General features: G+C 73.6%; 51 protein-coding genes and 3 pseudogenes (1 of these 54 running past the window's edge). 21 read left to right on the top strand and 33 right to left on the bottom strand.

Features of this window, described 5'->3' with window-relative positions; genetic code table 11:
- Positions 1-828, top strand: the 3' portion of a protein-coding gene (locus ABH937_RS25470; protein ID WP_280694164.1) for a HEAT repeat domain-containing protein. Its footprint begins 606 nt before the window's first position; 828 of the gene's 1,434 nt are visible here — the last part of the coding sequence; the start codon falls outside the window, past its left edge; it ends in the stop codon at positions 826-828.
- A 91-nt stretch (positions 829-919) separates the two neighbouring features.
- Here the strand turns inward: ABH937_RS25470 and ABH937_RS25465 are convergent, their stop codons facing one another.
- The 5 genes from ABH937_RS25465 to ABH937_RS25445 form a co-directional block, all read right to left on the bottom strand.
- Positions 920-2,170, bottom strand: coding sequence for an MFS transporter (locus tag ABH937_RS25465; protein WP_370219585.1), 1,251 nt, complete (start codon positions 2,168-2,170; stop codon positions 920-922).
- 4 nt (positions 2,171-2,174) lie between these two features.
- On the bottom strand, positions 2,175-3,209 hold the full coding sequence (locus ABH937_RS25460; RefSeq protein ID WP_370219584.1) for a MerR family transcriptional regulator: 1,035 nt from the start codon (positions 3,207-3,209) through the stop codon (positions 2,175-2,177).
- An 80-nt stretch (positions 3,210-3,289) separates the two neighbouring features.
- A complete protein-coding gene (locus ABH937_RS25455; RefSeq protein ID WP_370219583.1) occupies positions 3,290-4,165 on the bottom strand; it encodes a biotin-dependent carboxyltransferase family protein in 876 nt (291 codons plus the stop codon).
- Positions 4,153-4,797 carry an allophanate hydrolase subunit 1 gene (locus tag ABH937_RS25450; RefSeq protein ID WP_370219582.1) on the bottom strand — a complete coding sequence of 215 codons (645 nt, stop codon included), beginning with the start codon at positions 4,795-4,797 and terminating at the stop codon, positions 4,153-4,155. Before ABH937_RS25450 ends, ABH937_RS25455 begins: the two co-directional genes overlap by 13 nt.
- On the bottom strand, positions 4,797-5,573 hold the full coding sequence (locus tag ABH937_RS25445; RefSeq protein WP_280694503.1) for a 5-oxoprolinase subunit PxpA: 777 nt from the start codon (positions 5,571-5,573) through the stop codon (positions 4,797-4,799). Before ABH937_RS25445 ends, ABH937_RS25450 begins: the two co-directional genes overlap by 1 nt.
- A 143-nt stretch (positions 5,574-5,716) precedes the next feature.
- Between ABH937_RS25445 and ABH937_RS25440 the strand changes: the two genes are divergently transcribed.
- Positions 5,717-6,508 carry an inositol monophosphatase gene (locus ABH937_RS25440; RefSeq protein WP_280694502.1) on the top strand — a complete coding sequence of 264 codons (792 nt, stop codon included), beginning with the start codon at positions 5,717-5,719 and terminating at the stop codon, positions 6,506-6,508.
- Here ABH937_RS25440 and ABH937_RS25435 read toward each other — a convergent pair.
- Entirely contained in the window at positions 6,491-7,012 is a 522-nt protein-coding gene (locus ABH937_RS25435; protein ID WP_370219581.1) for a hypothetical protein, read from the bottom strand. The two genes, ABH937_RS25440 and ABH937_RS25435, sit on opposite strands and share 18 nt — an antisense overlap.
- Before the next feature lie 163 nt (positions 7,013-7,175).
- On the opposite strand from ABH937_RS25435, the gene ABH937_RS25430 reads away from it, so the two are divergent.
- The 5 genes from ABH937_RS25430 (at position 7,176) to ABH937_RS25410 (ending at position 15,967) form a co-directional block, all read left to right on the top strand.
- Entirely contained in the window at positions 7,176-8,708 is a 1,533-nt protein-coding gene (locus tag ABH937_RS25430; protein ID WP_370219580.1) for a hypothetical protein, read from the top strand.
- A gap of 32 nt (positions 8,709-8,740) precedes the next feature.
- Positions 8,741-9,595: a hypothetical protein gene (locus tag ABH937_RS25425; protein ID WP_370219579.1), complete on the top strand. Its 855-nt coding sequence runs from the start codon at positions 8,741-8,743 to the stop codon at positions 9,593-9,595.
- 21 nt (positions 9,596-9,616) lie between these two features.
- Positions 9,617-14,182: a hypothetical protein gene (locus ABH937_RS25420; protein ID WP_370219578.1), complete on the top strand. Its 4,566-nt coding sequence runs from the start codon at positions 9,617-9,619 to the stop codon at positions 14,180-14,182.
- A 62-nt stretch (positions 14,183-14,244) separates the two neighbouring features.
- Entirely contained in the window at positions 14,245-15,021 is a 777-nt protein-coding gene (locus ABH937_RS25415; protein ID WP_280694498.1) for a group II truncated hemoglobin, read from the top strand.
- 91 nt (positions 15,022-15,112) lie between these two features.
- The gene (locus tag ABH937_RS25410; protein WP_370219577.1) at positions 15,113-15,967 is read left to right on the top strand and encodes a hypothetical protein; all 855 of its coding nucleotides are present in this window, start codon (positions 15,113-15,115) and stop codon (positions 15,965-15,967) included.
- Positions 15,968-15,974: 7 nt separating this feature from the next.
- On the opposite strand, the gene ABH937_RS25405 is transcribed toward ABH937_RS25410, so the two are convergent.
- Both ABH937_RS25405 and ABH937_RS25400 read right to left on the bottom strand, forming a co-directional pair.
- A complete protein-coding gene (locus ABH937_RS25405) occupies positions 15,975-16,520 on the bottom strand; it encodes a HEAT repeat domain-containing protein (protein ID WP_370219576.1) in 546 nt (181 codons plus the stop codon).
- 179 nt (positions 16,521-16,699) lie between these two features.
- Positions 16,700-17,467, bottom strand: coding sequence for an alpha/beta hydrolase (locus ABH937_RS25400; RefSeq protein ID WP_370219575.1), 768 nt, complete (start codon positions 17,465-17,467; stop codon positions 16,700-16,702).
- Between the two features lie 246 nt (positions 17,468-17,713).
- On the opposite strand from ABH937_RS25400, the gene ABH937_RS25395 reads away from it, so the two are divergent.
- Complete coding sequence (locus tag ABH937_RS25395; RefSeq protein WP_370219574.1) at positions 17,714-18,778, top strand: HEAT repeat domain-containing protein; 1,065 nt, start codon at positions 17,714-17,716, stop codon at positions 18,776-18,778.
- Here ABH937_RS25395 and ABH937_RS25390 read toward each other — a convergent pair.
- The 4 genes and pseudogenes from ABH937_RS25390 to ABH937_RS25375 all read right to left on the bottom strand — a co-directional run.
- Positions 18,750-20,192, bottom strand: a complete 1,443-nt coding sequence (locus ABH937_RS25390; RefSeq protein WP_370219573.1) for a M1 family metallopeptidase — start codon at positions 20,190-20,192, stop codon at positions 18,750-18,752. The genes ABH937_RS25395 and ABH937_RS25390 overlap by 29 nt on opposite strands.
- 51 nt (positions 20,193-20,243) lie before the next feature.
- Positions 20,244-24,161, bottom strand: a complete 3,918-nt coding sequence (locus ABH937_RS25385; protein ID WP_370219572.1) for a Pls/PosA family non-ribosomal peptide synthetase — start codon at positions 24,159-24,161, stop codon at positions 20,244-20,246.
- A gap of 371 nt (positions 24,162-24,532) precedes the next feature.
- The gene (locus ABH937_RS25380; protein ID WP_370219571.1) at positions 24,533-24,928 is read right to left on the bottom strand and encodes an SSI family serine proteinase inhibitor; all 396 of its coding nucleotides are present in this window, start codon (positions 24,926-24,928) and stop codon (positions 24,533-24,535) included.
- A gap of 174 nt (positions 24,929-25,102) precedes the next feature.
- A pseudogene (locus ABH937_RS25375) lies at positions 25,103-25,435 on the bottom strand (ArsR/SmtB family transcription factor); the annotation flags it as partial.
- 109 nt (positions 25,436-25,544) lie between these two features.
- On the opposite strand from ABH937_RS25375, the gene ABH937_RS25370 reads away from it, so the two are divergent.
- Positions 25,545-26,651 carry an NADH:flavin oxidoreductase/NADH oxidase gene (locus tag ABH937_RS25370; RefSeq protein WP_370219649.1) on the top strand — a complete coding sequence of 369 codons (1,107 nt, stop codon included), beginning with the start codon at positions 25,545-25,547 and terminating at the stop codon, positions 26,649-26,651.
- A 61-nt stretch (positions 26,652-26,712) separates the two neighbouring features.
- On the opposite strand, the gene ABH937_RS25365 is transcribed toward ABH937_RS25370, so the two are convergent.
- Both ABH937_RS25365 and ABH937_RS25360 read right to left on the bottom strand, forming a co-directional pair.
- Positions 26,713-26,994, bottom strand: a complete 282-nt coding sequence (locus ABH937_RS25365) for a hypothetical protein (protein ID WP_280694490.1) — start codon at positions 26,992-26,994, stop codon at positions 26,713-26,715.
- A 124-nt stretch (positions 26,995-27,118) separates the two neighbouring features.
- Positions 27,119-27,814 carry a FadR/GntR family transcriptional regulator gene (locus ABH937_RS25360; protein WP_280694489.1) on the bottom strand — a complete coding sequence of 232 codons (696 nt, stop codon included), beginning with the start codon at positions 27,812-27,814 and terminating at the stop codon, positions 27,119-27,121.
- Positions 27,815-27,981: 167 nt separating this feature from the next.
- Between ABH937_RS25360 and ABH937_RS25355 the strand changes: the two genes are divergently transcribed.
- Positions 27,982-28,551, top strand: coding sequence for a gluconokinase (locus tag ABH937_RS25355; protein ID WP_370219570.1), 570 nt, complete (start codon positions 27,982-27,984; stop codon positions 28,549-28,551).
- On the top strand, positions 28,548-29,924 hold the full coding sequence (locus tag ABH937_RS25350; protein ID WP_280694487.1) for a gluconate:H+ symporter: 1,377 nt from the start codon (positions 28,548-28,550) through the stop codon (positions 29,922-29,924). The genes ABH937_RS25355 and ABH937_RS25350 overlap by 4 nt, the downstream gene beginning before the upstream one ends.
- 29 nt (positions 29,925-29,953) lie before the next feature.
- Here ABH937_RS25350 and ABH937_RS25345 read toward each other — a convergent pair whose 3' ends face one another.
- On the bottom strand, positions 29,954-30,277 hold the full coding sequence (locus ABH937_RS25345; protein ID WP_370219569.1) for a hypothetical protein: 324 nt from the start codon (positions 30,275-30,277) through the stop codon (positions 29,954-29,956).
- Between the two features lie 53 nt (positions 30,278-30,330).
- Positions 30,331-30,801, bottom strand: a complete 471-nt coding sequence (locus ABH937_RS25340) for an ATP-binding protein (protein WP_370219568.1) — start codon at positions 30,799-30,801, stop codon at positions 30,331-30,333.
- Between the two features lie 202 nt (positions 30,802-31,003).
- Between ABH937_RS25340 and ABH937_RS25335 the strand changes: the two genes are divergently transcribed.
- Positions 31,004-31,312 carry a helix-turn-helix transcriptional regulator gene (locus ABH937_RS25335; protein ID WP_280694484.1) on the top strand — a complete coding sequence of 103 codons (309 nt, stop codon included), beginning with the start codon at positions 31,004-31,006 and terminating at the stop codon, positions 31,310-31,312.
- A gap of 176 nt (positions 31,313-31,488) precedes the next feature.
- On the opposite strand, the gene cutA is transcribed toward ABH937_RS25335, so the two are convergent.
- The gene (gene cutA / locus ABH937_RS25330; RefSeq protein WP_280694483.1) at positions 31,489-31,821 is read right to left on the bottom strand and encodes a divalent-cation tolerance protein CutA; all 333 of its coding nucleotides are present in this window, start codon (positions 31,819-31,821) and stop codon (positions 31,489-31,491) included.
- Between the two features lie 59 nt (positions 31,822-31,880).
- Between cutA and ABH937_RS25325 the strand changes: the two are divergent.
- Positions 31,881-32,126: pseudogene (locus tag ABH937_RS25325) on the top strand (creatininase family protein); the annotation flags it as partial.
- Positions 32,127-32,146: 20 nt separating this feature from the next.
- Here the strand turns inward: ABH937_RS25325 and ABH937_RS25320 are convergent.
- The 3 genes from ABH937_RS25320 to ABH937_RS25310 all read right to left on the bottom strand — a co-directional run bounded on the left by ABH937_RS25320 (position 32,147) and on the right by ABH937_RS25310 (position 34,619).
- On the bottom strand, positions 32,147-32,527 hold the full coding sequence (locus ABH937_RS25320; protein WP_280694513.1) for a hypothetical protein: 381 nt from the start codon (positions 32,525-32,527) through the stop codon (positions 32,147-32,149).
- 259 nt (positions 32,528-32,786) lie between these two features.
- Positions 32,787-33,971, bottom strand: coding sequence for an SGNH/GDSL hydrolase family protein (locus ABH937_RS25315; protein ID WP_280694482.1), 1,185 nt, complete (start codon positions 33,969-33,971; stop codon positions 32,787-32,789).
- Positions 33,972-34,049: 78 nt separating this feature from the next.
- Positions 34,050-34,619, bottom strand: coding sequence for a TetR/AcrR family transcriptional regulator (locus ABH937_RS25310; protein WP_280694481.1), 570 nt, complete (start codon positions 34,617-34,619; stop codon positions 34,050-34,052).
- 191 nt (positions 34,620-34,810) lie between these two features.
- Between ABH937_RS25310 and ABH937_RS25305 the strand changes: the two genes are divergently transcribed.
- Positions 34,811-35,551 carry an SDR family oxidoreductase gene (locus tag ABH937_RS25305; protein ID WP_280694480.1) on the top strand — a complete coding sequence of 247 codons (741 nt, stop codon included), beginning with the start codon at positions 34,811-34,813 and terminating at the stop codon, positions 35,549-35,551.
- A gap of 61 nt (positions 35,552-35,612) precedes the next feature.
- Positions 35,613-36,575, top strand: a complete 963-nt coding sequence (locus ABH937_RS25300; protein WP_280694479.1) for an RNA polymerase subunit sigma-70 — start codon at positions 35,613-35,615, stop codon at positions 36,573-36,575.
- A 33-nt stretch (positions 36,576-36,608) separates the two neighbouring features.
- On the opposite strand, the gene ABH937_RS25295 is transcribed toward ABH937_RS25300, so the two are convergent.
- From ABH937_RS25295 to ABH937_RS25280, 4 genes and pseudogenes are all read right to left on the bottom strand, one after another.
- Positions 36,609-37,034 carry a cytidine deaminase gene (locus ABH937_RS25295; RefSeq protein ID WP_280694477.1) on the bottom strand — a complete coding sequence of 142 codons (426 nt, stop codon included), beginning with the start codon at positions 37,032-37,034 and terminating at the stop codon, positions 36,609-36,611.
- A complete protein-coding gene (locus tag ABH937_RS25290) occupies positions 37,035-37,322 on the bottom strand; it encodes a hypothetical protein (protein WP_280694476.1) in 288 nt (95 codons plus the stop codon).
- A 109-nt stretch (positions 37,323-37,431) separates the two neighbouring features.
- Positions 37,432-37,962: an alkyl sulfatase dimerization domain-containing protein gene (locus ABH937_RS25285; RefSeq protein ID WP_280694475.1), complete on the bottom strand. Its 531-nt coding sequence runs from the start codon at positions 37,960-37,962 to the stop codon at positions 37,432-37,434.
- A gap of 116 nt (positions 37,963-38,078) precedes the next feature.
- A pseudogene (locus ABH937_RS25280) lies at positions 38,079-38,732 on the bottom strand (MBL fold metallo-hydrolase); the annotation flags it as partial.
- 143 nt (positions 38,733-38,875) lie between these two features.
- On the opposite strand from ABH937_RS25280, the gene ABH937_RS25275 reads away from it, so the two are divergent.
- From ABH937_RS25275 to ABH937_RS25265, 3 genes are all read left to right on the top strand, one after another.
- Positions 38,876-40,126, top strand: coding sequence for a CdaR family transcriptional regulator (locus ABH937_RS25275; RefSeq protein WP_280694474.1), 1,251 nt, complete (start codon positions 38,876-38,878; stop codon positions 40,124-40,126).
- 51 nt (positions 40,127-40,177) lie between these two features.
- The gene (locus ABH937_RS25270) at positions 40,178-40,639 is read left to right on the top strand and encodes a pyridoxamine 5'-phosphate oxidase family protein (RefSeq protein ID WP_280694473.1); all 462 of its coding nucleotides are present in this window, start codon (positions 40,178-40,180) and stop codon (positions 40,637-40,639) included.
- Between the two features lie 135 nt (positions 40,640-40,774).
- The gene (locus tag ABH937_RS25265; RefSeq protein WP_280694472.1) at positions 40,775-41,221 is read left to right on the top strand and encodes a nitroreductase family deazaflavin-dependent oxidoreductase; all 447 of its coding nucleotides are present in this window, start codon (positions 40,775-40,777) and stop codon (positions 41,219-41,221) included.
- Between the two features lie 64 nt (positions 41,222-41,285).
- Here the strand turns inward: ABH937_RS25265 and ABH937_RS25260 are convergent, their stop codons facing one another.
- The 6 genes from ABH937_RS25260 to mmuM all read right to left on the bottom strand — a co-directional run bounded on the left by ABH937_RS25260 (position 41,286) and on the right by mmuM (position 48,340).
- Entirely contained in the window at positions 41,286-41,852 is a 567-nt protein-coding gene (locus tag ABH937_RS25260; RefSeq protein WP_280694509.1) for a YbhB/YbcL family Raf kinase inhibitor-like protein, read from the bottom strand.
- Between the two features lie 129 nt (positions 41,853-41,981).
- Positions 41,982-43,577: a glycerol-3-phosphate dehydrogenase/oxidase gene (locus ABH937_RS25255; protein ID WP_280694471.1), complete on the bottom strand. Its 1,596-nt coding sequence runs from the start codon at positions 43,575-43,577 to the stop codon at positions 41,982-41,984.
- A 130-nt stretch (positions 43,578-43,707) separates the two neighbouring features.
- Positions 43,708-45,225, bottom strand: coding sequence for a glycerol kinase GlpK (gene glpK / locus ABH937_RS25250; RefSeq protein ID WP_280694470.1), 1,518 nt, complete (start codon positions 45,223-45,225; stop codon positions 43,708-43,710).
- Positions 45,226-45,286: 61 nt separating this feature from the next.
- Entirely contained in the window at positions 45,287-46,006 is a 720-nt protein-coding gene (locus ABH937_RS25245; protein ID WP_370219567.1) for an MIP/aquaporin family protein, read from the bottom strand.
- Between the two features lie 421 nt (positions 46,007-46,427).
- Complete coding sequence (locus tag ABH937_RS25240; RefSeq protein ID WP_280694468.1) at positions 46,428-47,192, bottom strand: IclR family transcriptional regulator; 765 nt, start codon at positions 47,190-47,192, stop codon at positions 46,428-46,430.
- A 188-nt stretch (positions 47,193-47,380) separates the two neighbouring features.
- Positions 47,381-48,340: a homocysteine S-methyltransferase gene (gene mmuM, locus ABH937_RS25235; RefSeq protein ID WP_370219566.1), complete on the bottom strand. Its 960-nt coding sequence runs from the start codon at positions 48,338-48,340 to the stop codon at positions 47,381-47,383.
- A gap of 68 nt (positions 48,341-48,408) precedes the next feature.
- Here mmuM and ABH937_RS25230 point away from each other — a divergent pair, with 68 nt between their 5' ends.
- Positions 48,409-48,972, top strand: coding sequence for an NUDIX domain-containing protein (locus tag ABH937_RS25230; protein ID WP_280694465.1), 564 nt, complete (start codon positions 48,409-48,411; stop codon positions 48,970-48,972).
- 25 nt (positions 48,973-48,997) lie between these two features.
- On the opposite strand, the gene ABH937_RS25225 is transcribed toward ABH937_RS25230, so the two are convergent.
- Positions 48,998-49,639, bottom strand: coding sequence for a TIGR03085 family metal-binding protein (locus tag ABH937_RS25225; protein ID WP_370219565.1), 642 nt, complete (start codon positions 49,637-49,639; stop codon positions 48,998-49,000).
- Positions 49,640-49,786: 147 nt separating this feature from the next.
- Between ABH937_RS25225 and ABH937_RS25220 the strand changes: the two genes are divergently transcribed.
- Positions 49,787-50,986: a M20 family metallopeptidase gene (locus ABH937_RS25220; protein ID WP_280694463.1), complete on the top strand. Its 1,200-nt coding sequence runs from the start codon at positions 49,787-49,789 to the stop codon at positions 50,984-50,986.
- 130 nt (positions 50,987-51,116) lie between these two features.
- Complete coding sequence (locus ABH937_RS25215) at positions 51,117-53,159, top strand: acetoacetate--CoA ligase (protein WP_370219564.1); 2,043 nt, start codon at positions 51,117-51,119, stop codon at positions 53,157-53,159.
- 57 nt (positions 53,160-53,216) lie between these two features.
- Here ABH937_RS25215 and ptsP read toward each other — a convergent pair whose 3' ends face one another.
- Entirely contained in the window at positions 53,217-54,887 is a 1,671-nt protein-coding gene (gene ptsP / locus ABH937_RS25210) for a phosphoenolpyruvate--protein phosphotransferase (protein ID WP_370219648.1), read from the bottom strand.
- An 86-nt stretch (positions 54,888-54,973) separates the two neighbouring features.
- Positions 54,974-55,423 (bottom strand): PTS glucose transporter subunit IIA, encoded by a 450-nt coding sequence (locus tag ABH937_RS25205; protein ID WP_280694461.1) that lies wholly within the window; start codon positions 55,421-55,423, stop codon positions 54,974-54,976.
- Between the last annotated feature and the right edge of the window lie 580 nt (positions 55,424-56,003).

Here is a 56,003-nt window from a genome sequence, read left to right as displayed (position 1 = left end):
AGCCAGGTCACCCCGGGCTGGAGCGTGGCCGACGTGCTCGCCTGGGCCGACCAGGCCGACAGCGTGGTGCGCCCGGACTCGGCCGCCGTCGAGCGCCGGGCCGCGGCCGCCGCCCGCTGTCTGGCCGCGGTGGCCCGCCCCGAGGACCGCGACACCCTGCTCGCCGCCGCCCGCGACGGCGCCGAGGGCGCCCGCCGGGCCGCCCTGCGCCACCTGGTCGACCAGGACGACGAGGCGCTCACCGAGCTGATCGAGGCCGCGGCCGCCGATGCCGACCAGCGGGCGGTCCGCGCCGCGCTGGACGCGCTGGCCAGGATGCGCGGGCCGCGCGCACTGGCCCGGGCCCGCCGCTGGGCTGACCCGGCCACCGGGGGCGCCGACAGCGTGCTCGGCGAGGCCGCCGTGCTGCTGCTGGCCGACATCGGCGAGCCGGCCGACGCCCCCGCCGTGGTGGCCGGTCTGCGGCACCGGGTGCTGCTGCACGGCGTCCGCGACGCGGGGCTGGCGGGCCTGGTGGACGGCGCGGGGCGGCTGGCCGCCGTGGAAGCCGTCCCGATCCTGCGCCACATCTACGGCGAGGCCGCCTCCTCCGACCTGCGCGGACGCGCCGCCCGGGCGCTGGCCGCGACCGATCGCCACTTCGCCAGCGGTGTCGCCGTCGAGTGTCTCTGGGACTGCGAGGAGGCCACCCGCGAGCTCGCCGCCCGCCACGTGGTGACCACCGGTGACGCCAGGGTGCTGGAACGCCTGCGCCGGCTGGCCGCCGACCCGGCCGAGGAGGCCGAGGTGCACGCGGCGGTGCGCGGCCGGCTCACCGCCAGGGGCTAGGGCCTGTACGGCGGATCTTTCCGGGCCCGCGACGCCGGGCATCCGCCCCCAGCCTGGCGGCCGGGGGTAGCCGCGGCCTGATCCGACAAGGTCAGCCGGCCAGGGCCTGCGCCGGGGCGTAGCGCCAGAAGGCGGGGACCGCCGCGACGGTGCCGAGCATCACCAGCACCACCAGCACCCCGCCGCCGGTGATCGCCCAGCCGGTGCCGAAGGCGGCGCCCGCCGTCCCGTGCGCCAGCCCCGCGAGCCTGGGCCCGCCGGCCGCGATCACGGTGTCCGCGCCCTGCAGCCGACCGCGCATCGCGTCGGTGGCGGCGCCCTGGAGGATGGTCTTGCGGAACACGCTCAGCACCACGATCGCCGCCCCGCCGAGCGCGAGCAGCACCGCCGCCGGCCAGAGCGAGTGGACCAGGCCGAAGCCGGTGATCGCCAGGCCCCAGCCGCAGACCCCCAGGGTCACCAGCGCGCCGTGCCGCCGCAGCCGGGTGAAGCTGCCGGAGCAGGCGCCCGCGAGCAGCGCGCCCAGCGAGATCGCGGCCGAGAAGACCCCGATCGCCGGTGTCCCGAGGCCCTGCTGGGCCAGCTGCGGGAAGAGCGCGACGGGCATGCCGAAGAACATCGCGGTGAAGTCGGCCAGGTAGGCGACCAGCAGGATCCGTTGCCCCGTCAGATAGCGCAGGCCGGCCGCGATACCGCGCAGCGCCGAGCCGTCCGGCCCGCTGCCGATCGCCCCGCCGCCGGTCGGCGGCAGCGCCGGCAGCCGGTGGGCGAGGATCAGCGCGGCGAGCAGCGCGAGACCGTCCAGCAGGTACAGCGGACCGAGGCCGGTGACCACGACCAGGGTGCCCGCCAGCAGCGGGCCGCCGATGCCGCCCAGCCAACTGACCGTGGACTGCAGCGCGTTGGCCGCCGGCAGCAGCTCGGCCGGCACCAGGCGGGGCACGATCGCGCCCCGGAGGGTGGAGTTGGCGCCGAAGCAGGCCTGCTGCCCGGCGATCAGGAGCAGCAGCACGGCGGCCGATCCCAGGCCCGCGGCCGCCTGGGTCCAGAGCAGCAGCGAGCAGAGCGCGATCCCGGCGTTGCCGAGCAGCAGCACCCGGCGCCGGTCCACGCGGTCGGCCACCGCCCCGCCCCAGAGCGCGGCGAGCACCATCGGCAGCAGGCCGGCCGCGCTACCGAGCCCCACCCAGAGGGAGGAGCCGGTGAGCCGGTAGAGCTGGATCGGGACGGCGAACGCGGTGAGCTGGCCGCCGACGGCGGTGACCGCGGAGGAGAGGAAGAGCCGGCGGAACGCGGGCAGTCGAAGCGGGCGGACGTCGAGCAGGGCGAGGCGCGGCGGCACGGCGTCAGCCCTCGGTCACCACATCGGCCACCGCGCAGGCGATGTTGTCCGGACCGCCCGCCCGGTTGGCGAGGCCGATCAGCTGCTGCACCGCCTGTTCGGGGGCGGCGACGGTGCCCAGCACCGTGTGCACGACGGCTTGTGGGACGACCGCGCTGAGCCCGTCCGAGCAGAGCAGGTAGCGGTCGCCGGGCCGGGCGGTGTGCAGCGAGACATCGGGCCGCGCCTCGGCGTCCGGGCCGGTGAGCGCGCGCAGCAGCATGCTGCGCTGCGGGTGCGAGGCGGCCTCGGCGGCGGTGATCCGGCCCTCGTCGACCATCGCCTGCACCAGCGTGTGGTCGTGGGTGATCTGGAACAGCTCGCCGTCCCGCAGCAGGTAGGCCCGCGAGTCCCCGATGTGCACCAGGGCCAGCCGCGAGCCGGACAGCAGCAGGGCGGTGAGCGTGGTCCCGGTTTCGTCCGGCGCTCCGTCGACTCCGGCCCGCACCGCCTCGGCCAGTGCGTTCAGCAGGTCGCCGGGGCCGACGGCGGCCGGGTCGAAGCGCTTGAGCGCCTCGACCGCGGCCCCGGCCGCCTCCGGTCCGCCGAAGCCGTCCGCGACGGCCAGCAGCCCGCCGTCCGCGTAGGCGGCGTCCTCGTTGCGGGCCCGGACCAGGCCCTGATCGGTGCGGGCCGCGTAGCGCAGCCCCAGTGTGGTGTTCATCCCCGTACTCCCGGTGAGGTGATCGAGGAGGAGGGTGACCAGGTCCTGCCGCGCGGCCGTGTCGGCCAGCACACCGTCCCAGTAGGCGCCGAGTTCGGCGGCCGCCTGACGGGGTGTCAGCTCGCAGAGCGGCTGGATCCGGGCCAGCGGCAGGCCGATCCGGCGCAGGTGGGCGACCAGCCGGGCGCGGTCCAACTGCTCGGGCGCGTAGAAGCGGTAGCCGGAGAGCGGGTCCACCTCGGCCGGGCGCAGCAGGCCCAGCTCGTCGTAGAGCCGCAGCGCTTTCGGCGTCAGCCCGCAGGCCCGGGCGAAGGCCCCGATGGTCAGCCGGTCCACCTGCTCGTCCCCCTCTTCCTCCCGGGCACCGTGCCCGGTACCGAGGATGCTGGGGCTTCCCCCTGGGGCAAGGTCAACCCTCAGGATCGCCGCCGGGTCGGGACGAACCGTACCGGTGTCCCCGGCCTGGCCTGCCCGGCGGCCGCCAGGTCGGCCTCCGGCACCACGCCGAGCACGGGGTAGCCGCCGGTGGTCGGATGGTCGGCGAGGAAGACCACCGGCTGCCCGTCCGGCGGCACCTGCACCGCGCCCAGCACCATGCCCTCGCTCGCCAGTTCCTGGTGCCGCCGCCGAATCAGCCCGGGACCCTCGGTGCGCAGCGCGACCCGGTTGCTGGCCGGTGCCACCCGGTAGCGGGCCTTGGCCAGCGCGACCAGCGAGTCCGGCAGGAACCAGTCGGCGCGCGGTCCCGGCAGCAGCCGCAGCACCAGTTCGCGCGGCATCTCGGGCAGCGGCAGCAGGTCGATGCCCAGCACCCCGGGCCCGCTGGCGTCCGCGCCGACCGGCAGCAGGTCGCCGACCCGCAGGGGGGCCGGCCCGAGCCCGGTCAGCAGATCCGCCGAGCGGCTGCCCAGCACCGGCGGCACCGCGATCCCGCCGCGCACCGCGAGGTAGCTGCGCACGCCGAAGTCGGCCGGTCCGACGTCCAGCGTCGCGCCCGCCGGCAGCCGCACGGCCGCGCCCCAGGCCACCGGATGCCCGTCGATCCGCACCGCGGCCGGCGCGCCGGTGACGGCGACCAGCAGCGGGGCGTCCACCGCCCGCACCGCGAGGCCGCCGAGCGTGGTCTCCACGGCGGCGGCGCCGGGCGGGTTGCCGACCAGCCGGTTGGCCGCCGCGTACGCGGGCTGGTCCAGCGCCCCGGCCCGGGGCACCCCCTGGTGCGCGACGCCGAACCGGCCCAGGTCCTGCACCGTGCTCAGCGGCCCGGGGCGCAGCACGATCAACTCGGCCACGGACCACTCCCGACCGGGACGAACCTGACCCGCACGCCCGGCGTCAGCAGCGCGGCCGGTTCGCGCGCGGTGTCCCAGAGCACCAGCCCGGTGCGGCCGAGCAGTTGCCAGCCGCCGGGGGAGGAGCGCGGGTACACCCCGGTGTACGGGCCCGCCAGCGCCACCGAACCGGCCGGGACGGCGGGGCGCGCGGTGGCCCGGCGCGGCACCTCGCGCTCGGGCGGCAGGCCGGTCAGGTAGCCGAAGCCCGGCACGAAGCCGCAGAACGCCACCCGGTACTCGATCCCGCTGTGCAGGGCCACCGCCTCGGCGGGCGTGACTCCCCAGTGCGCGGCCACCTCGGCCAGGTCGGCGCCGTCGTAGACGGTCGGCACCTCCAGCAGCGGCCCGGCGGGCGGGGCCGTCGCGGGCACCCGCCAGCCGGCCAGCAGCGCGGCCACCTCGGCTGGCCGCGGCAGCCCGTCCAGCAGCACCGTCCGCGCGGCGGGGACGATCTCCGTCACCGGGCCGAGCCCGCCCCGCTCCCGTTCGGCCAGCAGCCGCTGGTACAGCGCGGCCACCCGCTCGCCGCCGGCCACCTCCAGCAGCAGCGCGTGGCTGCCGACCTGATGGATCATCAGTTGATCAGTCATCAGGTGAACGCTTCCACCCGGATCCCCGCCGACGCCAGCGCTCCCCGCACCCGCCAGGCCAGTTGCGCCGCCCCGGGGGTGTCCCCGTGCACGCAGAGCGAGCGGGCGTCGACCGCCACCGGCTCGCCGCCGATCGCGGTGACCAGCCCGTCCCTGGCGATCCCCACCGCCCGCGCGATCACCGTCTCCGGATCGTGCACCACCGCGTCCGGCTCCCGGCGCGGCACCAGGGTGCCCGCCCAGGTGTAGGCGCGGTCGGCGAACGCCTCGGTCACCACCGGCAGTCCGACCCCCTCGGCGACCTGGAGCAGCTTGGAGCCCGGCAGTCCGAGCACCGGCAGCGGGCCGTCGCAGACCGCTCCGGCCCGGAGCACGCCGGCGACCACGGCCTCGGCCTGCTCGCTGTCCGCCACCACTTTGTTGTAGAGCGCGCCGTGCGACTTGACGTAGCTCACCCGGGATCCGGCGGCCCGGGCGAACACCTGCAACGCCCCGATCTGGTAGGCGATCTCGTCGGCCAACTCGTCCGGCGGCACCTCCATCGCCCGCCGCCCGAAGCCGGCCAGGTCCCGATAGGACACCTGGGCGCCGATCCGCACCCCCCGTTCGGCCGCCAGCGCGCAGACCCGCCGCATCGTGGACGGGTCACCGGCATGGAACCCGCAGGCCACATTCGCGCTGGTCACCACCGAGAGCAGCGCTTCGTCGTCGGTCAGCGTCCAGCGTCCGAACCCCTCACCGAGATCCGCGTTGAGATCGATCACCCCATCGGTCACGAGCCACTGCCTCCCAGAGCTGCTGTGGATGCCTGAGGGGATGTTAGGGCTTCCTGGTTGGCCCGGTCCGCTCCGGTCACCCCGTTCGGCCGCACCCGGTTCGGCCGGGTGCCCGCCGACGCGTGCCGCCTATCATGCTCGGCATGATGGACCAGGTCACCCAGATCCTCCGCGAGGCGGCGGCCGTCGCGATCCTGCCCCGGTTCCAGGCGCTGGCCGAGGGGGAGGTGAGCGAGAAGAGCCCGGGCGAGGTGGTCACCGCCGCCGACCGGGAGGCCGAGCAACTGATCACCCGTCGGCTGCGCGAGGTGCTCGACGCGCCGGTGGTGGGGGAGGAGGCGAGCGCCGCCGACCCGGGCCTGCCGGCCGCGCTGCGTGCGGCGCCGACCGCCTGGTTGGTCGACCCGCTGGACGGCACCGCCAACTTCGTCGCGGGGCGGCCGCATTACGCGGTGATGGCGGCGCTGGTGCGGGCGGGCGAGGCGGTGGCCTGCTGGATCGTGCAGCCCGCGACCGGTCACGCCTATCTCGCGGAGCGGGGCGCGGGCGCCTGGCGCGACGGCGTGCGCCTGCGGCGCGCACCAGCGCCCGGCGCGCTCGACGAGCTCCGCGGGGCGGCGCTCAGCCGGTTCCTGGATCCGGCCGCGCGCGAGCGGGTGGCGCGGGCCGCCGAGCGGGTCGCCGAGTTGGGTTCCGGCACCGGCAGCGCCGGCGTGGACTATCCGGAACTGGCAACGGGGCGGCTCGACTTCCTGCGCTACCACCGCACCCTGCCCTGGGACCACGCGCCCGGCACGCTGCTGGTGCGCGAGACGGGCGGGGTGGCGCGGCGGCTGGACGGCGCCGAGTACGGGGTGGCCGACGAGCGCACCGGACTGCTGGTCGCGGCCGACCCGCACTGCTGGGACACGGTGCGCTCAGCCCTGGAGGACTGACCCGCGCGGCGCCTGAGCCCGTTCCAGGCGCCGGATCGCCCGCAGCACCAGCAGCAGCGGGATCGCCCCGAAGACGCCGAACGACATGTCGATGAATCGCCAGAACACCGGGATCCCGCGCAGCGGCCCGCAGATCAGGGCGAGCGGCAGGATCGCGACGCAGGCCCCGAGTGCCCACTGCACCACCCAGACATTGCGCACCGGATCGCGCAGCGGCCCCCAGAACGCCCCCGCGATGACCAGATGGGCGAAGGCCAGCCAGTCCGTGCCGTAGGCGATGAACGGGTAGCGGGTGCCGGTGTCGGCCAGCCCGGCGCGGATCCGGTCCAGCCAGGCCAGCAGCGGCTCCGGGGTGGGCGCGTGGTGGGCCAGCCTGCCCAGCCAGTCGGTCTCGGTGCGCAGCGGGAACGCGGTCAGGCCGCTCAGCGCCAGGCAGACGATGAAGACCCAGAGCCAGCGGCGGACGGTGCGCAGCTCGGCGGCCCCGACAGCTTCGACGGGCATGAGATTCCCCCCTCGGGCCGGACCCGTTGTCCGGCGAGGCTGACTGTAGACCTGGATTTGAACACGTTCAACTCGTGCCGCGCCGGCTCGCCGGCTCGCGGACAAACCAGGATGACCACCCCATTTCAGGCCCTGTCGGTCCATGGCCCTAGGCTTGTCCACCGTGACCGTCATCGCTGATCAGCCCGCCGAGCGCGAGTTCCGCGCGCCCACCGGCGGCGCCCGCCCCGCGCCGGGCCCGGCCGCCGACGAGGGCCTGGCCCGGCGGCTCAAGGCGCTGGCCTGCACCGCACCGCTGCACGACCTGGACAACCGCAAGGTCAACCTGGCCGGTGAGTACGGCGGCTACGCGATGGCCGAGGTCGGCCTGGCGGCGATCGACCTGGTCACCCTGCACATGGACTTCGACACCGGCGCCGACCGCGAGATAGTGCTGGCCCGCCTGCTGCCCCGGGTCGCCGCCCAGCGCCCCGAGCGCCCCGGCGGCGAGCACCAGCGGGTGGCCCGCTGGGTGCTGGAGTCGCTGATCAACGTCGGCAGCGTCGACCGCGGGTTCCGCGCCGTCTACGGGACCTTCGGTGCGGACGGCGGCTACATCCGCCGGGACTACGACTTCAAGCTGATCGAGGAGGTCCCGGGCCCGGACGGCGGGGTCTACCTGCGCACCACCGACGAGGCGGTCAACGTCCTGGTCGGCGCGCTGGACACCGATGTGACCTCGGCGCAGATCGCCGCCGAGGTCAAGCTGGAGGTGCTGATCCGCCGCGGCCGCCTCGCCGACGCCCAACTCGCCGCCGAGCAGGCCCGCTACCGCACCGTCCAGTACGCCGAGACGCTGCGCCGCGCGCTGGACGCCACCCGGCGCAACGTGCGCGCGGTGGACTGGATGCAGGCCATCCCCGACCTGATCGACGAGGCGCTCGACCACATCGCCGACCGCTACCGGCACGAGAACGCGATCCTCACCAACATCCGCCGGGCCCGCGACGAGGCCGAGGGAGCGGACCACAAGCGGCAGGCCGCCGAGCTGGTCGACATCGTCAAGGACTGCATCCGTCGGCACACCCAGCTGCAGACCCGGCTACTCGAAGCCGGCCCGCTGTTCCGTGCCGAGCAGGACCGCCAGGCCTTCGCCGCGCCCGCCGCCCGCTCCGGCGTCGACCTCTACGGCCAGCTGCTCGCGCCCGTGTTGCGGCTGCCGATAGAGCAGGCGCTCCGGCCCACCGACGCCTTCTTCGCCCGTGGCATCGGCCTGCGCACCCCCACCGCCGTGCGGCTGACCGACCTGGTCGATCTGCTGCTCACCCCGCCGGTCGAGCGCGAGCACCTGGGCGCCGAGCTGCCCGACCCCGACCTGGTCGCCACGCCCGACGACAGCCGGTTCTCCGAGGCCCAGCTGGAGGCCGCCCTGGTGCTGCTCGACCTGCCCGCCGACGCGCCCCGCCGGCTCTCCGGCCTGCTCGTCGACGCCCGCGACCAGGACCCCGAACTGCCCTACCTGGTCGCGCTGCTCGCCGTGCACGCCGCCAGCCCCCCGGTCGGCACCGCCTATCGCCAGGGCGAGGAGCGACTGCTCTTCGCGGTGGACGACGGCACCCAGCTGGCCGACCCCGAGTTCGGCGGCGCCGACCTGATCGTCGGCAGCGCGCTGCTGGACGCGGTGGGCATGGCGGCGGGTCGGCAGGACGCGCAGTGACGTTGCATCAGTACGACCGAGGAGCAAGCCACGTGACCACCCCTCAGGACGAGCTGCCGCGCGAGGCCGCGGTCACCCCCGCCGACGTCGCCGACGCCGCCCGGCTGGTCTCCTTCGGCCTGCAGGCCAAGCTGCTGCCGGCCCGGGACGCCGAGTACACCGAGCTGGTCCGGCGCCACCGCGAGGACCCGCCGTTCGCCCGGCTGGCCGACGCGGTCGCCGCCGGGCTCGGCCTGGTGGTCCTGGAGGTCTCGGCCCGGGCCGGCATGGCGGTGGCGGCCGCCGAGGACTCGGTCTTCGCCGTCAAGATGGGCGACTACTCGCGCCGCGCCGCCTCCGAGACCGCCGACCGCTTCCTGCACGGCCTGGCCCACCTCGCGGTCGCCGCCCTCGCCTTCCCCCGCCCCGAGGACCTGGCCGACGACGGCTATCTCGGCCGGATCACCGTCAACGGCGTGGACGCCTTCGTGCGCCAGGCCTGCCGCCGCCTGGAGGAGCAGGCCGAGCAGGCCGGCGACAACACCGACCCGACCACGGACGCGCCCGGCCTGGAGGCCGCCTGGCGGGTCTGGGCCCGCCGCTCCACCACCGGTGCCACCAAGGACGCCCGGCGGCTCGCAGGCTCCACCATCGGCATCACCGGCAAGGCGGTGGCCTTCCTGGTCGACTCCGGCTTCCTGCAGAAGACCGCGGACGACGCCGGCGGCACCTACCGCACCACCGCCCGCTACCAGCTCCAGGTCCGCGACCTGGCCGGCAGCGCCGCGATGGCCGAGTTGCTCGACCTCGGCGTGGTCCCGGTCAGCGACGGCACGGCCACCCTGCTGCCCGCCGACCACTCCGAGGAACTGGTCGCCGACGCCGGCCTGCCGTTCCACTCCCTCTGAACCTGCTAAGGGCAAGACTTCATGTACGAGCTCAACCGGGTCCGCCTCTACTCCATCGGCCCGGCCGGCGCCCGCTACGCCGACACCGTCCTGGACCTGCGCGGTGTCGGCGAGCCGGTGGCCGACCCCGCCCCGCAGCAGCCGGGCCTGTTCGGCGAGGAGCCCGAGGGGCCGCAGCGCCGCCCGGCCCCGGCCGGCGTGCTCTTCCTGGAGAACGGCGGCGGCAAGTCGGTGCTGCTCAAGCTGATCTTCTCGGTGATGCTGCCCGGCCACCGCAACACCCTGGGCGGCGCCAGCTCCGGTGTGCTGCGCAAGTTCCTGCTCGCCGACGACTGCGGGCACGTCGCGCTGGAGTGGCAGCACACCGTCACCGGAGAGCTGATCGTGGTCGGCAAGGTCAGCGAGTGGCGCGGCCGTCAGGTCTCCTCCGACCCGCGCAAGTTCGCCGAGACCTGGTACTCCTTCCGCCCGGGCCCCGGCCTGACGCTGGACTCGCTGCCGGTCGCCGAACGCGCCACCCTCGGTGACCCGAACGCCCGCCCGCGCGGCCGGCGCCGCACCATGAAGGGCTTCCGCGACGCCCTGACCGAGGCCGGCAAGGCCTACCCGTACCTCGACCTCACCTTCGAGGACGGCCACGACCGCTGGACCGAGCACCTCGGCGAGCTCGGCCTGGACCCCGAACTCTTCCGCTACCAGCGCGAGATGAACGCCGACGAGGGCGAGGCGGCCGGCCTCTTCGCGGTCAAGCACGACGCCGACTTCACCGACCTGCTGCTGCGCGCCGTCACCGACACCAGGGACACCGACGGCCTGGCCGACCTGGTGCACGGCTTCGCCGCCAAGCTCGGCCGGCGTGCCGAGCTGACCGCCGAACGCGACTTCACCGGCGGTTCGTTGGAGCTGCTGGAGCGGATCGTGGCCGCCACCGGCGCGCGCGAGAGCGTGCGCGAGGCGCACCGCGTCGCCGAGCGCCGCACCCGCCGCCTGGCCCAGGCGCTCGCCGCCCGGGCCGGCGCCGAGCGCGAGCGGGCCCAGGACCTGGCGATCGAGGTGGCCGCCGCCGCGAGCGCGGTCACCGCGGCCGAGGCCGACCGCACCCGCCACGCGCTGATCACCGCCGAGCTGACCCACCGGCACGCCACCCTCTCGCTGGCCGCCGCCACCGCCGAGGCCGCCGGGCTGCGCCGCGAACTGCTCGACGCCCGCACCCTGCACGCCGCCTGGCAGGCTGCCGAGGCCGCGCTGCGCCACCGCGCCGCCGCCGACCGGGCGGCCCGGGTCGCCGCCGCGATCCGCGAGGCCGAGCTGGACGCGGCCCCGGCGCTCGCCGCCCGGGCCCAGGCCGCCGGCGCGCTCGCCCACGCGCTGGAGGCCGCCGCCGGCACCGCCGAGGAGCGCGCCGAGGCCGAGGAGACCCGCGCCGCCGAGCTCCAGCAGGACGGCGCGCGTGCCCAGGCCGACTCGGTGGCCGCCGCCACCGCCGGTCAGAAAGCCCGCTCCGACGCCGACCACCTGCGCCAGCGGCTGGCCGAGGTCGAGCAGGAGACCCAGGCAGCGGTGGCCGCCGGCTGGATCGACACCGCAGGAGACGTTGACCCCGCGCGCGCCGCGCTGCACGCTGCCGACGCGGAGAAGGCCGCCACCGCGGGCCTGGAGCAGGCCCGCGCCACCGCGGAGCAGGCCACCGCCCGCACCCGCGAGGCGGCCGCCGCCGAGGGCCGGGCCGAGCTGGCCGCCGCCCGCGCCAGCGACGCGCGCGCCGCCGCCCAGCGCGCGCTGGCCGCCGAGCGCCGCACCGCCGCGCAGCTGGCGGGGGAGCCGCGGCTGGCCGAACTGCTCGGGCTGGCCCCCTACTTCGACGGTGACGCCGACGAGACCTCGGACGCCCTGACCCCCGACGTCCTGGACCGCGCCGCCGAGGACCTCACCGAGCTGCTCGAAGGCGCCGTCGCCACCGCCGAACGCACCCTCTTCGACCTGCGCACCACCGCCGCCGACGACTCCCGGATCCTGGCCGCCCTCGGCGACGGCGGCCTGCTGCCGCCGGGCCCCGACGTGCTCGCCACCGTCGAGTACCTCGGCGAGCAGGGCATCCCGGCGCTGCCCGGCTGGCGCTACCTGGCCCAGTCCGTCGACCCGTTGGACCACGAGGCGATCCTGGCCGCCCGTCCCGAGCTGGTCGACGGCGTGGTGGTCACCGACCCGTCCTCGCTGGACCGGGCCCGCGAGGTGCTGCAGGCCGCCGCGCTGCTGCCGCGCTCCACCGTGGCGGTGGGCACCGCCGCCGCGCTGATCGCCCCGATCACGGACGAGCCGGCCTTCTTCCTGGTGCCGCCGAACCCGGCCATGCACGACGAGTCCGCGGCCGACACCGAGCGCCGCGAGCTGCGCGCGCGGGCGGGCGCCCGCGACGAGCACATCCGCGAGCTGGCCGCCCGGCTCGGCGCCGACCGCGCGCTGGCCGCCCGGCTCGCGTCCTGGCAGGCCAGTTGCCCGCCCGGCACGCTGGCCGAGCTGACCGACGCGGTGTCGACCGCCGCCGAGCAGGCCGAGATCGCCACCGCCCAGCTGGCCGCCGCCCGTGCCGAGCACACCGAGGCCGAGGCCGACCGGGTGAGCGCGGTGAGCGTCCACGAGGAGCGCCGGGAGGCCGCCCAGCAGACCCGCCGCCGCGCCGACGCGCTGGCAGGGCTGGCGTTCCGGCTGCGCGAGCGGGCCAGTTGGACCAGGTCGCTGCGCGAACTCGCCGAGGACGCCGCCGAGTGCGAGCGCCGCCAGACGGCCTGCGCCGAGCGGGCCCAGGCCTGCGACGAGGACCGCCGGGCCGCCCAGCGGGCCGCCGACGACGCCCGCCGCACCGCGCGCACGCTGCGCGCCGAGCGGGCCGAGCTGTCCGGCACCGTCGCGGTCAGCGACGAGCTGCCGACCGCCTCGCTGCCCGCGCTGCGCGAGGCCTACCGGGCCGCCGCCCAGCTCTACGAGAAGGTCGGCGTCGGGGCCGACCTGCGCGCCGAGCAGGCCCGTGCGGAGAGCGACGAGACCGCCGCCCGGGCCGAGTTGGACCGCCTGACCAACAAGGTCAGGACCCGCGCCGAGGAGTTGCTGAACAGCCCCGACGGCGCCGACGGCCCGGCCCGCCAGGCCGCCGCCGCCCGCGCCGAGGAGCTGGTCGCCACCATCGAGGCCCGCTCCGCCGCCGCCAGCGAGCAACTCGGCCGGCTGCGCGCCGAGGTGGAGCGCTCGGCGCCCGCCGCCGGCGAGGCGCACACCGAGCTGCCCGAAGAGCTCGTCCCCACCGACCCCGAGCACGCCCAGCAGCTGCTGCGCGTGGCCACCGGCGAACTCGCCGAGCGGCGCGAGGCGTTGGAGAGCACCCGGATCGAGCACAGCGAGCTGCTGCGCACCCTGCAGTCCGCGCAGTCCGCCGCCGCCGATTTCGACGAGGCGGCCGCCCAGCTGCGCGACGGCCTGCGCGACCACACCGCGGAGGACGGCGAGGCGAGTGCCGAGCCGTACCTGGACTCACTGGCCGAGGCCCGCACCGCCGCCACCGAGACCCGCCGCGCGCTGCGCACCGCCTCCGCCGAGCTGTCCGCCGCCGACCTCGCCGTCCGCGACGCCAGCGACGGGCTGGTCCGGCACGCCAACGCGGCCCGCTACGAGGCCGTCCGCACCCCCGCCCGCCAGCAGATCCGCGAGCTGCCGGCCGCCGCGCTGCCCGAGCACGCCGCCGCCTGGGCCGTCGCCTTCGCGCCCCGGCTGCGGGTGCTGACCGACGAGCTGACCCAGCTGGAGCGCAACCGCGGCTCGATCGTGGACCGGCTGCGCGGCCTGGTGGAGACCTCGCTCGCCACCCTGCGCGCCGCCCAGCGGCTCTCCCGGCTGCCCGAGGGCCTGGGCGAGTGGTCGGGCCAGGAGTTCCTGCGGATCCGCTTCGAGGACCCGGACCAGACGGTGCTCGCCGAGCGCCTCGGCGAGGTGATCGACGAGGCCACCCGCGCCGCCGTGCGGAAGAACTCCGACCTTCGCCGCGACGGCATGTCGCTGCTGCTGCGCGCGGTGGCGGCGGCGATCGGCCCCAAGGGCGTCTCGGTCGAGATCCTCAAGCCCGACGCGGTGCTGCGCGCCGAGCGGGTGAGCGTGGGGCAGATGTCGGACGTCTTCTCCGGCGGCCAGCTGCTCACCGCCGCCATCGCGCTCTACTGCACGATGGCCGCGCTGCGCGCCAACGACCGCGGCCAGTCGCAGCTGCGGCACGCCGGCACGCTCTTCCTGGACAACCCGATCGGGCGCGCCAACGCCACCTACCTGCTGGAGCTCCAGCGGGCGGTGGCCGACGCGCTCGGCGTCCAGCTGATCTACACCACCGGCCTCTTCGACACCACCGCGCTCGCCGAGTTCCCGCTGGTCATCCGGCTGCGCAACGACGCCGACCTGCGGGCCGGGCTCAAGTACATCTCCGTCGAGGAGCACCTGCGCCCCGGCCTGCCCGCCCCGCAGGACCCGGACGGCCCGGCGATCCACGGCGAGATCACCGCGACCCGGATGTTCAAGCGGCCGGCGGAGGTACCGGCGACGGAGTGACACGGCGCTTGCTGTCGGCCCGATCTGACGGACCGTCGGATCTGACGGTCCATCATGTCCGCATGACGACCATCGAGTACATCCGCTACCGGATCCCGGAGCCGCGGCGCGCGGAGTTCACGGCCGCCTACCGGCGGGCCGCCGTCCCGCTGGCCGCCTCGCCGTACTGCGTGGACTACGAGCTGACCGAGAGCATCGACGAGCCCGGCGCCTACATCCTGCGGATCCGCTGGACCTCGGTCCGGGACCACCTGGAGGGCTTTCGCGGCTCGCCGGAGTTCGCTGCCTTCTTCGCGGAGATCCAGCCGTACGTCGAGGCGATCGAGGAGATGCGGCACTACGCGGAGACCGGCGTGCGCGGCGCCGGACCGCAGCCGGCCGAGCCACCGACGCTCTACGAGTACCTCGGCGGCGCTCCCGCGCTGACCCGCCTGACCAGCGCCTTCTACGCCCACGTCGTGACGGACGAGCTCCTCGCCCCGGTCTTCGCGGGCATGGACGACGAGCACCCGCAGCGCGTCGCGCTCTTCCTCGGCGAGGTCTTCGGCGGCCCGCCCGCCTACTCCGCCGAGCGCGGCGGCCACCCGCACATGGTCTCGCGCCACCTCGGCCGGAACCTGACCGAGCAGCAGCGCCGCCGCTGGGTGAGCCTGCTGCAGGACACCGCGGACGAGGTCGGACTGCCGGACGACCCCGAGTTCCGGGCGGCGTTCACCGGCTACCTGGAGTGGGGCACCCGGATGGCCAAGATGTTCTCCGCCCCCGGCGCGGAGCGCGTGGTCCAGACCCCGATGCCGCACTGGGGCTGGGGGCTGACCCCGCCGTACGTCCCCGCGTGACCTCTGGCCCCGGACCCCTGGCCCGGGACCCCGGCGGGCCGTCAGCCGCCGCGCCCTGCTTGGATGGTCGCCTCTGACCGGGGGAGAGACCATGCCGACCGCCAAGCGCTTCCTGCCCACCGCCCTGCTCTGCGCCGCCCTCGCGGCCGGGGCCACCGCCTGCGGGACGGGCTCCGCCGGCCACGTGGCGGCCTCCCCCGGCGAGCGCGGGGTCAGCCCGGTCCCCGGCACGCCGCTTGCCGCGCCGAGCGCCAACGCCCTGCCCTCGCTCTCGCCGGACCACTACTTCGCCTCGCTCAGCCCCGACGAGATATCCCAGCAGATGCAGACCGCGATGGCCGCGGTGACCTCGCTCCGGATGACCGGGACGGTCACCACGAACGGTCAGACGGCCACCATGGACCTGGCCGCCAACCTCAACGGCGACTGCCAGGGCACCATCAGCACGGCCTCGTTGGGCCAGGTGGAGCTTCGGCACACCGCCGGGCAGACCTGGATGCAGCCCGACGCGACCTTCTGGAGGTCCATCGCCGCCAAGCAGGGCCACCCGCAGAACGGTGACCGGGCCGCCGAGCTGTTCAAGGGCCGCTACCTCACCGGTCCCGCGGACGACCCGAGCCTGAAGCAGATGGCCGACGCCTGCGCCTTCGTCGGCACGCTCGCCCAGAGCCCCTCCGACAACCTGACGCTCGGCAAGGGGACGCTCAGCGTCATCGACGGCGTCAGCGTCATCAGCCTGGCCGGCGAGGACACCTCCGGCACCGCCACGGCGCTGTACGTCGCGGCCGTCGCCCCGCACCACCTGATCCGGATATCCGGCGAGGGCGGCGGCGATCCGCAAAGCGTCGACCTGAGCGACTTCGACAAGCCGGTCACCGTCCAGGCCCCGCCCGCCGACCAGGTCATCGACATCAGCCAGTTCCAGCAGCAGCTCAAGACCGCCTGACGAACAGTCAGCCATCGCCAGCCGCGCGGCGAGTCCGTGCGTAGATGGTCCCGCCGGGAGCGAACCACCCCGCCTTCTTCCGCACGGCCGGGCTCGGGTCCCGAGCGTGGGACGCCGTCAGGGCCGCGACGGCGCGGGCGTCGGTGTGCACGAACTTGCCGACCAGCTCGGCGGCCCTCGCCCGGACCCCCGCGTCGGGGTCGGTGGCCAGGTGCCGCAGCGCTGGTTCGAGGACCCGGTCCGCGCCCGGCGCGCAGCTGTCCTCCTTGCACCGGTCGCAGGCCAGGGCGTGGAACGCCGCGATCCTGACCCTGGCATCCGCGTCCTCGGCCATGGCGATCAGCCGGCCCATGGACTCGGTGTCGACCAGGTGGTCCAGCAGGCGGCAGCAGCCTTCCCGGACAGCCGGGTTCTCGTGGCCCAGGCCGGCGCGAATGGCGCCGACCGCAGCATCCTTGCGGCGCAGCAGCTCCCGGTAGGCCGCCACGGTGCGTTGTGGATCGCCCAGGCAGGAGACCAGGGCTTCGTTGTCGGTCCTGACGAATCCGAGCATGCCCCCCAGTGTCGGGACGTTCGTCCGGCCCGGCAACGGGATTTCGCCGGCCCGTCCCCGAGCGGAGCCCGACCCCGGCATCCTCCAGCCGCCCGCGCTCCAACTCCCCACGCCCTACGGCCGGCACGCGGCGATGCCGCGGCGCCCGGTTGGCAGGCCGGACGCCGCAGCCGCGCACGTCACGCCGGCGAGGTGACCGCCGGGCCGAAGTGCCGGGCGAAGAACCGGACTGCGCTGTCCGCCTCGAACCTGGGCAGCTCCTTGTGCTTGCCCGCGTTGGCGTGCAACGTCTTCTCCGTCGAGGCGAAGGCGTCGAAGAGCGCGAGACCGGCCTCGCGCGGGATGTGCTCGTCGTCCCACTGCAGGTCGAACTCGATCGGGATGGTGATCTGCTTCGCCTGCTCGGCCAGGGTGTCGGGCCAGTGCTGGCCGAAGACCGCGGCGGTGATCCGGGGTTCGATCGCCACGAGCGGTAGGCCGATCGCGGTGCCCATGTTGATGCCCCAGAAGCCGACCGGCCCGTCGGTGCCGATCTCCGGGAGTTCCTGGAGGGCGTCCAGGGTCGCCTGGTACTCGGGCACGGCGCGCTTGGCCAGGTGGTCGTTGTAACGGACGACGATCGGGCCTTCCGGCTCGCCCGCCGCCCTCGCCCGGAACAGCTCGGCGATTTCCGCCTCGTCGTGCGCGGTGCGCGGCCGATCGCCGTGACCGGGCGCGTCGATGACGGCGACGTGGAAGCCACAGCCGGCCACAAGGCGCTGGGCGCGGCCGGACATCGCCGGGTGCTTCTTGTGGTTGCCGCCGCCGTGGGCCATCAGGATCAGCGGCGCGTGATCGGCCGCGTCGGAGGCCGGCGACCAGAGAACTCCGGGGACGTCGCCCACGGTGAAGTCGCGCTCGAGCACGCCGTTCGACGACGACTCGGTGGTGAACCGCAGAGAGTACATGGGTGTTGCCTTTCGGGAGTGCCTTGTTGTCGAGGCGCTCCCGGCGACACCTACGTCAATCGCCGGCCGTGACGGCAAGGGGGAGCACCCACATCGATGCAGCGTTCATGGGTCTCACCTCCTCGGGCGGTGTCACGGTCGAGTGAAAGCTAGCAGCCCGATGATCGCCCCTCAATCCCTTTTGACGGAGGAGGACGCCCGGGAAACCCCGCAGCGCTCCGCCCGTCCGGCTGCCAGGATGCCCTGATGAGCACGGACACGCACACCCTGGTCGACCAAGCCCTGGCAGCAGCACGCCTCGCGCTCGAGACGGACGACGACGACCGCTGGCACGACTACCACACGCTGCTGCACCAGGCGTCCGCCGAGCCGACGGCCGCGCTGCCGCTCGGCCTGGCGCTGCTCGGTGCGCCCGACCCGATCGACCGCGCGGCCGGCTGTGACCTGCTGAAGGACGTCTGCGACCGGCACGACGCCGCCCGCCCCGAGGCGCTGACCGCGTTGCTCGCGCTCGCGCAGGGGGAGGCCGAGGGCCGGGTGCTGAGTTCGCTGGCCGGCGCGCTCGGCCGGACGCAGGACCGGCGAGCCGCCCCCGTGCTGGTCGGCCTCGCCCGGCACCCGGACGCCGAGGTGCGTTTCCACGTGGCCGTCAACTTCGCGGTGGCTCTCGGCGACCGGGCGGAGGGTCCGGAGCTCGAGGCCCTGCTGGCGCTGACCCGCGACGCCGACCCGGACGTCCGCAACTGGGCGACCTTCGAGCTGGGCTCCGTGGCCGAGCTCGACAGTCCCGAGATCCGGGCCGCGCTCTGGGAGCGGACCACGGACGAGTACCCCGACGCCCGCGCGGAGGGCGTCAACGGCCTGGCCCGGCGGCACGACCCGCGCGCTGTCCCGCTGTTGGCGGAGCTGCTCGCCGATCCGGCCGGCGAGCACACCCTGAGCCTCGGCGCGGCGGAGATCCTGGGTGCCCCCGAACTGCTGTCCGTGCTGCGGGAGTTCGAGCCCGGTGACTCGTGGGTCGAGGCCGCCGTGCGCTCCTGTGATCCCGAGCAGCGCGCTCAACTGGCCTGCCGCGCCTGGGAGCTGGTGGGGGCGCTGGACCGGCTGCGCCCCGAGCTGGACGCGGCCGTCAGCATGCCGCGCTTCGACTACGAGCTCCGTCTCACCGGCGCGCCGCCCGAACTCGCCTACGACATCGGGGCGCTGCTCGCCCGCGCCGACGGCGACCCGACCCGCGCCGCCGACCTGGTGATCGCCGACCTGGTCATCGGCGACCTGGCCGTCAGCGACCGGGGCGCAGCGGCCGCCTGAGCAGGCTCAGCGGACCACCGGCAGCGCGCGCCGCCGGCTCTGCCGCCACCCCCGGCAGCGGTGTCACCGAGGCAACGACCGCCACCGGTGCCGCCGGCACCGGCAGTTCCGGCAGCGCCCCGTCGAAGAGCCAGGCGTCGAACAGCTCCACCAGCGAGCCGCCCACCGCCGCGTACCGCTGCGCGTGGGCCATGAAGTCGGCCGTGGTCACCACCCCGTGGCGGCGGCCAGTCGCCCAGTCGCGCAGCATCCGGAAGAAGGCCTCGTCCCCGAGGGCGCAGCGCAGCGCGTGCACCGTCAGGCCGCCGCGCTCGTACAGCCGGTCGTCGAACATCTGCTTGCGACCGGGGTCGGCGATCCGCAGGTCCTGCGGGAGGGCGCTCAGCTGGCGGTGGGCGTCGGCGGCGTGGGCCTGGGCGTCGCGGCCGCCGGAGCGTTCCGCCCAGAGCCACTCCGAGTACTTCGCCAGGCCCTCGTTGAGCCAGATGTGCCGCCAGTCCGCGATGGTGACGCTGTTGCCGAACCACTGGTGGGCCAGCTCGTGCGCGACCAGGCGCTCGGAGCCGCGCACGCCGTCCACGTGGTTCGTGCCGAAGGACGACAGGCCCTGCGCCTCGACCGGGACGTCCAGCTCCTCGTCGGCCACCACCACCGCGTACTCGCCGAACGGGTAGGGGCCGTAGAGCTCCTCGAAGAGGCGCATCATCTGCGGCTGGCGGCCGAAGTCGCCGGCGAACCGCGGCACCAGCCGGGCCGGCACGTAGCCGGTCTGCGGGACCGCGCCTGGTTCGGCGTCGACCAGCAGCACCTTCTCGAAGGCGCTGATCGCGATCCCGACCAGGTAGCTGGAGGTGGGCGCGGCCTGCTCGTAGACCCAGGTGGTGCTGCTGGCCTTGGTGGTCCGGGTGAGCAGCCGACCACCCGTCACCACCGTGTAGGGGGAGGGGGTGGTGACCGATATCTGGTACGCGGCCTTGTCAGCGGGCCGGTCGTTGCACGGGAACCAGGACGGCGCGCCGACGGGCTGACTGGCCACCAGGGCACCGTCCGTCAGTTCCTCCCAGCCCAGGCCGCCCCACTGGCTGCGGACCGGCTTCGGGTTGCCGCTGTAGTGCACCTCGACGGTGAACGCGGCCCCCGAGGCGAGCGCCCTGGCCGGCTTGACCCGCAGCTTGCCGCCCCGGTGGGTGTAGTGCGCGGCCTTGCCGTCCACCAGGACCCGGCCGATCCGGAACTCGGCCAGGTCCAGGGCGAACTCGCGCAGCGGCTCCGGACCGGCCAGCGCGCTGATCCGGGCGGCGCCGGCCAGCCGGTTGGGCCCGGGACGGTAGTCGAGGGTCAGTTCGTAGCGGTGTACCCGGTAGCGGGTGTCGCCGTTGCCCGGAAAGTAGGGGTCGACCTGCTTGGGGCTCACCGCTGCGTCCACTCCCTGTGCCACACGGACCTCTGCCGTACCGAGCATCTGTTACGCCTGCCAGGCCTCGATCGGGTTGCCCAGCCAGCGGGTGTCCGCCGGGACCGACTCGGCCCCCATCACCAGCGAGGCCGGGCCCAGCGTGCTGCGCGCCCCGATGGTGCTGCCGGGCAGCACGATCCCGCCCGGGCCCAGGGTGGCGCCCTCGCGGAACACCACAGTATCCATGCGCATGATCCGGTCGTGGAAGAGGTGGGTCTGCAGCACGCAGCCCCGGTTGATGCTGACCCCGGCGCCGAGGGTGACCAGGTCGGCCTCCGGCAGCCAGTAGCTCTCGCACCACACGCCCCGCCCGATCCGGGCACCCAGGCCGCGCAGCCAGAGCGTCATCAGCGGGGTGCCGGGTACCGCGCCGATCAGCCACGGCACGGCCAGCACCTCCGTGAAGGTGTCGGCCAGCTCGTTGCGCCAGACGAACCCGCTCCACAGCGGGTGCTCGACCGCCTTGAACCGGCCGATCAGCAGCCACTTGGCGGCCAGCGAGACGACGCAGGCGACGGCGCCGGCGGCCAGCAGGACCAGGCCGGAGAGCAGCGCCGCGAGCAGCGGCGAGCCGGTCGCGGCCAGCGCGCAGAGCGCGGCGGCGGTCAGCAGGGCCAGCGCGGCCGAGCAGAGCACCGGAACCAGCCGGCAGACCTCGACCAGGCCGCGGGCCCAGAGCAGCCGGGTCGGCGGGTCGTAGGTCAGGCTCTGGTCGGCGACGTCGGCGGCGCGCGGCAGCTTCATCGGCGGCATGCCGAGGTAGGAGCTGCCCTTCTTGGCCTTCTTCGGGGTGGCCGAGAGCACCCCGACCAGGCCCCGGTCCGGCACCGCGCGCCCGGGCGCGGTCATCCCGGAGTTGCCGAGGAAAGCCCGGTCGCCGATCTCGGCCCGGCCGATCCGCAGCCAGCCGCCGCCCAGCTCGTAGGGCGCGATCAGGGTGTCGTCGGCCAGGAAGGCGCCGTCGCCGACCGTGGTCAGGCTGGGCAGCGCCAGCACCGTGGAGACCTCGGCATTGCGGCCGACCTTCATCCCGAGCAGACGCAGCCAGATCGGGGTGGCCAGACCCGCGTAGAGCGGGAAGAGCGTCTCGCGGGCCAGGTCCATCAGCTGGCTGACCGTCCAGGCCTGCCAGCCGACCCGGCCGTGCAGCGGGTGGTAGCCGGTGCGCAGGCCCAGGCTGAGCAGCCGGACGGCGGCCAGCACCAGCAGCGCGTACGTGGTGCCGTAGGCCAGCGTGGCCGGCACGACGGCGAGCAGGGCGCCGCGCAGCGCCGCGCCGAGCCCGTCGCCGGGAGCGACGAACTGGACGGCCACCAGCAGCGCGGGCGCGGCGGCCAGCGCGGGCAGCACGCTCAGCCCGAAGCCGGTCACGCCGTACAGCGCGGACCAGCGGCGCAGGTGCGGCGGCCGCTGCTTGGGCCAGCCGTGTTCGGCCTTGCCGAGCTTGACGGCGGGCGCGCCGGCCCAGCGCTGGCCGGTCGGGATCTGCCCGGTCACGCCCGAACCGGGCGCCACCTCGGAGCGCTTGCCGACCCGGGAGCCGGGGAACAGCGCGCTGCGGGTGCCGATCACCGCGCCGGCGCCGACCCGGAGCTGGCCGATCTCCAGCCGGTCGCCGTCCAGCCAGTAGCCGGACAGGTCGACCTCGGCCTCGATCGCGCAGCCCTTGCCGAGCCGCAGCATGCCGGTGACCGGCGGCAGCGAGTGCAGGTCCACGTCGTCGGCGATCCGCGCGCCGAGCGCCCGGCCGTAGCGGTTCAGCCAGGAACCGGACAGCTCGGTGGCGCCGCTGGCCTCGGCCAGCCGCTCGGCCGCCCACAGCCGCAGGTGCACGCTCCCGCCGCGCGGGTGGCTGCCGGGCCGCACGCCGCGCAGCAGCAGGCGGGCGCCGCCGGCCGCGATCGCGAGCCGGCCCGGCGCGCTGAACAGCAGCAGGCCCGCCGAGGCCAGCAGCCACCACGAGGCGGTCGGCGCCCAGGTGTAGGCGCCGAACCAGTGCAGCACGTTGCCGAGCGCCAGCAGCGCGGTCGTCCAGCGCAGCCCGACCAGGGTGAACAGCGGGAGCATCAGCAGCAGCTGGACCAGCTTGGCCCGGGTCGGGGTGGGCGCGATCTCGCGCCTGGCGCCCTCGCCCTGCGCCGAGCGCTCCAGGTGGCGGGCCAGCTTGCGCAGCACCGGCTGCTGGTAGATGTCCAGCACGGCGGCGGCGGGGTAGCGGGTGCGCAGCAGCGTGGTCAGCCGGGCGGCGGCCAGGCTGCCGCCGCCGATCGCGAAGAAGTCGTCCTGCGCGCTGGTCACCGGGATGCCGAGGATCTCGCTCCACTGCTCGGCCAGCCAGGCTTCGGTGCCGTACAACTGCTCGACCGGTCCGCTCGGCGCCAGCTCCAGCGGCCAGGGCAGCGCGTTGCGGTCCACCTTGCCCGAGGTGCGGGTGGGCAGCTCGGCGACCGGCGCGAGCAGCGGCACCAGGGCGGCCGGCAGCTCGGCGCGCAGCTTCGTCACGGCCGCCTCGTGGTCCCAGCCCTCCTGGGTCACCAGGTAGCCGACCAGCAGCTGGTTGCCGCCGCGCGCGGTCCGCACGGCCGCCGCCGCGCCCGCCACGCCGGGCAGCGCCTGCAGCGCGGCGTCCACCTCGCCCAGTTCGATCCGGCGCCCGCCGAGCTTGATCTGCTCGTCCGCGCGGCCCAGGAAGATCAGGCCCTCGGGCTCGGCCCGGACCAGGTCACCGCTGCGGTAGGCCCGCTCCCAGCCGAGCGAGGGCAGCGGCGCGTACTTCTCGGCGTCCTTGGCCGGGTCCAGGTAGCGGGCCAGGCCGACGCCGCCGATCACCAGCTGACCGCTGTCGCCCATCGCGACCGGGCGGTCCTGCTCGTCGACCACGGCCAGCTCCCAGCCGTCCAGCGGCAGGCCGATCCTCACCTGGCCCTCGCCGGTCAGCAGCGCGCCGCAGGCGACCACGGTGGCCTCGGTCGGGCCGTAGGTGTTCCACACCTCGCGGCCCTCGGTGACCAGCCGCTCGACCAGCTCGGGCGGGCAGGCCTCGCCACCGAAGATCAGCAGCCGGACGTCGCCCAGCGACTCGGCGGGCCAGAGCGCGGCCAGCGTCGGGACGGTGGAGACCACGGTGATGTCCTGCTCGGCCAGCCACGGGCCCAGGTCGGCGCCGCTGCGCACCTGCGAGCGCGGCACCGGCACCAGGCAGGCGCCGTAGCGCCAGGCCAGCCACATCTCCTCGCAGGAGGCGTCGAAGGCGACCGAGAGCCCGGCCATCACGCGGTCGCCGGGGCCGATCGGTTCCTCCTGGAGGAACATCGCGGCCTCGGCGTCCACGAAGGCGGCGGCGTTGCGGTGGGTGACGGCCACGCCCTTGGGCTTGCCGGTGGAGCCGGAGGTGAAGATGATCCACGCGTCGTGGTCCGGGGTGGGTCGCCCGGCGCTGCCGCTGCCCGGGCGCAGCACGGTCAGCTCGTGGCCGGCGCCGAGCACGGCGGTCACCTCGGCCTCGCCGAAGACCAGGTCGGCGCGCTCCTGCGGGTCCTCGGCGTCCACCGGCACGTAGGCCGCGCCGACCGCGAGGACGGCCAGGATCCCGATGTAGAGGTCGTTGGTGCCGGACGGGACGCGGATGCCCACCCGGTCGCCGAGCCCGACTCCGGCGGCGGCCAGCTTGCGGCGCAGCGCCTCGACCTCGGCGGCCAGCGCGCGGTAGCTGAGCTGGGTGCGCCCGTCGTCCAGCGCGGGCTCCTGGGGGTGCGCGTGCACGGCGGCGTCCAGCACGTCGACCAGCGTGCGGGCCACCGGGGCCGCGCCGGTGCCGAAGAGCGCGGGCACGGCGGGTGCCGGCACCTCGGGGGATTCGGGCACGCCAGAAGGCGTGGCCGGCCCCTGCCGGTCACCCTGTGTGCTGATCTGCGTCATGACAGCCATGCGATCCTCGTCCCTCGTCCCCCCACGGGGCCGCCACCGCACCGTCCCTGACCTGCGACGATTCGCGGCCCTTGGGCGGTCGGCCCCGACCCGGAGCACAACAACGTGATCGATGGTAGTCCGAGGTCGAGCTGAACCACGAGTGAACGAGAAGTGGCCTGGCGGCCAACTGGCCGGTTTCGGACGAAAACTGACTACTCATCAGCTTTTCTATTCGCGGCCTGCCAAGGGTCCTGACGGACCGTCAGTCGAATTGACGGTCCGTCAGGTGAAATCTGACGATGTGACTCAGGTAACAGAGCGTGGGCCGATCGGGCGCCTGCGTTGTGGCGTGGGCCTCATGCGGGGCGGGTTGGCGGCATCCGGTGGTGTCAGAAGTGGAAGACCGCATCCGTCTTGGTGTGCAGCCCGCACGGGTTGGCGAAGGCGTGCTGCCAGGCCACCGGCCGCCCCTGCCAGGCGCCTTGGGCGAAGGCGGTTACCGGCTGGTAGAGGTCGTTGCAGAGGACGCCGGGCCGCCCTTTCAGCAGGTCCAGGTCGCCGCCGGTGGGTTCGATCGCGGCGCAGGCGTCCTGCGGCTGCGGGTGGCTGCCGCCGGCCGGGTCGCAGTGCAGGTCGACGGCCCGGGCCGCGCCGGTGGTGTCGTCCTTGATGGTCAGTCGGAGGTAGGAGGCCGGGGCGGCGGGCTGGGCCTGGGCCGGCGTGGGCACGGTGAGGAAGGCGAGGGTGAGCGCGGCGAGTGCCGCGCGGATGCGCAGGGAGATCACGCCGACAGGGGTACCAGCGGGTCACGCGGCACGCCCAAGCCGTCACTCCATCGTGGGCGTGGCGGCTGCCGCGAAAGTCGACGGCGCGGCGGCGGTGGTCGCGTCGCCGGGCGCGGCGTCTCCCGGCGCGGCGGTCGTCGGTTCGGTGGCGGTCGGCTCGGTGGTGGTCGGGTCCCGCAGCGCCTCGGCCTCGGCGGCGGCCAGCAGGCGGTCCAGCAGCCCGGGGAAGAGCGCTGCCAGGTCCGCCTCGCGCAGCGTGCTCATCCGCGCGGTGCCGCGCCGCTGCTGACGGATCACGCCCGCCTCGCGCAGCACCCGGAAGTGGTGCGTGCTGGTCGACTTGCTGACCGGCAGGCCGAACGCGATGCAGGCCATCTCGGCATGACCGGCCGCCAGCTCGCGCGCGATCCGCAGGCGCAGCGGATCCGCCAGGGCGTGCAGCACCGCCGCCAGGCGGATCTGGTCGACCGGCGGCTCGGGCAGGCGGAGGCTGGTGTCTTCGGTCACGGCCCCAGTGTACGGCGTGGTACGGCAACAGTCGTACTTCGATGAGTTTCGTAGTACGGTGCTTCTCGTACCAATCGCCTAGCGCTCCGAGGAGCCTGCCGTGTCTGCCGTGTCTGCCTTGTTCGAGCCCATCACGCTGCGCGAACTGACCATCCCGAACCGGCTCTGGATGGCTCCGATGTGCATGTACTCGGCGGCCGGCGAAGGCCCGGACACCGGCGTGGCCACCGACTTCCACTTCACCCACCTGACCAGCCGGGCGGCCGGCGGCACCGGTCTGATCCTGGTCGAGGCGACCGCCGTCACCCCCGAGGGGCGGATCAGCCCCAACGACCTCGGCCTGTGGAACGAGCGCCAGCAGCACGGCCTGGTCCGGGTGGCCGCCGGGATCAAGAGCTACGGCGCGGTGGCCGGCATCCAGCTGGCGCACGCGGGCCGCAAGGCCTCCACGGACTCGCCGTGGGTCGGCGGCCGGCCGATCCCCGAGCGGGAGGGCGGCTGGCGCGCCGTCGGCCCGACCGCCGAGCCCTTCGGCGACCACCCGGACCCGGACGCGCTCACCGTCGCGCAGATCGGCGAGACCGTGCGGGCCTTCGCCGAAGCGGCGAAGCGGGCCCTGGCGGCCGGCTTCCAGGTGGTCGAGCTGCACGGTGCGCACGGCTACCTCATCCACTCCTTCCTCTCCCCGAACTCCAACCACCGCACCGACGCGTACGGCGGCTCGTTCGAGAACCGGACCCGCTTCGCCCTGGAGGTGGCCGCCGCCGTCCGCGCCGTCTGGCCCGCCGAGCTGCCGGTCTTCTTCCGCACCTCGGCCACCGACTGGCTGGCCGAGAACCCGCAGGACGAGCGCGCCGGCTGGACCGGTGAGGACACCGTCCGGCTCGCCAAGGAGCTGCAGGCCGTCGGGATCGACCTGCTGGACGTCTCCACCGGCGGTCTGGTGCCCGACGCCCGGATCCCGGCCGGCCCGGGCTTCCAGGTGCCGTTCGCCGAGCGGGTCCGCGAGGCCACCGGGCTGCCGGTCGCCGCGGTGGGCCTGATCACCGAGCCCGCGCAGGCGGAGCAGATCGTCGCCGAGGGGCGCGCGGACGCCGTCCTGCTCGGGCGCGAGCTGCTGCGCAACCCGTACTTCGCCCAGCACGCCGCGCGCGAGCTGTCGGCCGAGCGGCGCTGGCCGAGCCAGTACGCCAAGGCGATCGGCGACCGCGGCTGAGCCGTCGGCACGCCGAGCTTCCGTTCCGCCCGGCTCCCGCTCCGCCCGGCCCGCAGACGATTCAGCGAGCCGGGCGGCTGCCCGTCAGCGGCCGGTCACGGCCGGGGCCGCGCCGCCGCTGGGCGGCGATCTGACGCGAGATCACGATCTCCAGCAGGCACCAGACGATCCCGAACACCCCGATCCCGCTGACCAGCATCATCAGCGTCAGCGCCTTCTTCGCGTGCGCGAACGAGGCCAGCGTGGCGACCGTCAGGCCGACCAGCGTGAAGGCCAGGAAGACCACGGTGCGCACGGCGGCCGCGCGCACCTCGTCCGGCATCCGTCTGCGTGCAGCGGCCATCGGCGCGAACCCCCACAGGACTGAGCGGGGCGGACCCTCACGCCCCCCGCCCACTGCCTGCCCGCGCGCGCCGAGCGCAAACGCCGGGGCCCGCGTCCCGCCCCCCGACGCGCCCCCCGACGCGCTACCCCAGCTCGGCGGCCAGCTCCTGCATGGCTCCCGTCACGATGGTCCGCATCGCCTGCTCGGCCCGCTCCGGCGCCCCCGCGCAGATCGCCTCCGCCACCTCCCGGTGCAACTGCACCGCGTACGCGCGCGGCTGATGCGGCATCAGCTTGTGCTCGGTGCGCCCGGTCAGCACCGCGCCCACCGTGTCGCCCAGGTGCGCGAACATCTCGTTCCCGGAGGCGCGCAGCACGGTGGCGTGGAAGGCGATGTCGTGCCGGAGGAACGCGGTGAGGTCGGCGGCCCGCGCCGTGACGGTCAACTCCACGGCCAGAGAGCTCAGTTCACGGCAATCGTCCGGGCTCGCGTACTGCGCGGCGAGCGCCGCCGCCGCCGGCTCGACGGCCACCCGCAGCGAGCCGAGCGAGCGCAGCTGGGCCGGCCGGTCGGCGCCGGCCAGCCGCCAGCGGATCACCAGCGGATCGAAGACGTCCCAGTCGCGGCGGGGCTGCACGGTGATCCCGACCCGCCGCTTGGACGCCACCAGCCGCATCGACTCCAGGATCCGTACCGCCTCCCGCACCACCGTGCGGGACACCCCGAAGCGCGTCTCCAGCTCCTCGATCCGCAGCACCGCCCCCTCGGCGAGTTCCCCCGACGCGATGGCCGGTCCCAACTCGGCGAGCAGTTTGCCGGGCAGCCCCTGGATCTCCATCGGTCCAGCCTAGATGACCCGGCGCCGGCCTCTGACTGCCCCAAGCCCTAGTCGACAAGTATGACGATTTGATGTCGCCGTCTTGAATAAGTCATACCTTTGGCGCGATAGTGGCGTCACCGCAGCCGGTGGCCGCGGCCGGCAGCGAAGTGTCAGGAGCAGAACCCATGGCTCTCAGCGACGAGAACCACCGCGACGGCAACCAGTCGAGCCGTCCCCGCCCGCTCATCGTGGTGATGGGCGTCTCGGGCGTCGGCAAGACCACGGTCGCGCAGCTGCTCGCCGACCGCCTGGGCCTCCCGTACGCGGAGGCAGACGACTTCCACCCCGCCGCCAACATCGCCAAGATGACCGCCGGCATCCCGCTGGACGACGCCGACCGCGCCCCCTGGCTGCGCGCCCTGGCCGCGTGGTTGCACGAACGCGGCGAGGCCGGCAGCGGGGGAGTGGTCACCTGCTCCGCCCTCAAGCGCCGCTATCGCGACACCCTGCGGGCGGGCTGCCCGGCCGCCTTCTTCCTGCACCTGGACGGCGGCCGACGCCTGGTCGCCGGCCGACTCGCCCTGCGCACCGGCCACTTCATGCCGTCCTCGCTGCTCGACTCCCAGTACGCGCTGCTCGAACCGCTCCAGCCGGACGAGCACGGCGCGGTCCTGGAAGTCGGCTCGCACACCCCCCACGACCTCGTCGAGCTGGCCGTCACGCTGCTGCGGCCCGTCAATGGAGACCTCGATTGAACCCCCACCACCTCGCCGCAGCCCTTCCGCACGCCCACAGTGACGGGCGGCTGCTGCTCGCCACGCTGCTCAGCATCGGCGTCATCGTGCTGGCGATCAGCAAGCTGAAGCTGCACCCGTTCCTGGCGCTGACCGTCGGCTCCGGCCTGCTGGCGGCGCTCGCCGGCGCGCCGTTCGACCAGCTGACGACCAGTTTCGCCACCGGTTTCGGCGCCACCGTGACCAGCGTCGGCCTGCTGATCGGCCTGGGCGCGATGCTCGGCAAGCTGCTCGCCGACTCGGGCGGCGCGAACATCATCGCGGACACCGTGCTGGCCCGTTCCAGCAAGCGGCTGCTGCCCTGGGCGATGGCGCTGATCGCGGCGGTGCTGGGGCTGCCGCTCTTCTTCGAGATCGGCGTGGTGCTGCTGATCCCGATCGTGCTGCTGGTCGCCCGGCGCGGCAACATGAGCGTGATCCGAGTCGGCATACCGGCGCTGGCCGGTCTCTCGGTCCTGCACGGATTGATCCCGCCGCACCCCGGCCCGCTGGTCGCGGTCGACGCGCTGAAGGCGAACCTCGGCGTCACGCTGGCGCTGGGCCTGCTGATCGCGGTGCCCACCCTGATCATCGCCGGCCCGCTCTTCGCCCGGGTCGCCGAGCGCTGGGTCGGCCCGCTGACTGCGCCGCAGGTCGTCGCGGCCGAGCCCGAACGCTCCGGCCCGGCCCCGTCGTTCGGCGCGGTGCTCGCCACCATCCTGCTGCCGGTGGTGCTGATGCTCGCCAAGGCACTGGCGGACGTGGCGATCGACAACCCCAAGGACCACGCCCAGCGCATCCTCGACTTCATCGGCTCCCCGCTGATCGCCCTGCTGCTGGCCGTTCTGCTGGCGATGCTGACGCTGGGTCGGGCTGCCGGGTTCAGCAAGGCGCGGATCTCCGAGACCGTCGCGTCCTCGCTCGGCCCGATCGCCGGCATCGTCTTCATCGTCGGCGCGGGCGGCGGCTTCAAGCAGACCCTGGTCGACGTGGGCGTGGGCGACGCCGTCAGCCACTGGGCGGGCAAGCTGCACATCTCGGCGCTGCTGCTCGGCTGGCTGATCGCGGTCCTGATCCGGCTCGCCACCGGCTCGGCCACGGTGGCGACGATCACGGCAGCGGGCATCGTCGCGCCGCTGGCGGCGGGGATGAGCACCTCGCACACGGCGCTGCTGGTGCTGGCGGTGGGGGCGGGGTCGCTCTTCTTCTCGCACGTGAACGATGCGGGGTTCTGGCTGGTGAAGGAGTACTTCGGGATGAGCGTGGGGCAGACGCTGAAGAGCTGGTCGGTGATGGAGACGATCATCTCGGTGGTGGCGATCGCGCTGATCCTGCCACTGAGCCTGATCATCTGACGATTGACGACCCGAAGGTACGCGGCCGCTCAGCCCAGCTGAGCGGCCGTCCGCGCGTCCAGGTCCGCCGGGCGGATCCGCACCTGGTGCATGGAGCCCGCAAACCTGAACAGCAGTGCCCAGACCCCATCACGCTTGAAGCCCTCAACCGCCAGAAGTTCCGCGTCGGGACTCGTCAACATGCACTCCAGCCAGATGCGCTCGAATCTGCTCAGTGGCAGCACCTTCACGGACTCCCAGGCAGCGGCCAGCGCATCCGGCACCCGCGCGAACGTCGCGGGCTCCGTGATGCCGGTCAGCTCCACTGTCACCGGCTCGTAGGCCGCCGCGAACCGTGTCTCGCCGCTCACCACGCCACTTCTCCAGGACGCTTCGGGTGATTCTGATGAACCCCGGCCGACGCGCGTCAACCGCCACCCCGTTCCGCCACCACGATCGCCCATACGATCTTGCCGAAGCCGTACGGCCGGGAGCCGAACCCCCACTCTTGCGCCAGCGCCACGACCACACGCAGTCCTCGCCCGTGCTCCTCCAGCGCGTCAACCTCCCGCACAACAGGGCGCACCCTGCTGGCGTCATGGACGTCCATCCGCAGCCGCGCGGCGTTCACGTCCAGCCGAACTAACACCCGCTCCCCGCGCCGCGACCCGTGCTTGACCGCGTTCGACACCAACTCCGTCACGATCAGCGCGCCCGCCTCGGTGAACCGCTCACCGCCCTCGGTCCGCCGCAGCAGCCCGAGGAGCCGCGCCCGCGCCTGCGTTGCCGAACTGTCGCTGCGCAGCAGCCAGAACGCGCTGACCCCGTCCAACACGGCCGGTCTCCCTGCGAGATCGGTACCGGAGATAGCCACACCTGTTCCCTCCACATCGGCCACCAGGCATCAGGTCCGTCTATGCCTGCGCCAAGAACGTTCCTCTGTGGGAGTTGGAAGTTCTTCCCCGGCGAGGGGGTACCCATGGTGGGTACACTCGCGGTCAGCAGCTCGCCACAGAACGTCATTTCAGCTCGCGGGGTCACGGATGACTGCCCAGGTCTCACCGGCAACACTGCCGGCACACGTACTGGAGCGCGCGGACATGCGCGCAGCTCTGGCAGCGCACGACTTCGGTGCCGTCTTCTCGCTGGCTCGCAAGTGGGCTGGCATCAGCTACTCGAAGATCGCCGAGTCCTGTGACATCAAGCCCGAGCGGGTTGGGAAGCTCGCGCGGGGTGACGGCAGCATCACCACCTACGACAAGATCACGCAGATCGCCGACGCCCTCCGCGTGCCCGGGCATCTGATCGGGCTCGCCCCTCGTCCATGGGAACCGGCCCTACCACCCCATCCAGCGCCAGCGATTCCCCTCGGATACTCTCTGGGTCTCACCCGCACCGCCCCTGCCTGACCGCTGGAGAAGTCGAGCAGGCCGCTGTGGTGACCAGCCGAGCACTGGAGCTTTCCATCGGCGTGGCGTCCATCCGCCCCCGCCAACGGATCAACTCCGTCATCCGGCGGCTCGAAGCGCACGCCGAGAATCCGGCAGTGGCCGAAGCCTTGGAAATGGCCCGAGGATGATCTGACTCAGCCGTTCTCCTTGTCGCTCGTGGCCTCGCGAAGCCAGCTCAGGCACGCCTGCGAGCCGGCCACGATCGGAACCGCCACGATCTCCGGGTTGTCCCAGGGGTGCTTCTCCAGCAGATGGGCCTCGAGCAGTGGGTACCTCTCGGCGCTCGTCTTGAGGAGCAACTGCCACTCCTCCCCTGTGCCGAACTCACCCAAGTGCCAGAATGCGGAACCCACCGGCCCGATGATCTGAGCACTGCCCGCGAACCGAGCCCGCACCGCAGATCGGGCCAGCGCCTCGGCCTCCTCACGAGTCGCCGTCGCGGTGGACACCTGGAGGTAGTCAGCCATGTCCTCGATGGTAGCCCTACCGATCTTCGCCCCGTCAACCCTCCACGCCCGCACTCCACTTGCGTCACCGGGCGTGCGAGTACGCGGCCTTGGAGAGCAGCGGTCAGGAGGACATGCACGGAGGCGAGTTGGCGGTATCCATCCTGCTGCACGGCGCGCCGGAGCTGGTCCGCGGCGGAGTCGCTCACGATGACCGCGTGGCAACCGACCGGCCGCACCTGCTGACTCTGGGCATGGCCGGCTACACCCGGAACGGCATCGTCGGACGGCCGTCACTGGGCACGGCAGCCAAGGGCAAGGCGATCCTTGACAGCCTCTCTCCCACTCAGACCTTCGGGGCGGTGTGCGCAAACGGCTGGCCTGCTGCCGGCTGCCCGGCTGGCTGCGGCGGCCTGGGAGCGGACAGTGCTCCGGCGAGCAGGAGCCCGAACCCGACCAGCTGGAACGGGAGGACGATCACGGTCAGCACGTTCGACACCATGAGGGGCCCGAGGCCGCGGATCAGGCTGCCGGACCACAGCGCCGGGCCGAACGTGGACAGGATCGGCTCCGGCAGCATGACCAGGCACCCCGCGAAGGCCAGGCGGGCGTTGCGCCCCCTGCGGCGGATGGCCAGGGCAGCCACGACGGCTCCCACCAGGGGCGCAAGGGTCTTGATGGCGAAGAGGAGCAGGCCGGTGAGGCCAGCGGCGAGCTGGTCGGTCAAGAGACTCCGTCCGGGGAATGTGTGCACGGGAAGCGCGTGCAGCGTGCAGATACCTGGGCCGGCGCAGGCGCGTACAGCTGACTACCGACAGGTGGCAGCCCGGGGCCGGCGGCCTGCAGGGATCTGCTGGGTGCTGGAGACGATCATCTCGGTGGTGGCGATCGCGCTGATCCTCCCGCTGAGCCTGATCATCTGACGATCCGAAGGCGGACGGCCGCTCAGCTGAGCGGCCGTCCGCGTGTCCGGTACGCCCGGGCGATCAGGCGCCGCCCTCCGCGAAGGGCCCGCCCCCACCGAAGGCCAGCTCGGCGAAGCGCTCGCCCATCCTGCGATGCGTGGCGGCGTCCGGGTGGAGCTCGTCGGGCAGCGGCAGCTCGGCGAAGTCGGCCTGACCGTAGAGCTCGCGCCCGTCGAGGTGGTGCAGCTGCGGGTCCTCGGCCGACCGCTGTGCCACGATCCGGGCCAGCTCGTCCCGGATGACGCCCAGGCTCAGCTTCCCGCTCGCGCGCTCCGCCGGGTCGCCGGCGGCCCGGAAGCGCAGCTGGCCGGCGCTGAGTGCGGCAGGGTCAGGGAGGCTGGGGCCGGGCGTGTCCTCGTGGATCGGGCAGAGGATCGGCGAGACGACCAGCAGCGGTGTGTCGGGATGGCCTTCGCGGACGGTGTCGAGGAAGCCGTGCACGGCGGGGGTGAAGGCGCGCAGGCGCATCAGGTCGGCGTTGACCAGGTTGATGCCGATCTTGACGCTGATCAGGTCCGCGGGAGTGTCCCGCAGGGCGCGCGCGGTGAACGGGTCGAGCAGGGCGCTGCCGCCGAGGCCCAGGTTGATCAGCTCCACGCCGCCGAGGCCGGCGGCGAGCGCGGGCCAGGTGGTGCTGGGGCTCGCGGCGTCGGAGCCGTGGCTGATCGAACTGCCGTGGTGCAGCCAGACCTTGCTGCCCCGGTCGGGTGCGGGCTCGATGGGGGCGTCGGTGCGCAGGGCGAGGAGTTCGGTGCGCTCGTTGTGCGGCAGCCAGATCTCGACGTGCTTCTCGCCCCCGGGCAGGCCGGTGAAGCGGACGGTGCTGGGCGGGCCGGCCTGGTGCTCGGCGCTCCCGGTGGCCATGTCGATGGTCAGGGTGTTGCCGCCGGCCACCGTGGCCTGGCCGGTCAGGCGCCCGTCGACGAGCAGGTCGTACACGCCGTCCGGGCGGGGCGGGACGCCCAGGTAGACCCGCTTGGTCGGCAGCGTGTCCAACTCGACGGCGGTGGCCCGGGTGCGGAAGGCCAGCCGCACGCCGGAGGGTTGAGCCTCCGCCATGGCGAGCTGTCCGTCGGCGCACTGCGCGCGGGCCCTGGCGGGCAGCCGGTGCGGCAGCAGCCCGTGCGCGGTCTGCTCGAGTTCGAGAGCGCCGCGCACGATGGCCGCGGTGACGGGAGTGGTGATCCAGTGGTGCTGAGTGGGCATCGTGGCAGCCTGCCGATCGGGGTGTGCGGATTGCGGCTCTGAGGACCTGCGGCTCTGAGGACCTGCGGCTCCGAGGACTTACGGCGCGGGCCAGTTCCGCAGCAGGGCGTCGAGGGCGTCGAGGGAGCGCGTCCAGGTCTCCTGGGTGTCGGGGGCGCTGTGACTGAACCCGCCCCCCAGCTCCAGGCTGACGTAGCCGTGGAAGACGCTGCCCAGCAACCGGACCGCGTGCGTCTGGTCCGGCTCGGTCAGGTCGTAGCCGCGCAGGATCGCCCGGGTCATCTGGGCGTGCCGGACGCCGGCGCTGGCGGCCGCGGTCTGCGGATCGAGTCTGAGCTGAGCCGCGGCGTAGCGGCCCGGATGCTCGCGGGCGTAGTCGCGGTAGACGTTCGCGAGGGCGGTCAGCGCGTCCTTGCCGGCCCGGCCGGCCAGCGCGTCGGCGGCCCGGTCGGCCATTTCCTCCAGCGCGAGCAGGGCGATCCTGGTCTTGAGGTCCTGGGAGTTCTTGAGGTGCGAGTACAGGCTCGCGACCTTGACGTCGAACCGCCTGGCCAGCGCCGAGACGGTCACCTGGTCGAATCCGACCTCGTCGGCCAGCTCCGCTCCCGCCTGGGTCAGGCGTTCCGTGGTCAGTCCTGCGCGTGCCATAGCCTCTCCCTCCTTCGACAGGACCGATTATGCATTTGCCTAAAACCTTTAGGCAAATCAGTAAGCCCCTCGTGATTCAGCCATGTGACTCAGATCACATGGAATCCTGCGGCGTCGGCGACGGATTCTCCGCCGCCGGCTGGTCTTGATGTCGACCGAACCTCCCGCCCACCAGCCCCACGGAGCCCCCGATGTCAGACCCCATCCAGACCGCAGTCGTCACCGGAGCCAGTCGCGGCTTCGGACGCGCGATCGCCGCCGCGCTCGTCGCGCGCGGCACCCACGTCGTCGGCATCGCTCGCGACGAGCGGGAACTGCGCACCGTGCGCGACGAACTCGGCGACCGCTTCACACCCGTCGCCGCCGACGCCACCGACGAAGCACTCGCCCAGCAGGTGATCCGCGAGCAGCGCCCCTGCCTGCTCGTCCTCAACGCCGGCGCCACGCCGCACGTGGCGCCCGTGCAGGAGCAGACCTGGGAGACCTTCAGCCGCAACTGGGAGGTCGACACCCGGCACGTGTTCACCTGGACCGGGGCGGCGCTGCGGGAGCCGCTGGCACCGGGCAGCCTGGTCCTGTCGATGTCCAGCGGGGCCGCTCTGGGTGGCTCCCCGCTCAGCGGCGGGTATGCCAGCGCCAAGGCTGCCGTCCGCTACCTGCGCCAGTACGGCGCGGAGGAGTCCGAGCGGGCCGGGTTGGGGATCCGGTTCGTCACGGTGCTGCCGAACATGACCCCGGTCGGCGGGGTGGGCGAGGCCGGGATCAAGGGCTACGCCGCGCGGGCGGGTGTCGATCGGGAGACGTTCATCGAGGGACGGCAGCCGATCCTCCACCTGGAGCAGGTCGGGAAGGCCGTCGTCGAACTCGCCGGGAACCGGGACAGCGGCGCGGAGTACCGGCTCGGCGGCGAGGGTCTGAGCCTGATCGGTTGAGCCGCCACCCGGCCCCACCGCCGCCTACAGTGGCCCCGCCGCACTCCGAGGAGGATCCGCGATGCCGTCGAACGCCGATTTCACCGCCCTGGCCGAGCCGTTCCGGCCGGAACTGCTCGCGCACTGCTACCGGATCCTCGGCTCGATCCACGACGCCGAGGACCTGGTGCAGGAGACCTACCTGCGGGCGTGGCGTGGGTTCGACGGCTTCGAGGGGCGCTCCTCGCTGCGGCGGTGGCTGTACCGGATCGCCACCATGGCCTGCCTGACGGCACTGGAGACGCGCAAGCGCAGGCCCCTGCCGTCGGGGTTGGGCGCGCCATCGGATGACCACCGGGTCGCGGTGGCTCCCCGCGAGCCGACGGTGGCGTGGCTCCAGCCGGCGCCGGACGCCGGGTTCGGCGCCGGCGACCCGGCGTCGGTCGTGGTTGCGCGGACGGGCGTGCGCCTCGCGTTCATCGCCGCGCTCCAGTACTTGTCCGCCCGCCAGCGCGCCGTGCTGACCCTGCGCGACGTGCTGGGGTTCCGGACGGCCGAGGTCGCCGAGATGCTGGACACGACCACTGCGGCCGTGGACAGCGCGCTCCGCCGCGCCCGCGCCCGCCTGGCCGACGCCGGACCGGTCGCGGACGAGCTGGCCGAGCCCGACGAGGGGATCCTGCGCGGCCTCCTCGAGGACTACGTCGACGCCTTCACCCGCGCCGACCCCGCCGCGCTGGTCGACCTGCTGCGGGCCGACGTGGAGCTGGAGATGCCGCCGACCCCGACCTGGTTCACCGGCCGCCGGGCCGTCCTCGGCTTCCTGTCCGCCCGCGTCCTGCGGCCGGACCTGTGGCGGATGACACCCACCCGCGCCAACGGCCAGCCTGCCTTCGTCGTCGACCGCCACGCGGGCGACGGCCGGTACGAGCCCTACGGCATCCACGTCCTGACCCTCAACGGCGCCCGGATCAGCCGCATCACGGCCTTCAACGACCCGAGCCTGGTGCCGACTTTCGGCCGCGCACCCGCGATCACGAACTGAACGGCCTGCTGGTGCGGCGAGTTGCCCGACCCTTCAGTACGGCCACTCCTCCTCCGGGAACACCCGCCCGAACCAGTGCGGTTGCACGTCCCGCAACCGCAACGACCGCCAGCGTCGTGGATCCGCGCCCGCCGGTACCCCGACCGCCACGTCGCGGCCGTAGGCGAAGAGCCGCTCCTGGCAGACCCCGCAGGGCGCCAGGATCCAGTAGCCGCGCGCCTGGTCGGCGAGCGTCACGCAGACCGAGGCCACCACCCGGCGCCCCAGCTTGAACGCCTCGCAGATGGCCCCGGTCTCGTGGCAGAGGCGTACCGCGTTGTTCGGGACCTCCGGTGCGGTGCTGGTGAGGATCGCACCGTCGTCGAGCCGCAGTGCCGCGGCTCCCGACCAGTCCTGCCCGGGAAACCGGGCACGTGCCAACTCGATCGCGGCATCCACCAGTTCTTGGTCAACGGCCATTCAGCGGATGTTACCGGCAGCCCGCCGGACCTGTCGGCGGTGGTAGACGGGCCCGCCGAAGGCGACCACGAGCGCGATGGCCGCCGCGATCGGCAGATCGGGGTGGGCCAGGTACCGGCCGAGCAGCGCGCCGGCCGCCAACGCCACGGCCATCAGCGCCAGTTTGGCCAGGACCAGCCGGCCGATCGGCACCCGGTGGGCCGGCGTCGCACCCGCGCGCCGCTCCCGCCGACGCCGCAGCGTGTGCGCCACCGGCGGGACGACCAGGACCAGCGCCGTGACCCGCACCAGGTGCTGCCACCACGGATCTCCGCTGCCCAGCGCCCAGATGCCGCCGAAGAGCAGCCCGCTCGCGGCATACCCGATCCGGACGGCGACCCCCGAGCCGGGCCGCCGCCTACTGATTCCCCGTCCCCAGCAGCCCGGCCGCCGGGCCCTGTGCCGGGCCGTCCCCGCCCGACAGTCGGCGGGACTCGGCGGCGGCCCAGCTGAAGATGCCCCGAGCCATCAGCGAGGATTCGGCCTCGGCGCGGGCCTGGTTGATCTCCGCGCGCACCGCGTGCGGCGCGGTGTCCTGCGGTGCCGCCTGGACCGCCAACTCGGCCAGGTGGCCGGCCAGTCGCAACTCGCCGGCGTCCGCGTAACGCCGGGCGGCGTCCGTCAGCGACCGCGCCCCGCCCGCCAACTCGGCCAGCGCACAGGCGAGCTGGGCGTCGGGCGCGGGCTTGAGGTGAGCCGGGTTGCCGTCGTACCAGCCGGCGTAGCCCCGCCACGGTTGCGCACGATGAACTCCGGCTCGTCGTACTTGGCCTGGAGGTAGACCCGGTCGGCCAGGTGCGCGGGCGGGCGCACCGACTGGACCAGGTCGTCCAGCCGGGCACCGGAGTTGAGGCCGTCCAGGGTCTGCTCGATCAGGCTCTCCAGCCATTCGGCGGTCTCGGTGAGCGCCTGGCGGATCCGGTCGGCGCCGAAGACCGGGGCACCGTGCGAGGGCAGCATGATCTCCGCGCCCAGGCCCGCCATCCGGCGCAGCGCCACGGCCCACTCGCGCGGGTAGCGCTGGACCTTCTGCGGATTGCCGCAGTTGGGGGTGACCCAGATGAACATGTCGCCCGGGCACAGGATGCGCTGCTCGGGGATCCAGGCCACCGTCGCGTCGTCGGTCTCGCCCCGCACGTGGAACAGCTCGAAGGTCAACTCGCCCCGGGTGACGGTGATCGCGTCCCGGTAGGTCACCTCGGGCCTGCGGTACTCGGTCGGCCAGGTCAGGCTCGGCGCCTGGAACTGCCGCTGGTTGATCACCGCGTTGTAGCCGTTGGTCAGCAGGTACCGGTCGAACCGCTCGCCGATCCGCTCCTGGGCGATCACGGTCGGCCGGGGCGCGTCCTCGGCGTCGAAGCCGCCCATGCCGAAGACGTGGTCGATGTGCCCGTGCGAGAAGATCGCGGTGCTCACCGGGTCGCGGCTCCACGCGCGCACGGCCTGGTGCAGCGGTTCGGCGGCCAGCGGGTTGCCGGTGTCGAAGAGGACGATCTCACCACCGGTGCGGAAGGTGATCACGTTGCCGAAACCGGGGTACCAGCCGACGCCGTCGGTCACGTCGAGCACACCCGTGCCGGCCTGACCGGTGTGCGCGATGCTGTCGTCGACCGCGCCCTGCCAGACCTGGTCGGCGTATTCGGTGAGGGAGAAGCTCATGTCACTTCCTGTCGGAGAGTCCAGGCACCGCCGGCCTGGTGACAGCGCGAGACGAAGATCCGCTCGCTTTTCCCCACCCTCACTCGGCCGGGCGACCCGGACAACCGACCGGACGGACACCCTGAGCGGCCTATCGTTGTGACATGTCACAACGCGACGAGTCACCCCTGCTCGACGACCACGTACGCGAGCAGGCGATCCGGCTCGCCGCCCGTCTCGAACCGCAGGTCAACCAGCTGGCCAGGGAGATCGTCGAGCGCCAGTGGGCCGAGATCCCCGGCTTCGACCGGCTCCCGGGGGACATGCGGGACCTGGAGATCGCCGCGACCACCCGGCACGCCATCCGCGGCTTCCTCCGCTACATCCACCCACCGGTGCCGGACTCCAACTCCGGCACCCACGTCGATGCCGAACTCTTCCGGGAACGAGCGGCCCAGCGCGCCGAGGAGGGGCTCTCGCTGGCCAAGCTGCTCAGGTCCTACCACATCGGCGTCGAGCGGCTGATGGACGCGTTCGCCGCCGCCGCCCGCCCCGGCGAGGAGGCGGCCCTGTGCTGGCTGGCCCGGCGTCAGCTCTCGGCGCTCAACGCCACCGTCGAGATCGTCACCGAGGCCTACCTCGCCGCGCTGGCCGACCAGCAGGTGGCCGCCCGCGAGTTGGCCCGGGCGTTGATCCACGGCGAGGACCCCGAGCAGGTGGCCGCCCGCTACGGCCTCGTCCTCGAACCGGGCTACCTGGTGCTCAGCGTGCGCGCCCCGGGGCCCGAGGGAGTCCAAGGGCCGGTAGCGGTACGGAGGTTGCTCCGCCAGGTGGTGGCGCGGCTCGCCCCGCTGGCCGAGGGCCGCGCGCACAGCCTGCCGGACGAGCACGGCGGCCACCTGCTGCTGCCCGGCGAGACCCCGCACGCCGACCTCGCCCGGTGCCTGGCCACCGGCCTGCCGCAGGCCCCGATCGTCGGTGCCGCCCGGGCCGCGACGCCGGCGGACGTCCCGGCCGCCGCCGACCAGGCGCGCCGGGTCGCGGCCATCGCCCCCGCCCCCGGGCTGTACCGGCTCCAGGACCTGCTGCTCGACTACCACCTGGCCCAACCAGCGGACAGTGCGGCCGAGTTGACCGCCCTGCTCGAACCGCTGGAACAGCACGCCGGCCTGCTCTCGACACTCGCCACCTTCCTCGCCCGCGACCTCGACCGGCGCCGCACCGGCCAGGAGCTCCAGGTGCACCCCAACACCGTCGACAACCGCCTCGCCCGGATCACCCAGCTGACCGGCGTCGACCCGCACACCACCCACGGCGTACAGCTCTTCGGCGCCGCCCTCACCCTGCGCCGGCTCGCCGACGGCCCGGGCGGGTCAGATCGCCCGGCTCGGTCGGACCGCCCGGACGGCCCATAGCCCGGCCGCGCGAACCGGCCTGTTGTCAGTCCTCTCCGGCACACTTCCCGCATGGCTACCTGGCAGCAGTTCGCAACCGAAGCACCCGACCTGGCCGCCGTCATCCGGGCCCGCTTCGAGTCGGCCAAGACCCATGTGCTGGCCACCCTCCGCCAGGACGGCTCGCCCCGGGTATCGGGCTCGGAGGTCGAGTTCACCGGCGCCGACCTCACCTTCGGCTCGATGCTCGGGGCGGTCAAGGCCCGCGATCTCCAGCGCGACGGCCGCTGCGCGATCCACGCCCACCCGGGCGATCCCGAGCAGGAGGGCGACGCCAAGGTCTCCGGCGTGGCCGTCGAGGTGACCGACGCCGTCGAGAAGGCGGCCGCCGCCACCGGAGCGGAGCCGGCGGGCGGCTTCCACGCGTTCCGGCTCGACCTGCGCGAGGCCGTGCACACCGCGGTCGAGAACGATCAGCTCGTTATCCGGCTCTGGCGCCCCGGGTGCCCGGTGCAGGTGTTCCGACGCTCCTGAGCGCGCCGCGACCTCGTGGCCTCCCTCCGGGCCGCGGGTTCTGGTAATGATGGAGGCGGCAGATCCAACCGATGGCCTATGGCGGTTGACCTCGGGTCAGCCGCTGCGAGTCCTCAGCTACGGGACGGGAACAGCATGCCTCTTACCGGTGACTACCAGCCGAGTCCGGAGCAGTGGGTGCGCGACCAGGTGGCCGCGTACGAATCCTCCGGCGGCACCGAGGGGACGATGATGCGGGGCAAGCCCGTCATCATCCTCAGCAGCCTCGGAGCCAAGAGCGGCAAGATCCGCAAGAACCCGCTGATGCGGGTCGAACACGACGGCCGGTACGCCGTGGTGGCATCCCAGGGCGGTGCGCCCAAGCATCCGACCTGGTACTTCAACCTGGTCGCGCATCCGCGGGTCGAACTGCAGGACGGGCCGCAGCGCCAGGACATGACCGCCCGGGAGGCGACCGGCCAGGAGCGGGACCAGTGGTGGGCGCGCGCGGTCGAGGCCTGGCCGGACTACGCCGAATACCAGAAGAAGACCGACCGGGTGATCCCCGTCTTCGTGCTGGAGCCGGTGGCCGGCGGCAACTGACCCTGGTTTCCCGGCAGTTCCTGCAGCCGGGTGGGGACGCACGGCCCCCACCCGGCATCCGCCACTACTCGTTCTCGTAGGTCGCCGTGATCGTCGCCCGGCCGACCGCCTTGAAGCCGAGCGTGGCGCCGATCGCCGCCGCCGAGGCGTCCTCGTCCAACCCCAGCTTCGCGCTGCCCACCGCCGTCACCGAGAAGACGTAGCGGTGCGGGCCGTGCCCGGCCGGCGGCGCGGCACCGCCGAAGTCGTTCGTCCCGTAGTCGTTGCGCGCCTGTACCGCGCCGGCCGGCAGACCCACGAAGTCGCCGTTGCCCGCGCCGGTCGGCAGACCCACGAAGTCGCCGTTGCCCGCGCCGGTCGGCAGCGAGGTCACGGAGGCGGGGATGTCGAACACCACCCAGTGCCACCAGCCGCTGCCGCTCGGGGCGTCGGGGTCGAAGCAGGTGACCGCGAAACTCTCGGTCTCGGGCGGGAAGCCCGACCAGCTCAGCTGCGGGGAGATGTTGCCGCCGGCCAGCACGTGGGCCTCGGGCAACTCGCCGCCGTCGGTGAGGTCGGTGCTGGTCACGGTGAAGCTCGGGACGGGGCGCTGGAAGTCGTGCGGAAGCGGTGGCCTGGTCACGTCGGGGATGCCTCCTGAGGGTCGGGACAGGGTGCTCCGAGCTTAGAGGTCCAGCACAGACGAAGGGCGGCCGACCCGGTGGGGTCGACCGCCCGTCAGCTGATCAGGCGTCAGCTCGGTCCGTCAGCTGACGTGACCTCAGCCCTGGTCCCGCTTGGCCAGGAACTCGGCCACCTGCTCCTGGATCTCCGGCGTGTCCAGCCCGCGCACCGTCATCGTGGTGCGGCGGCGCAGCACGTCGTCCGGCGTGTAGGCCCACTCGTTGTCGGCCGCGAAGGCGACCTGCGCCCACACGTCCGGGCCGTCCGGGTGGATCGGCTCGCCCAGCGCCGGGTCCTCGGCGATCATGCGGGCGATGTCGAAGGAGAGCGTGCCGTAGTGGCTGGCCAGGTGCTTGGCGACCAGCGGCTCCATCCGGGAGCCGGGCTCACGGTCGACCAGCAGGCGGTGCGCGACCGCGTTCGGCGCGCCGACGCCCGGCAGCGGGACGGTCGCGGCGATCGGCGAGATGTCCTCGGCGATGCCGGTGCCGCGCACGTGGGCGAGCTTCTCCAGCACGGTGCGGCCGATGTGCCGGTAGGTGGTCCACTTGCCGCCGGCCACCGACAGCATGCCGCCGCGGCCCTCGGTCACCACGGTCTCGCGCTTGGCGGAGGCGGTGTCGCCGGGGCCGCCGGGCAGCACCCGCAGGCCCGCGAAGGCGTAGGTGATCAGGTCGCGGTCGAGGTGCTCGTCCTTGATCGCGTGGCCGGCCTCGTCCATGATCTGGTTGATGTCGGCCTCGGTGGCCCGCACGTCGCGCGGGTCGCCGGTGTACTCCTCGTCCGTGGTGCCGAGCAGGACGTGGTCCTCCCACGGGATGGCGAAGGAGACGCGGTACTTGTCGATCGGGATGGTCAGCGCGGCGCGCCACGGGGCGCGGCGCTTGACCACCACGTGGGCGCCCTTGGACAGCCGGATCGACGGGGCGGCGCCCGCGTCCTCCATCGCGCGCAGGTGGTCGACCCAGGGGCCGGTGGCGTTCAGCACCAGGCGGGCGTTGACGCCGAACTCGGTGCCGTCCAGTCGGTCCTTCAGGTCCGCACCGGTGACCCGGGTGCCGGTGAAGCGCAGGCCGGTCACCTCGGCGTGGTTGAGCACCACGGCGCCCGCGTCCACGGCGGCGCGCACCGTCATCACGGCGACCCGCGAGTCGTTCATCTGGTGGTCGCCGTAGACCGCGACCGAGCGCAGGCCCTCGGTCTTCAGCGCGGGCACCTGCTGGGCGGCGTGTGCGGCGGTGGAGACCCGGCCCATGCCGTCACGGAAGGCGGAGAGCGCGGAGTAGAGGAAGACGCCGGCGCCGAGCTTGGGGGCGCTGTGCGGGCCGCCCTTGTAGACCGGGACGAAGAAGGTCAGCGGGTTGACCAGGTGCGGGGCCACGTCGGTGGCCAGCGCGCGGCGCTCCTTGTGGTTCTCCGCGACCAGCTTGACCGCGCCGGTCTGCAGGTAGCGCAGACCACCGTGGACCAGCTTGGAGGAGGCGCTCGACGTGGCGCCCGCGAAGTCGCCGGCGTCCACCATGGCGACCTTGAGGCCCGCCTGGGAGGCGGTCCAGGCGACGGCCGTGCCGAGGATGCCGCCCCCGATCACCAGCAGGTCGTAGGTGGCCTTGCCCAGCAGCTCACGGGTCTCGGCGCGGGAAGCGGTGCGGCCGGGGGTGCGCTCGGCGCCCAGGGTCGGGATGGTTGCCATGGTGTGTGTTCCGGGGCCGCGGTGCGGGCGGCGCCGGAGTCTCCTCTCACAGTGCGGTTCGGCCTCAACAGGGTTGGGGCCGGGGAAAACTCGCGAGCCGGCCGGGGCGCGGCCCCGGCCGGCGGCTTGCTCAGCTCTCCTGGTCGTCCTCTTCCACCCAGCCCATGGTGCGCTCCACGGCCTTGAGCCACTTCTTGTACTCGCGCTCGCGCGTGGCCTCGTCCATCCGCGGCGTCCACTCGGCGGCGCGGTGCCAGTTGGCCCGCAGGGTGTCCAGGTCGTTCCAGAAGCCGACGGCCAGGCCGGCCGCGTAGGCCGCGCCGAGCGCGGTGGTCTCGGCCACGAACGGGCGCTCGACCGGGGCGTCCAGCACGTCGGCGATGTTCTGCATCAGCAGGTTGTTGGAGGTCATGCCGCCGTCCACCTTGAGGGCGGTCAGCGTGACGCCGGAGTCCTTCTCCATCGCGTCGACGACCTCGCGGGTCTGCCAGGCGGTGGCCTCGAGCACGGCGCGGGCCAGGTGACCCTTGGTCACGTACCGGGTCAGACCGGCGATCACACCGCGCGCGTCGGAGCGCCAGTACGGGGCGAAGAGACCGGAGAAGGCCGGCACGAAGTAGGCGCCGCCGTTGTCCTCGACGGTGTTGGCCAGGGTCTCGATCTCGGCCGCGGTCGAGATGATGCCGAGTTGATCCCGCAGCCACTGCACCAGCGAGCCGGTGACCGCGATCGAGCCCTCCAGCGCGTAGACCGGGGCCTGGTCGCCGATCCGGTAGCCGACCGTGGTCAGCAGGCCGTTGTAGGAGTGGACCACCTTCTCGCCGGTGTTCAGCAGCAGGAAGGTGCCGGTGCCGTACGTGCTCTTGGCCTCGCCGACGTTGAAGCAGGTCTGGCCGAACAGCGCGGCCTGCTGGTCGCCGAGCGCGGAGGCGACGGGCACGCCCGCCAGGTCGCCGACGGCCTCGCCGTAGACCTCGGCGGAGGAGTGGATCTCCGGCAGCACGGTGAGCGGGACGCCCATCGACTCGGCGATCTTCTCGTCCCAGGCCAGGGTCTGCAGGTTCATCAGCATGGTGCGGCTGGCGTTGGTGACATCGGTGATGTGCTTGCCGCCGTTGACGCCACCGGTGAGGTTCCAGATCACCCAGGTGTCCATGGTGCCGAACAGGATGTCGCCGGCCTCGGCACGCTCGCGCAGGCCCTCCACGTTGTCCAGCAGCCAGCGGATCTTCGGGCCGGCGAAGTAGCTGGCCAGCGGCAGGCCGGTCTCGCGGCGGAACCGGTCCTGGCCGACGTTGCGGCCCAGCTCCCGGCAGAGCGCCTCGGTGCGGGTGTCCTGCCAGACCAGCGCGTTGTGCACCGGCTCGCCGGTGTTCTTGTCCCACAGGACGGTGGTCTCGCGCTGGTTGGTGATGCCGATCGCGCGGATGTCGTCCTTGGTCAGGTTCGCCTTCTCCAGCGCGCCGCGGACCACGGACTGCACCCGGGTCCAGATCTCGGCGGCGTCGTGCTCGACGTAGCCGGGCTGCGGGAAGATCTGACGGTGCTCCTGCTGGTCGACGGCGACGATCCGGCCGTCGGCGCCGAAGATGATGCAGCGGCTGGAGGTGGTGCCCTGGTCGATCGCGGCGATGTAATTGGCGGTCATATGACTCAAGTCCTCGGCTCTGAGGGGTGGGTGGGGGCGTGACGCTGTCAGCACGGTGCCGTTAGAACAGGCCCTTGTACAGCAGGCCGGAGAGCAGGCCGCCGATGACCGGGCCGGCGACCGGTATCCAGGCGTAGCTCCAGTCCGAGCCGCCCTTGTTCGGGATCGGCAGCAGCGAGTGCACGATGCGCGGGCCGAGGTCGCGGACCGGGTTGATGGCGTAGCCGGTCGGGCCGCCGAGCGAGAGGCCGATGCCGACCACGGTGAACGCGGTGAGCAGCACGCCGATGCCGGACAGGCCGATGCCCTTGGTCAGGCCCTGGGTCAGGATCGCCATGCAGAGCACCATGGTCGCGATGATCTCGGTGAGCAGGTTCTGGATCGGGTTCCGGATCTCGGGACCGGTCGAGAAGATGCCCAGCGTGGGCTCCTCGTTGGCCTGGAACTGGCCGAGGTAGCTCAGCCAGACCAGGACGGCGCCGATCATCGCGCCGAGCAGCTGGGAGCCGAGGTAGAGCGGCACCTGGCTCCAGTCGCCGCTCTTGACGGCGAGGGCCAGCGTGACGGCCGGGTTCAGGTGGGCACCGGACTTCGGGGCGACCATGTACGCGGCGACCATGACCGCGAAGCCCCAGCCGAAGGTGATGGCCACCCAACCGGCGTTCAGGGCCTTGGACTTCTTCAGCGTGACGGCGGCGCAGACGCCACCGCCGAGGAGTATCAGCGCGGCCGTGCCGAGCGTTTCGCCGACGAAGACATCGCCGTTCGAGAAGGCGGACACAAAGACTCCTTTGTCCAAATGGCCGGTGCCTAGTGGGCCGAGCCCGTGGCAGGCAGGGTGGGGGAGAGTGCCACGGCGGGGGAGACCGTGGCGGGTTCGGGCTTCCCGTCGTTGGGAGGCGGCCCTGCGGTGGGGTGACGACCGGTGTGCGGCTGATCGGGCTGAGCTCGGATCTTCCGGCGGCCACCGTTCGACATTGTCGACCGCTATGCGGGAGTTTTCCCCTTGGCGGCGGTTACGTCAAGGCCGGGTGACCTCCCTGTGACCCTCCACTCGCCCGACCGGGCCCGCGGCCTCGCGAAGCTAGCAGTCGAATGGCTGAAAATGCGGACAAAACACCGAGGGTGGACAGGAATCCTGTCCACCCTCCGTAATCGTCCGACGGTCGTTCCGGTCCGGCGCCGGCTCGCGTCCGGCCCGCTCAGAACCGCCCGGCGCCCAGGTCGCGGGAGATCGCCCGGGCCGCGTCGCGCACCGAGGCGACCAGCTGCGGCCGCACGAAGCCGTCCTCGCAGACCCGCTCCACGGCCCCGCTCACGCAGACCGCGCCGACCGGGTTGCGCCGGCGGTCCTGGATCAGCGCGCCGATCGAGGCCACCCCCTCCCAGGTCTCCTCGATCGCGTCCGCCCAACCGCGCTCGCGGATCAGCGCGCACTCGGCGTCGATGTCCTCCAGCGAGGTGAGCGTCCGCGGGGTGTAGGCCTCCAGCGGTGCGTCACCCAGCTCGCCGCGGGCCACCGGGTCGTAGGCCAGCAGCACCTTGCCGAGCGCGGTGCTGTGCAGCGGGTGCATCGAGCCCACCTCCAGCACCTGGCGGGTGTCGTCGGGGCGGAAGACGTGATGCACGATCAGCACGCCGTGCTGGTGCAGCACCCCGAGGTAGACCGTCTCGCCGCCGGCCCTGGCCAGGTCGTCGGCCCAGACCAGGGCGCGGGCCCGCAGCTCGTGCACGTCCAGGTAGCTCTGGCCGAGCCGCAGCAGCTCGGCGCCCAGTTGGTACTTGCCGCTCTCCGGGTCCTGCTCGACGAAGCCCTCCTGCTGCAGGGTGCGCAGAATGCCGTGTGCGGTGCCCTTGGCGAGGTCGAGCGAGGTGGCCACCTCGGACAGGCCCAGCCGGCGCTCGCCGCCGGCCAGCAGGCGCATGATCGCGGCGGCCCGGGAGAGCGACTGGATCGGGCCGGGCATGGGGGACCTCCACTGGCAATTCTGGCAAACGGTTCGGGAGACAGTCTGGCGGGTGTTCGACAATGTCGCACAGTTCGTGGTCATGTCGACTGCGGGGGTATCGTCCTGAGTCTGCCAGGCGCGGCCGCTGATTCGCACGTCGCCTACCGGTTCTCGGCCGTTCTCTTCGCCGTCACCTGCCGGGGCCATCAGCGACGACGGCCGCGCCCGCCCGCTCGCCAACCGCCCAGCCGCTCCCGCAACTCGGCGATCCCCGCCGGGCCGACCCGGCAGCAACCGCCCACCAGCCGTGCCCCGTCCGCCACCCAGCCGGTGGCGAAGTCCGCCGGCCCGGTGGCCGCGCCCAGCCAGCACCGGGTGGCGGGATCCCAGCGCTCACCGCTGTTCGGGTAGGCCACCACCGGCTTGCCGGTCACCCGCGCGGCGATCCGCACCGCCGGGCCCACCTCCTGCGGCGCGCAGCAGTTGACCCCGACCGCGACCACCTCCGGCGCGTCGAGTGCCACTGCGAAGGCCTCGGCCAGCGGCTGCCCGGCCCGGGTCCGGCCGTCGGCCACGGTATAGCTGAGCCAGGCCGGCACCCCGAGACCACGCACCGCGCGCACCAGCGCCCGGGCCTCGACCACGTCCGGCACCGTCTCCAGGGCCAGCACATCCGGCTCGGCCGCCACCAGCGCCTCGATCCGCCGCCGGTGGAAGCGCTCCAGCTCGGCCACGCTCAGCCCGTACCGCCCCCGGTACTCCGAGCCGTCCGCCAGCACCGCGCCGTACGGCCCCACCGAGGCCGCCACCCAGCGCCGCCGCCCACCGGCCGCGGCATCCTCAGCTCCGACACCGTCGGCCGCCGCCCGGGCCAGCGTCACGCTCGACGCCAGCAGCCGCCGCGCCGCGTCCGGCCCGATCCCGCGCCGGGCGAACCCCTCGAAGCTCGCCTGGTAGCTGGCCGTGATCACCACCTCGGCGCCGGCCGCGTAGTACGCCCGATGCGCCGCCACCAGCGCCTCGGGCGCGTCCGCCAGCAGCCGCGCCGACCAGAGCGCCCCGTCCGCCAGGTCCTCGCCGGCAGCGGCCAACTGGTTCGACAACCCGCCGTCCAGCACCAGCACATCCGCCGCCAGCGCCTGCCCGAACTCCGACCGCACCGCCATCACCTCTCCTGACACCTCTCATCCGCACCGTAGCCCCGCCGTCAGCCGTGCGGACTACCATCCACCCCATGACCATTCACCAGGCTGCTGCTCAGGGCCGTCCCGCCACCTTCGGCCCCTGGGCGCACTGCCACTGGTGCGGCGCCGCCTACCCGGCCGGCACCACCGACTGGCCGCGCACCTGCGTCGGGTGCGGCGAGATCAGCTACCGCAACCCGCTACCCGTGACGGTCAGCCTGCTCCCGGTCAACCGCCCCGACGGCGGGCAGAGCCTGGCGGTGATCCGCCGCACCATCGAGCCGGGCTACGGCCTGCTGGCCCTGCCCGGCGGCTACGTCGACTTCGGCGAGAGCTGGCAGCAGGCCGCGGTGCGCGAACTGCGCGAGGAGACCGGCATCCACGCCGACGCCGCCGACGTCACCCTGGTCGCCACCGACTCGGACAGCGCGGGCGGCTTCCTCTGCCTCTTCGCGCTCCTCCCGGCCCAGGACCTGACCGCCCTGCCGCCCTCCGTGCCCACCGACGAGACCGAGGGCTGGCAGCTGATCGACGCCCCGATCCAGCTCGCCTTCCCCTTCCACACCAGGGTGGCCGCCGCCTGGTTCGCGGGGGAGTACCGGCCCCGGAGCTGACCCGCCACCGGCGCCACCCCCTCGCCTATTCCGCCGGCAGCGCCACCGCGTCCCGCAGCTGTGCCAGCTCCGCGGCCGGCCCCGTCACGCTCAGCCGCGCCTGCGCCCCGCGCCCGAACGCGAAGAGCAGCAGCTCGGCCGGCTCCCCGGTGACCCGCACCGAGCCGGGCCGCCGCTGACCCACCGTCAGATTGCGCCCGTCCGGCAGGCAGAGCAGCAACCGCACCGGCGTGCGCCGCCCCACCTCGAACCGGGCCGGCATCGGCAACCGGCGCCAGAGCAGCTCCGCCAACGCCGGATCCACCGCCTGCGGCTCCCACGGCACCGCCCGCCGGACGTCCTCGGCGTGTACGAAGTACTCCACCGCGTTGGCCAGCTCGTCCACCCCGGGCAGCGCGAACGGCGACAGCCGCGGCGGCCCGGCCCGGAACCGCGCGACCAACTCGGCGTACGGGCGCGCCGCGTACCCGGCCTGCACCCGCGCCGTCCAGCCCGCGAAGAGCGGCAGCTGGATCCCCGGCCCCGCGTCCGGACGGCCCTCGCGGACCAGCAGGTGCGCGGCCAGGTCCCGGGTCAGCCAGCCGGCGCAGAGCGTCGGCGCGTCCGGTCCCGCCGCCGCCAGCAGCTCCGCCAACCGCTGCCGCTCCCCACGCGCGTAGTTCGACATACCGTCAGGGTAGCGGCGGCGGCCGGTGGCAGATCCGTGCGCGCGGCAGCCCGTCACGGCGAGATCCGTGCGTCCGCCGCCGCCCTGCCGGCCGCCGAGGCAGCATGACCAGATCACGATCGCACCCGTCCCGCGAGGAGTACCGCCATGACATCGACCCTGCGTGAATCCGCCGCCCTGCTGCAGCCCGAGCTGGTCGCCCTGCGCCGCGCGCTGCACCAGGACCCGGAGATCGGTCTCGAGCTGCCGCTGACCCAGGCCAAGGTGCTCGCCGCGCTGGCCGGCCTGCCGCTGGAGATCACCCTCGGCAAGCGCCTCAGCTCGGTCACCGCCGTGCTGCGCGGCGGCCGGCCTGGCCCGACCGTGCTGCTCCGCGCCGACCTGGACGCGCTGCCGGTCCAGGAGGCCACCGGGCTGCCCTTCGCCTCCACCATCCCCGGCGCCATGCACGCCTGCGGCCACGACCTGCACACCGCCGCCCTGGTCGGCGCCGCCAGACTGCTGGCCGAGCGGCAGGCCGAACTGCCCGGCGCGGTGATCCTGATGTTCCAGCCCGGTGAGGAGGGGGCCGGCGGCGCCCGGGTGATGATCGACGAGGGCGTGCTGACCGCCGCCGGCGAGCCGCCGGTGGCTGCGTACGCGCTGCACGTGGGGGCCGCCCAGCTGCCGTTCGGCCTGGTCGCCACCCGCCCCGGCCCGGTGCTGGCCGGCTCCGACACGCTCACCGTCACCGTGCACGGCCACGGCGGCCACGGCTCCAGCCCGCACCTGGCGCTCGACCCGGTCCCGGTCGCCTGCGAGGCCGTCCTGGCCCTGCAGACCCTGGCGACCCGGCGGTTCGACGTCCAGGACCCGGTGGTGCTGACCGTCGGCAGCTTCCACGCCGGCACCGCCGCCAACGTGATCCCGGACCAGGCGGTCTTCTCCGCGACCATCCGCTCCTTCTCCCCGCAGGCCCGCGAGCGGGTGCTCGCCGAGGCGCCCCGCCTGGCCCGCGGCGTGGCGCAGGCGCACGGGCTGACCGCCGAAGCCGTCGTCGAGGAGGGCTACCCGGTCACCGTCAACCACCCGGCCGAGACCGAGTTCGCCGCCCGCACCGCCCGCGAACTGCTCGGCGCCGAAAGGTTCTTCGAGCTTCCGCACCCGATCGCCGGCTCGGAGGACTTCGCCGTGGTCGCCGAGCACGTCCCCGCCGCCTACCTGATGGTCGGCGCCTGCCCACCCGGCACCGACCCGACCACGGCCGCCTACAACCACGCCCCGCAGGCCGTCTTCGACGACGCCGTACTCGGCGACACCGCCGCCCTGCTGGCCGCCCTCGCACTGGAGCGCCTCGGCCAGGCCTGAGGCCGACCGCCAGGTCGCCCCTGGCGCACCGGACGATCACGTGGCAGGGTCTGCACCGTCCGTACGCACGGGGAGGGGAACCGCCACCAGCGCCACCCCGCCCCCATCCTCCGGCCGGGAGACCACCACCGTGAGCACCCCACCCAAGGACCAGGCCCCCGCCGGAGCGGCGAGCGAGCCGCTCTGGCGCCCCACCCCCGAGGTGGCCGCGGCCACCCGCCTGGTCGCCTTCCAGGCCTGGGCCGCCGAGCACCACGGCGCCCCCGCCGCCCCGCTCGCCCCCGTCCCGGACGACGCCACCGCCGCCGCCCGCTACGCCGACCTGCACGCCTGGTCCACCGCCGACCTCAGCCGGTTCTGGACCGCGGTCACCGAGTACTTCGACGTCCGCTTCGGCACGCCGCCGCAGGCCGTGCTCGCCGACCCGGCGATGCCCGGCGCCCGCTGGTTCCCCGGCGCCACCCTCAACTACGCCGAGCACGCGCTGCGCTTCGGCGCCGACCCGGCCCACGCCGAGCTCCCCGCGATCCTGCACCTGGACGAGACCACCGCCGAGCCGACCGCCCTCAGCTGGGCCGAACTGCGCCGCCAGGTCGGCTCGCTGGCCGCCGCACTGCGCGCCCAGGGCGTCGGCCCCGGCGACCGGGTCGGCGCCTACCTGCCCAACATCCCGCAGGCCATCGTCGCGCTGCTCGCCACCGCCTCGATCGGCGCGATCTGGACCTCCTGCGCCCCGGACTTCGGCGCCCGCAGCGTGCTCGACCGCCTCCAGCAGATCGAGCCGGTCGTCCTGTTCGCCGTCGACGGCTACCACTACGGCGGCAAGAACCACGACCGCACCGAGGTGGTCGCCGAGCTGCGCCGCGAACTGCCCACCCTGCGCGCGGTGGTGCACGTCCCGCTGCTCGGCACCCCGGCCCCCGAGGGCGCCTTGAACTGGGCCGAGCTCACCGCCGCCGACACCGCGCCGGTCTTCGAACAGCTCCCCTTCGACCACCCGCTCTGGGTGCTCTACTCCTCCGGTACCACCGGCCTGCCCAAGGCCATCGTGCAGAGCCAGGGCGGCATCCTGGTCGAGCACCTCAAGCAAGCCGCCCTGCACCTCGACCTCGGCCCGGACGACCGCTTCCTCTGGTACACCTCCACCGGCTGGATGATGTGGAACTTCCTGGTGGCCGGCCTGCTGGTCGGCGCCACCGTGGTCACCTACGACGGCAGCCCGGGCCACCCCACCACCGGCGCCCTGTGGGAGGTGGCCGCCCGCACCCGCGCCACCGTGCTCGGCACCTCCGCCGCCTACGTGATCGCCAGCCGCAAGGCCGACCTGCACCCGGGCCGCGACCTCGACCTGTCCGCCGTCCGCTGCATCGGCACCACCGGCTCCCCGCTGCCCCCCGACGGCTTCCGCTGGATCTACGACGAGGTCAAGCCGGACGTCTGGCTCGCCTCGGTCAGCGGTGGCACCGACGTCTGCAGCTGCTTCGTCGGCGGCGTCCCCACCCTCCCGGTCCACCTCGGCGAGATCCAGGCCCCCTGCCTGGGCGCCGCCGTCGAGTCCTGGGACGTCAACGGCAAGCCGCACACCGACGAGGTCGGCGAACTGGTGGTCACCAAGCCGATCCCGTCCATGCCCACCGGCTTCTGGAACGACCCCGAAGGCACCCGCTACCGGGACAGCTACTTCGAGATGTTCCCCGGCACCTGGCGCCACGGCGACTGGATCACCATCACCTCGCACGGCACCGTGGTCATCCACGGCCGCTCCGACTCCACCCTCAACCGCCAAGGCGTGCGGATGGGTTCCTCCGACATCTACGAGGTGGTCGAACGGCTGCCCGAGATCGCCGAGTCCCTGGTGATCGGCCTGGAGGAGGACGGCGGCGGTTACTGGATGCCGCTCTTCGTCGTCCTCGCCCCCGGCGCCGAGCTGAACGACGAGCTCCGCGGCCGGATCCGCACCGTGCTGCGCGAGCAGCTCTCCCCGCGCCACGTCCCCGACGAGGTGATCGCCGTCGACGGCCTGCCGCACACCCTCACCGGCAAGCGGATCGAGGTCCCGGTCAAGCGCCTGCTCGCCGGCACCCCGCTCGACCAGGCGGTCAACCCCGGTTCCGTCGACAACCTCGACCACCTGCGCTTCTTCGAGCGCCTCGGCCGCGAACGCCGCGGCTGACCACGACGAAGGGGCCCCCGCCACGGCGGGGGCCCCTTCGCTACGCCTGCCTCCGGCTCACTCGCCGGACAGCACCTGCTGCGCGGCGGTCCGCGCCTCCTCCGCGCTGTCCGCCGACCGAGCGGCCGCCGCGGCCCGCTGACACTGCGCCAGCGTGAAGGTCGCCAGCGAGGCCCGGACGTACGGGATCGAGGCCGAACCCATCGACAGACTGGTCACGCCGAGACCGGTCAGCACGCAGGCCAGCACCGGGTCGGCGGCCGCCTCGCCACAGACCCCGCAGCTCTTCCCGGCCGCCTGCGCCGCCGAGGCGGCCGCCGCCACCAGATCCAGCAGCGCCGGCTGCCACGGGTCCTGCAGCCGAGCCAGCGCACCGACCTGACGGTCCGCCGCGAAGGTGTACTGCGCCAGGTCGTTGGTCCCCAACGAGAGGAACTCGACCTCCTCCAGGATCGAGCGCGCCCGCAGCGCGGCCGACGGGATCTCCACCATCGCGCCGAACTTCGCCTCCAGCCCCGCCTCCCGGCAGGCCTGCGCGAACGCCTTGGCATCCGCCCGGTCCGCCACCATCGGCGCCATCACCTCAAGGTGCACCGGCAGGCCCTCGGCCGCCGTCGCCAGCGCTCGCAGCTGGGTCCGCAGCACCTCCGGGTGTTCCAGCAGCGTGCGCAGACCGCGTACCCCGAGCGCCGGGTTCGGCTCGTCGGCCGGGGTCAGGAACTCCAGCGGCTTGTCAGCGCCCGCGTCCAGCACCCGGACCACCACCCGACCCTCCGGGAAGGCCTCCAGCACCTTGCGGTAGGCCTCGACCTGGGTCTCCTCGCTCGGCGCCCGCTTGGAGTCGTCGAGGAAGAGGAACTCGGTACGGAACAGCCCGACGCCTTCGGCACCGGCCTCCAGCGCCGCCGCCACGTCACCGGGACCGCCGACGTTCGCGAGCAGCGGCACCAGATGCCCGTCCGAGGTCCGCCCCGGACCCGAGGACGCCGCCAGCGCCGCCTTGCGTTCGGCGGCCAGCGCCCGCAGCTCGGCCTGCTCCGCCTCGCTCGGGCTGATCAGCACCTCGCCGCTGCTGCCGTCCACCGCCACCACGACACCCTCGGCGATCCCGGTCGCCCCCGGCAGTGCGACCACGGCCGGCACACCCAGGGCCCGCGCCAGGATCGCCGAGTGGCTGGTCGGCCCGCCCTCCTCGGTGACGAAGCCGAGCACCAGGGTCGGGTCGAGCAGCGCGGTGTCGGCCGGCGCCAGGTCCCGGGCGAGCAGCACATACGGCTCGTCGCTGTCCGGCACGCCCGGCATCGGCACGCCCAGCAGACGGGCCACGATCCGGTTGCGCACATCGTCCAGGTCCGCCACCCGGCCTGCCAGGTACTCACCGGCCGCCGCCAGCAGCGCCCGGTAGGCGGCGAACGCGTCGTAGACACCGCGCTCGGCGCTGCTGCCCACCGCGATCCGGCGCTCGACATCCGCCATCAGCTCGGGATCCTGCGCCATCAGCGCCTGCGCCTCGAGCACCGCCTGGGCCTCACCGCCCGCCAGGTTGCCGCGCGCGATCAGATCGGCGGCCACCGCGTCCACGGCCGCCTTGGCCCGCGCCTGCTCGCGCGGCGCGTCCTCGGTCGGGATTCGGGTGGTCGGGGGCTCCAGCACCGCGGTCCCCATGTGCCGCACCTGACCGATGGCGACCCCGTGGCTGACACCCACGCCGCGCAGCGTCTTCTCCATCTGCTTCATTTCCTCTCGCCCGCATCGCAGCCCCGCCCCACCAGACCACGAGGGACGGGGCACTGTCCGGCGTTCCGTAGGGTCCGTCAGTTCCAGGTGAAGAGCTCGCCGCCGGTGGCGACCTCGCCGGACTCGGCCACCGCGCCGAGCTGCTCCAGCGAGGCCTCCAGCGCCACGATCGGCGAGATCGGCGACTTGCCGGCGGCCTCCACCGCGGCCGGATTCCACGAGATCACCGGCTGCCCGCGCTTCACCTGGTCGCCCTTGCTGACCAGCAGCTCGAAGCCCTCCCCGTTCAACTGCACGGTGTCGATCCCCAGGTGGGTCAGCACACCGTGGCCGTCCGCGTCCATCACCACGAACGCGTGCGGGTGCATGGAGACGACCAGCCCGTCCACCGGCGCAACTGCCGTAGTGGGTTCACGCACCGGGTCGATGGCGGTACCAGGACCCACCATCGCGCCCGAGAAGACGGGGTCGGGGACATTGGCGAGTCCAATGGCGCGGCCGGTCAGCGGCGACGTCACTGTGGTCATGGTGGAGCCTCCCAGGTGCGGAGTACGTACAGCGTGCTGCCGCGGCCAGCGGCGGGATGTGTCGGCTGAAGCCTAAATCATGTCAACTTCGGACAGACCGTCATATAAGGCATCACCCACCCAGGCAGTCCCGCGCGACCCGCCGCACTAACTCCGGCCACGGCCGCCGCCCGGATCCCGGGCCGGACAGGCCCTCAGGTGACACAAGTGGTCTAGTCCTCTTGGTCGACGCGCCGCACTCTACGGCATCCGAGTGAGTCCGACGATCGCTCCGGCGCGCCAGGTCGCGCGGTGCTGGCACTCGGTTGGCCCAAGGTGCACCATGCCCGATTAGGCGCACCGGCCCAGAGGGTCTATGGTTGGCCGAGTCGCCGCGAGGCGGTTGTAAATCCAGCGCCAACGCTGAGTGAATGTCCGGTGAAATCCGAACGAAACTCGCGTGATACGCTGAGGACACGAAAGAACGCAGTAACACTGAAACGAATGCCCGGAGAGCTTGCGAGAGCGGCTTGAAGGAAGTGTCCGTTCCTTGAGAACTCAACAGCGTGCCAAAAGTCAACGCCAGATATGTTGACATCCC

The organism is Kitasatospora sp. GAS1066B (assembly GCF_041262605.1).
Classification (GTDB): Bacteria; Actinomycetota; Actinomycetes; order Streptomycetales; family Streptomycetaceae; genus Kitasatospora.
Note: the sequence above shows the minus strand (reverse complement) of the source record. Positions and strands in the feature narration are given on the sequence as shown.

Excerpts from the sequence above, each read along its gene's own strand:
- ABH937_RS25450 (WP_370219582.1), bottom strand. The coding sequence starts at position 4,797 with ATGACTGATCAACTGATGATCCATCAGGTCGGCAGCCACGCGCTGCTG.
- ABH937_RS25440 (WP_280694502.1), top strand. The coding sequence starts at position 5,717 with ATGATGGACCAGGTCACCCAGATCCTCCGCGAGGCGGCGGCCGTCGCG.
- ABH937_RS25435 (WP_370219581.1), bottom strand. The coding sequence starts at position 7,012 with ATGCCCGTCGAAGCTGTCGGGGCCGCCGAGCTGCGCACCGTCCGCCGC.
- ABH937_RS25420 (WP_370219578.1), top strand. The coding sequence starts at position 9,617 with ATGTACGAGCTCAACCGGGTCCGCCTCTACTCCATCGGCCCGGCCGGC.
- ABH937_RS25415 (WP_280694498.1), top strand. The coding sequence starts at position 14,245 with ATGACGACCATCGAGTACATCCGCTACCGGATCCCGGAGCCGCGGCGC.
- ABH937_RS25410 (WP_370219577.1), top strand. The coding sequence starts at position 15,113 with ATGCCGACCGCCAAGCGCTTCCTGCCCACCGCCCTGCTCTGCGCCGCC.
- ABH937_RS25405 (WP_370219576.1), bottom strand. The coding sequence starts at position 16,520 with ATGCTCGGATTCGTCAGGACCGACAACGAAGCCCTGGTCTCCTGCCTG.
- ABH937_RS25400 (WP_370219575.1), bottom strand. The coding sequence starts at position 17,467 with ATGTACTCTCTGCGGTTCACCACCGAGTCGTCGTCGAACGGCGTGCTC.
- ABH937_RS25395 (WP_370219574.1), top strand. The coding sequence starts at position 17,714 with ATGAGCACGGACACGCACACCCTGGTCGACCAAGCCCTGGCAGCAGCA.
- ABH937_RS25385 (WP_370219572.1), bottom strand. The coding sequence starts at position 24,161 with ATGGCTGTCATGACGCAGATCAGCACACAGGGTGACCGGCAGGGGCCG.
- ABH937_RS25365 (WP_280694490.1), bottom strand. The coding sequence starts at position 26,994 with ATGGCCGCTGCACGCAGACGGATGCCGGACGAGGTGCGCGCGGCCGCC.
- ABH937_RS25360 (WP_280694489.1), bottom strand. The coding sequence starts at position 27,814 with ATGGAGATCCAGGGGCTGCCCGGCAAACTGCTCGCCGAGTTGGGACCG.
- ABH937_RS25355 (WP_370219570.1), top strand. The coding sequence starts at position 27,982 with ATGGCTCTCAGCGACGAGAACCACCGCGACGGCAACCAGTCGAGCCGT.
- ABH937_RS25335 (WP_280694484.1), top strand. The coding sequence starts at position 31,004 with ATGCGCGCAGCTCTGGCAGCGCACGACTTCGGTGCCGTCTTCTCGCTG.
- cutA (WP_280694483.1), bottom strand. The coding sequence starts at position 31,821 with ATGGCTGACTACCTCCAGGTGTCCACCGCGACGGCGACTCGTGAGGAG.
- ABH937_RS25315 (WP_280694482.1), bottom strand. The coding sequence starts at position 33,971 with ATGCCCACTCAGCACCACTGGATCACCACTCCCGTCACCGCGGCCATC.
- ABH937_RS25310 (WP_280694481.1), bottom strand. The coding sequence starts at position 34,619 with ATGGCACGCGCAGGACTGACCACGGAACGCCTGACCCAGGCGGGAGCG.
- ABH937_RS25305 (WP_280694480.1), top strand. The coding sequence starts at position 34,811 with ATGTCAGACCCCATCCAGACCGCAGTCGTCACCGGAGCCAGTCGCGGC.
- ABH937_RS25300 (WP_280694479.1), top strand. The coding sequence starts at position 35,613 with ATGCCGTCGAACGCCGATTTCACCGCCCTGGCCGAGCCGTTCCGGCCG.
- ABH937_RS25295 (WP_280694477.1), bottom strand. The coding sequence starts at position 37,034 with ATGGCCGTTGACCAAGAACTGGTGGATGCCGCGATCGAGTTGGCACGT.
- ABH937_RS25285 (WP_280694475.1), bottom strand. The coding sequence starts at position 37,962 with ATGGCTGGAGAGCCTGATCGAGCAGACCCTGGACGGCCTCAACTCCGG.
- ABH937_RS25275 (WP_280694474.1), top strand. The coding sequence starts at position 38,876 with ATGTCACAACGCGACGAGTCACCCCTGCTCGACGACCACGTACGCGAG.
- ABH937_RS25270 (WP_280694473.1), top strand. The coding sequence starts at position 40,178 with ATGGCTACCTGGCAGCAGTTCGCAACCGAAGCACCCGACCTGGCCGCC.
- ABH937_RS25265 (WP_280694472.1), top strand. The coding sequence starts at position 40,775 with ATGCCTCTTACCGGTGACTACCAGCCGAGTCCGGAGCAGTGGGTGCGC.
- ABH937_RS25255 (WP_280694471.1), bottom strand. The coding sequence starts at position 43,577 with ATGGCAACCATCCCGACCCTGGGCGCCGAGCGCACCCCCGGCCGCACC.
- glpK (WP_280694470.1), bottom strand. The coding sequence starts at position 45,225 with ATGACCGCCAATTACATCGCCGCGATCGACCAGGGCACCACCTCCAGC.
- ABH937_RS25240 (WP_280694468.1), bottom strand. The coding sequence starts at position 47,192 with ATGCCCGGCCCGATCCAGTCGCTCTCCCGGGCCGCCGCGATCATGCGC.
- mmuM (WP_370219566.1), bottom strand. The coding sequence starts at position 48,340 with ATGGCGGTGCGGTCGGAGTTCGGGCAGGCGCTGGCGGCGGATGTGCTG.
- ABH937_RS25230 (WP_280694465.1), top strand. The coding sequence starts at position 48,409 with ATGACCATTCACCAGGCTGCTGCTCAGGGCCGTCCCGCCACCTTCGGC.
- ABH937_RS25225 (WP_370219565.1), bottom strand. The coding sequence starts at position 49,639 with ATGTCGAACTACGCGCGTGGGGAGCGGCAGCGGTTGGCGGAGCTGCTG.
- ABH937_RS25220 (WP_280694463.1), top strand. The coding sequence starts at position 49,787 with ATGACATCGACCCTGCGTGAATCCGCCGCCCTGCTGCAGCCCGAGCTG.
- ptsP (WP_370219648.1), bottom strand. The coding sequence starts at position 54,887 with ATGGAGAAGACGCTGCGCGGCGTGGGTGTCAGCCACGGGGTCGCCATC.
- ABH937_RS25205 (WP_280694461.1), bottom strand. The coding sequence starts at position 55,423 with ATGACCACAGTGACGTCGCCGCTGACCGGCCGCGCCATTGGACTCGCC.